Origin of the sequence: Sediminibacillus albus, assembly GCF_900101125.1 — a bacterium.
Classification (GTDB): domain Bacteria; phylum Bacillota; class Bacilli; order Bacillales; family Amphibacillaceae; genus Sediminibacillus; species Sediminibacillus albus.
In genome coordinates this window covers 1-57671 of record NZ_FNFL01000008.1, presented here as the reverse complement: position 1 = coordinate 57671, position 57671 = coordinate 1, and the positions used below count along the sequence as shown (strand labels likewise).

At 40.8% G+C, this 57671-nt stretch carries 60 protein-coding genes, 1 other RNA gene and 2 other annotated features (1 of these 63 running past the window's edge); of the genes, 14 read left to right on the top strand and 47 right to left on the bottom strand.

Translation table 11 applies throughout. The features are described 5' to 3' along the window. From BLR93_RS16220 to BLR93_RS16210, 3 genes are all read right to left on the bottom strand, one after another. On the bottom strand, positions 1–1070 hold the 5' portion of the coding sequence (locus BLR93_RS16220; protein WP_093216869.1) for a DNA internalization-related competence protein ComEC/Rec2. Its footprint begins 1309 nt before the window's first position; only the first 1070 of its 2379 coding nucleotides appear in the window; it begins with the start codon at positions 1068–1070; the stop codon falls past the left edge of the window. Next, positions 1012–1575: a ComE operon protein 2 gene (locus tag BLR93_RS16215; RefSeq protein WP_093216866.1), complete on the bottom strand. Its 564-nt coding sequence runs from the start codon at positions 1573–1575 to the stop codon at positions 1012–1014. The genes BLR93_RS16220 and BLR93_RS16215 overlap by 59 nt, the downstream gene beginning before the upstream one ends. Positions 1576–1641: 66 nt before the next feature. Further along, positions 1642–2244 carry a helix-hairpin-helix domain-containing protein gene (locus tag BLR93_RS16210; protein WP_093216863.1) on the bottom strand — a complete coding sequence of 201 codons (603 nt, stop codon included), beginning with the start codon at positions 2242–2244 and terminating at the stop codon, positions 1642–1644. A gap of 89 nt (positions 2245–2333) precedes the next feature. Here BLR93_RS16210 and comER point away from each other — a divergent pair, with 89 nt between their 5' ends. Continuing rightward, positions 2334–3158 carry a late competence protein ComER gene (gene comER / locus BLR93_RS16205; RefSeq protein ID WP_093216861.1) on the top strand — a complete coding sequence of 275 codons (825 nt, stop codon included), beginning with the start codon at positions 2334–2336 and terminating at the stop codon, positions 3156–3158. 71 nt (positions 3159–3229) lie between these two features. Here the strand turns inward: comER and BLR93_RS16200 are convergent, their stop codons facing one another. Genes BLR93_RS16200 through BLR93_RS16165 form a run of 8 tightly spaced genes read right to left on the bottom strand, consistent with a single transcriptional unit; the run spans position 3230 to position 8249 of the window. After that, positions 3230–3985: a class I SAM-dependent DNA methyltransferase gene (locus tag BLR93_RS16200; RefSeq protein ID WP_093216858.1), complete on the bottom strand. Its 756-nt coding sequence runs from the start codon at positions 3983–3985 to the stop codon at positions 3230–3232. Beyond that, on the bottom strand, positions 3985–4332 hold the full coding sequence (gene rsfS / locus BLR93_RS16195; protein ID WP_093216856.1) for a ribosome silencing factor: 348 nt from the start codon (positions 4330–4332) through the stop codon (positions 3985–3987). The genes BLR93_RS16200 and rsfS overlap by 1 nt, the downstream gene beginning before the upstream one ends. After that, a complete protein-coding gene (gene yqeK, locus BLR93_RS16190) occupies positions 4325–4918 on the bottom strand; it encodes a bis(5'-nucleosyl)-tetraphosphatase (symmetrical) YqeK (RefSeq protein ID WP_093216853.1) in 594 nt (197 codons plus the stop codon). The genes rsfS and yqeK overlap by 8 nt, the downstream gene beginning before the upstream one ends. Continuing rightward, positions 4905–5474, bottom strand: coding sequence for a nicotinate-nucleotide adenylyltransferase (locus BLR93_RS16185; protein WP_093216851.1), 570 nt, complete (start codon positions 5472–5474; stop codon positions 4905–4907). The genes yqeK and BLR93_RS16185 overlap by 14 nt, the downstream gene beginning before the upstream one ends. Positions 5475–5485: 11 nt before the next feature. Continuing rightward, a complete protein-coding gene (yhbY, locus tag BLR93_RS16180) occupies positions 5486–5776 on the bottom strand; it encodes a ribosome assembly RNA-binding protein YhbY (protein WP_093216848.1) in 291 nt (96 codons plus the stop codon). A gap of 1 nt (position 5777) precedes the next feature. Then, the gene (aroE, locus tag BLR93_RS16175) at positions 5778–6617 is read right to left on the bottom strand and encodes a shikimate dehydrogenase (RefSeq protein ID WP_093216846.1); all 840 of its coding nucleotides are present in this window, start codon (positions 6615–6617) and stop codon (positions 5778–5780) included. 11 nt (positions 6618–6628) lie between these two features. After that, positions 6629–7729 carry a ribosome biogenesis GTPase YqeH gene (gene yqeH / locus BLR93_RS16170; protein ID WP_093216843.1) on the bottom strand — a complete coding sequence of 367 codons (1101 nt, stop codon included), beginning with the start codon at positions 7727–7729 and terminating at the stop codon, positions 6629–6631. Positions 7730–7733: 4 nt separating this feature from the next. Next, positions 7734–8249 carry a YqeG family HAD IIIA-type phosphatase gene (locus tag BLR93_RS16165; RefSeq protein WP_093217167.1) on the bottom strand — a complete coding sequence of 172 codons (516 nt, stop codon included), beginning with the start codon at positions 8247–8249 and terminating at the stop codon, positions 7734–7736. A gap of 395 nt (positions 8250–8644) precedes the next feature. Here BLR93_RS16165 and sda point away from each other — a divergent pair, with 395 nt between their 5' ends. The 8 genes from sda (at position 8645) to sigK (ending at position 15285) form a co-directional block, all read left to right on the top strand. Beyond that, on the top strand, positions 8645–8785 hold the full coding sequence (gene sda / locus BLR93_RS16160) for a sporulation histidine kinase inhibitor Sda (protein WP_093216841.1): 141 nt from the start codon (positions 8645–8647) through the stop codon (positions 8783–8785). 289 nt (positions 8786–9074) lie between these two features. Continuing rightward, positions 9075–11408, top strand: coding sequence for a Na+/H+ antiporter subunit A (locus BLR93_RS16155; protein WP_093216838.1), 2334 nt, complete (start codon positions 9075–9077; stop codon positions 11406–11408). Between the two features lies 1 nt (position 11409). After that, a complete protein-coding gene (locus BLR93_RS16150) occupies positions 11410–11748 on the top strand; it encodes a Na(+)/H(+) antiporter subunit C (protein ID WP_093216835.1) in 339 nt (112 codons plus the stop codon). Then, positions 11741–13222: a Na+/H+ antiporter subunit D gene (locus tag BLR93_RS16145; RefSeq protein WP_093216834.1), complete on the top strand. Its 1482-nt coding sequence runs from the start codon at positions 11741–11743 to the stop codon at positions 13220–13222. The genes BLR93_RS16150 and BLR93_RS16145 overlap by 8 nt, the downstream gene beginning before the upstream one ends. 6 nt (positions 13223–13228) lie before the next feature. Then, on the top strand, positions 13229–13705 hold the full coding sequence (locus BLR93_RS16140) for a Na+/H+ antiporter subunit E (protein WP_093216831.1): 477 nt from the start codon (positions 13229–13231) through the stop codon (positions 13703–13705). Between the two features lie 40 nt (positions 13706–13745). Next, positions 13746–14003 (top strand): Na(+)/H(+) antiporter subunit F1, encoded by a 258-nt coding sequence (locus BLR93_RS16135; RefSeq protein WP_425440955.1) that lies wholly within the window; start codon positions 13746–13748, stop codon positions 14001–14003. Beyond that, a complete protein-coding gene (gene mnhG / locus BLR93_RS16130; protein WP_093216826.1) occupies positions 13990–14373 on the top strand; it encodes a monovalent cation/H(+) antiporter subunit G in 384 nt (127 codons plus the stop codon). The genes BLR93_RS16135 and mnhG overlap by 14 nt, the downstream gene beginning before the upstream one ends. A gap of 204 nt (positions 14374–14577) precedes the next feature. Further along, positions 14578–15285, top strand: coding sequence for an RNA polymerase sporulation sigma factor SigK (gene sigK, locus BLR93_RS16125; protein WP_093216824.1), 708 nt, complete (start codon positions 14578–14580; stop codon positions 15283–15285). A 112-nt stretch (positions 15286–15397) separates the two neighbouring features. On the opposite strand, the gene BLR93_RS16120 is transcribed toward sigK, so the two are convergent. The 3 genes from BLR93_RS16120 to BLR93_RS16110 all read right to left on the bottom strand — a co-directional run bounded on the left by BLR93_RS16120 (position 15398) and on the right by BLR93_RS16110 (position 17173). Beyond that, positions 15398–15634 carry a YrhC family protein gene (locus tag BLR93_RS16120; RefSeq protein WP_093216821.1) on the bottom strand — a complete coding sequence of 79 codons (237 nt, stop codon included), beginning with the start codon at positions 15632–15634 and terminating at the stop codon, positions 15398–15400. A gap of 93 nt (positions 15635–15727) precedes the next feature. Continuing rightward, positions 15728–16420, bottom strand: a complete 693-nt coding sequence (gene mtnN / locus BLR93_RS16115; RefSeq protein ID WP_093216819.1) for a 5'-methylthioadenosine/S-adenosylhomocysteine nucleosidase — start codon at positions 16418–16420, stop codon at positions 15728–15730. Positions 16421–16453: 33 nt separating this feature from the next. Continuing rightward, entirely contained in the window at positions 16454–17173 is a 720-nt protein-coding gene (locus BLR93_RS16110) for a YrrS family protein (protein ID WP_093216816.1), read from the bottom strand. Positions 17174–17354: 181 nt separating this feature from the next. On the opposite strand from BLR93_RS16110, the gene BLR93_RS16105 reads away from it, so the two are divergent. Next, positions 17355–17603 (top strand): KTSC domain-containing protein, encoded by a 249-nt coding sequence (locus BLR93_RS16105; RefSeq protein ID WP_093216814.1) that lies wholly within the window; start codon positions 17355–17357, stop codon positions 17601–17603. A 150-nt stretch (positions 17604–17753) separates the two neighbouring features. Here BLR93_RS16105 and greA read toward each other — a convergent pair whose 3' ends face one another. From greA to cymR, 15 genes are all read right to left on the bottom strand, one after another. Continuing rightward, complete coding sequence (gene greA / locus BLR93_RS16100) at positions 17754–18230, bottom strand: transcription elongation factor GreA (RefSeq protein ID WP_093216811.1); 477 nt, start codon at positions 18228–18230, stop codon at positions 17754–17756. 328 nt (positions 18231–18558) lie between these two features. Beyond that, positions 18559–19182: a uridine kinase gene (gene udk / locus BLR93_RS16095; protein WP_093216809.1), complete on the bottom strand. Its 624-nt coding sequence runs from the start codon at positions 19180–19182 to the stop codon at positions 18559–18561. A 25-nt stretch (positions 19183–19207) separates the two neighbouring features. Beyond that, complete coding sequence (locus BLR93_RS16090; protein WP_245690180.1) at positions 19208–19843, bottom strand: O-methyltransferase; 636 nt, start codon at positions 19841–19843, stop codon at positions 19208–19210. A gap of 95 nt (positions 19844–19938) precedes the next feature. After that, positions 19939–21081 carry an endolytic transglycosylase MltG gene (mltG, locus tag BLR93_RS16085; protein WP_093216804.1) on the bottom strand — a complete coding sequence of 381 codons (1143 nt, stop codon included), beginning with the start codon at positions 21079–21081 and terminating at the stop codon, positions 19939–19941. Positions 21082–21282: 201 nt separating this feature from the next. Then, complete coding sequence (locus BLR93_RS16080; protein WP_093216801.1) at positions 21283–21567, bottom strand: DUF1292 domain-containing protein; 285 nt, start codon at positions 21565–21567, stop codon at positions 21283–21285. A gap of 27 nt (positions 21568–21594) precedes the next feature. Continuing rightward, a complete protein-coding gene (gene ruvX / locus BLR93_RS16075) occupies positions 21595–22011 on the bottom strand; it encodes a Holliday junction resolvase RuvX (RefSeq protein WP_093216799.1) in 417 nt (138 codons plus the stop codon). Beyond that, the gene (locus tag BLR93_RS16070; RefSeq protein WP_093216796.1) at positions 22011–22280 is read right to left on the bottom strand and encodes an IreB family regulatory phosphoprotein; all 270 of its coding nucleotides are present in this window, start codon (positions 22278–22280) and stop codon (positions 22011–22013) included. The genes ruvX and BLR93_RS16070 overlap by 1 nt, the downstream gene beginning before the upstream one ends. A gap of 91 nt (positions 22281–22371) precedes the next feature. Then, a complete protein-coding gene (gene alaS / locus BLR93_RS16065; RefSeq protein ID WP_093216794.1) occupies positions 22372–25008 on the bottom strand; it encodes an alanine--tRNA ligase in 2637 nt (878 codons plus the stop codon). Between the two features lie 167 nt (positions 25009–25175). Further along, positions 25176–25384: a binding site (T-box leader), on the bottom strand. 58 nt (positions 25385–25442) lie between these two features. Continuing rightward, a complete protein-coding gene (locus tag BLR93_RS16060; RefSeq protein WP_093216791.1) occupies positions 25443–26513 on the bottom strand; it encodes an AI-2E family transporter in 1071 nt (356 codons plus the stop codon). A gap of 157 nt (positions 26514–26670) precedes the next feature. Continuing rightward, complete coding sequence (locus BLR93_RS16055; RefSeq protein WP_093216788.1) at positions 26671–26859, bottom strand: hypothetical protein; 189 nt, start codon at positions 26857–26859, stop codon at positions 26671–26673. A gap of 74 nt (positions 26860–26933) precedes the next feature. After that, positions 26934–29258 (bottom strand): SF1B family DNA helicase RecD2, encoded by a 2325-nt coding sequence (gene recD2, locus BLR93_RS16050; protein ID WP_093216786.1) that lies wholly within the window; start codon positions 29256–29258, stop codon positions 26934–26936. A 14-nt stretch (positions 29259–29272) separates the two neighbouring features. Then, on the bottom strand, positions 29273–29947 hold the full coding sequence (locus tag BLR93_RS16045) for a tetratricopeptide repeat protein (protein WP_093216783.1): 675 nt from the start codon (positions 29945–29947) through the stop codon (positions 29273–29275). A gap of 363 nt (positions 29948–30310) precedes the next feature. Continuing rightward, positions 30311–31423 (bottom strand): tRNA 2-thiouridine(34) synthase MnmA, encoded by a 1113-nt coding sequence (gene mnmA, locus BLR93_RS16040; protein ID WP_093216781.1) that lies wholly within the window; start codon positions 31421–31423, stop codon positions 30311–30313. A gap of 46 nt (positions 31424–31469) precedes the next feature. Continuing rightward, the gene (locus tag BLR93_RS16035; RefSeq protein ID WP_093217165.1) at positions 31470–32615 is read right to left on the bottom strand and encodes a cysteine desulfurase family protein; all 1146 of its coding nucleotides are present in this window, start codon (positions 32613–32615) and stop codon (positions 31470–31472) included. Positions 32616–32632: 17 nt separating this feature from the next. Further along, complete coding sequence (cymR, locus tag BLR93_RS16030; protein WP_093216778.1) at positions 32633–33052, bottom strand: cysteine metabolism transcriptional regulator CymR; 420 nt, start codon at positions 33050–33052, stop codon at positions 32633–32635. A 365-nt stretch (positions 33053–33417) separates the two neighbouring features. Between cymR and BLR93_RS16025 the strand changes: the two genes are divergently transcribed. Then, positions 33418–34686 carry a replication-associated recombination protein A gene (locus BLR93_RS16025; RefSeq protein WP_093217162.1) on the top strand — a complete coding sequence of 423 codons (1269 nt, stop codon included), beginning with the start codon at positions 33418–33420 and terminating at the stop codon, positions 34684–34686. 163 nt (positions 34687–34849) lie between these two features. Beyond that, positions 34850–35530 (top strand): RsfA family transcriptional regulator, encoded by a 681-nt coding sequence (locus BLR93_RS16020; protein WP_093216776.1) that lies wholly within the window; start codon positions 34850–34852, stop codon positions 35528–35530. A gap of 189 nt (positions 35531–35719) precedes the next feature. Here the strand turns inward: BLR93_RS16020 and ssrS are convergent. The 11 genes from ssrS to BLR93_RS15970 form a co-directional block, all read right to left on the bottom strand. Then, a non-coding RNA gene (gene ssrS / locus BLR93_RS16015) (6S RNA) lies at positions 35720–35912 on the bottom strand. A 125-nt stretch (positions 35913–36037) separates the two neighbouring features. Continuing rightward, positions 36038–37813 (bottom strand): aspartate--tRNA ligase, encoded by a 1776-nt coding sequence (gene aspS / locus BLR93_RS16010; RefSeq protein ID WP_093216773.1) that lies wholly within the window; start codon positions 37811–37813, stop codon positions 36038–36040. A gap of 1 nt (position 37814) precedes the next feature. Further along, on the bottom strand, positions 37815–39095 hold the full coding sequence (gene hisS, locus BLR93_RS16005) for a histidine--tRNA ligase (RefSeq protein ID WP_093216771.1): 1281 nt from the start codon (positions 39093–39095) through the stop codon (positions 37815–37817). Between the two features lie 87 nt (positions 39096–39182). Further along, positions 39183–39405 (bottom strand) — a binding site (T-box leader). 49 nt (positions 39406–39454) lie between these two features. Continuing rightward, the gene (locus BLR93_RS18155; RefSeq protein WP_175559398.1) at positions 39455–39631 is read right to left on the bottom strand and encodes a hypothetical protein; all 177 of its coding nucleotides are present in this window, start codon (positions 39629–39631) and stop codon (positions 39455–39457) included. A 260-nt stretch (positions 39632–39891) separates the two neighbouring features. After that, positions 39892–40338: a D-aminoacyl-tRNA deacylase gene (gene dtd, locus BLR93_RS16000; protein WP_093216767.1), complete on the bottom strand. Its 447-nt coding sequence runs from the start codon at positions 40336–40338 to the stop codon at positions 39892–39894. Positions 40339–40353: 15 nt separating this feature from the next. Further along, positions 40354–42558 (bottom strand): RelA/SpoT family protein, encoded by a 2205-nt coding sequence (locus BLR93_RS15995; RefSeq protein WP_093216765.1) that lies wholly within the window; start codon positions 42556–42558, stop codon positions 40354–40356. Positions 42559–42817: 259 nt separating this feature from the next. After that, positions 42818–43330, bottom strand: coding sequence for an adenine phosphoribosyltransferase (locus tag BLR93_RS15990; protein ID WP_093216762.1), 513 nt, complete (start codon positions 43328–43330; stop codon positions 42818–42820). After that, positions 43320–45671: a single-stranded-DNA-specific exonuclease RecJ gene (gene recJ / locus BLR93_RS15985; protein WP_093216759.1), complete on the bottom strand. Its 2352-nt coding sequence runs from the start codon at positions 45669–45671 to the stop codon at positions 43320–43322. Before recJ ends, BLR93_RS15990 begins: the two co-directional genes overlap by 11 nt. Positions 45672–45742: 71 nt before the next feature. Beyond that, positions 45743–46069 (bottom strand): LapA family protein, encoded by a 327-nt coding sequence (locus BLR93_RS15980; RefSeq protein ID WP_093217160.1) that lies wholly within the window; start codon positions 46067–46069, stop codon positions 45743–45745. Between the two features lie 462 nt (positions 46070–46531). Then, a complete protein-coding gene (secDF, locus tag BLR93_RS15975; RefSeq protein ID WP_093216757.1) occupies positions 46532–48787 on the bottom strand; it encodes a protein translocase subunit SecDF in 2256 nt (751 codons plus the stop codon). A 164-nt stretch (positions 48788–48951) separates the two neighbouring features. Then, positions 48952–49254, bottom strand: coding sequence for a post-transcriptional regulator (locus BLR93_RS15970; RefSeq protein ID WP_093216754.1), 303 nt, complete (start codon positions 49252–49254; stop codon positions 48952–48954). 127 nt (positions 49255–49381) lie between these two features. Between BLR93_RS15970 and spoVB the strand changes: the two genes are divergently transcribed. Continuing rightward, positions 49382–50935 (top strand): stage V sporulation protein B, encoded by a 1554-nt coding sequence (gene spoVB / locus BLR93_RS15965; protein WP_093216752.1) that lies wholly within the window; start codon positions 49382–49384, stop codon positions 50933–50935. Between the two features lie 33 nt (positions 50936–50968). Here spoVB and BLR93_RS15960 read toward each other — a convergent pair whose 3' ends face one another. Beyond that, positions 50969–51640: a DUF421 domain-containing protein gene (locus BLR93_RS15960; protein ID WP_093216749.1), complete on the bottom strand. Its 672-nt coding sequence runs from the start codon at positions 51638–51640 to the stop codon at positions 50969–50971. Positions 51641–51717: 77 nt separating this feature from the next. Beyond that, complete coding sequence (locus BLR93_RS15955) at positions 51718–53016, bottom strand: ArsB/NhaD family transporter (protein WP_093216747.1); 1299 nt, start codon at positions 53014–53016, stop codon at positions 51718–51720. Between the two features lie 204 nt (positions 53017–53220). On the opposite strand from BLR93_RS15955, the gene BLR93_RS15950 reads away from it, so the two are divergent. Beyond that, the gene (locus BLR93_RS15950) at positions 53221–53607 is read left to right on the top strand and encodes a TIGR04086 family membrane protein (RefSeq protein ID WP_093216743.1); all 387 of its coding nucleotides are present in this window, start codon (positions 53221–53223) and stop codon (positions 53605–53607) included. A gap of 87 nt (positions 53608–53694) precedes the next feature. On the opposite strand, the gene yajC is transcribed toward BLR93_RS15950, so the two are convergent. Genes yajC through ruvB form a run of 5 tightly spaced genes read right to left on the bottom strand, consistent with a single transcriptional unit; the run spans position 53695 to position 57401 of the window. Continuing rightward, positions 53695–53958, bottom strand: coding sequence for a preprotein translocase subunit YajC (yajC, locus tag BLR93_RS15945; protein WP_093216741.1), 264 nt, complete (start codon positions 53956–53958; stop codon positions 53695–53697). Positions 53959–53976: 18 nt separating this feature from the next. Beyond that, positions 53977–55113 (bottom strand): tRNA guanosine(34) transglycosylase Tgt, encoded by a 1137-nt coding sequence (tgt, locus tag BLR93_RS15940; protein WP_093216738.1) that lies wholly within the window; start codon positions 55111–55113, stop codon positions 53977–53979. Between the two features lie 39 nt (positions 55114–55152). Next, on the bottom strand, positions 55153–56181 hold the full coding sequence (gene queA / locus BLR93_RS15935) for a tRNA preQ1(34) S-adenosylmethionine ribosyltransferase-isomerase QueA (protein ID WP_093216736.1): 1029 nt from the start codon (positions 56179–56181) through the stop codon (positions 55153–55155). Positions 56182–56202: 21 nt separating this feature from the next. Next, the gene (locus BLR93_RS15930; RefSeq protein ID WP_175559397.1) at positions 56203–56394 is read right to left on the bottom strand and encodes a DUF2905 domain-containing protein; all 192 of its coding nucleotides are present in this window, start codon (positions 56392–56394) and stop codon (positions 56203–56205) included. Positions 56395–56399: 5 nt separating this feature from the next. Next, positions 56400–57401: a Holliday junction branch migration DNA helicase RuvB gene (ruvB, locus tag BLR93_RS15925; protein WP_093216731.1), complete on the bottom strand. Its 1002-nt coding sequence runs from the start codon at positions 57399–57401 to the stop codon at positions 56400–56402. Positions 57402–57671 lie beyond the last annotated feature (270 nt).

Here is a 57671-nt window from a genome sequence, read left to right as displayed (position 1 = left end):
AGCTGGTGGTCGATAAGAAATAAAACAATAAAAATGATACTTAAACAATCCGTGAACGGAAGTTTTACCTTTAGCCTGCTTAAGACGATTACTATCACCGCCAACAGGACAGCCCGCCAGACAGAAGAAGCCTCGCCAGCCAGAAATGCATAGATTGGCAGGACATTAAGTAAGCATAACTGCATGCTTTCTTTCGTCAACACACCTGATTTAACCGATACAATATAAAGAATGCTTATCAGCAACCCGACATGGAGTCCTGATATTGCTAATAGATGGGATAAACCCCATTTCTGAAACAACAGGATGGTATCACTTGCTAAATAGGAGTCATCTCCTAAAAGAAGCGCGTTTAGCCAAGACGATGTGAATGTACTTAAGTGGTTGTTGTTATTGGAGATAAAAAAAGCTCTCGCTCTGTCTAGAGTAGTGAGAAAAGAAGAACCAGAACAAGTAATATCTTCAGGGGAGTTGAGAATAATCTGACTGTCCATCGATTGATGGTTCATATAGCGGCGATAATCAAATTGTCCGGGATTTGTGGGCCGGGGGAGCATTTCCTGCTTCCCTTTTAGAGTGCATTCTGCACCTCGCTTGACGGTTGGCAGGGAGGAACTGGCTAAAGCAGCAGCATTTTTGAAGTATGTAACTAATATCTTTTGTCCGCTTTCGGCGGTTTCCAATGTAAAGGTGACTTTTTGCGGGGATTCACTGACGGGCCCAGTGATTTGTCCTTCATGGAGCTGCACTGCATTGGAGAGAGTGAGGGAAGTGTCATTTCCGTCCATCATCAAGTGATAGTATATCCCGAAAGTAACGGTAAAGCACAATAGTGCAGCGGCTTTGTCCGGAGACAGCCGCCTTTTTCGGTACAGCCAGGCAATCCATGCAAAAAAGCCTATTAGAAGAAATTCACAGCTATAAAAAGCGGTAAAATATGCTGCCAGTATAGACAAAGCAATGATATGCCAATATCCCTTCATCTGCACCACTTCTCCCGCCTTTGAATGTTTATTTAGTACGGAACAGCCTTTCTGCTTCTGATTTAATACTCGCCAGGTCTTGTCCATCTACTGAGTTCTCCAGTTTTTCGAGGAGCTGATCCACGTATCGCCTTTTTTCCTGCATCTGAACATCGACACCAACTTGTACCAGCTGTACCTTCTCCACCTGCACACCAGCGTCACGGAAAAGTTCTACAGCATAGGGATGATTCTTATAATCCTCTGCATAGTAAACCTTTCGAACGCCGCTCTGGATAAGCGATTTACAGCATTGCAGACACGGAAAATGCGTTACATAGATTTCTGCCCCATCTGTTGCTACACCAAACTTAGCACATTGCAGCAATGCGTTTATTTCTGCATGCACGGTACGGACACAATGGCCGTCGATTACATAACAACCCTCGTCAATACAATGGACTGTCCCTGAGACACTGCCATTATAACCGCCTGCAATGATTCGTTTATCACGGACGATTGTCGCCCCAACCATTAACCGTTCACATGTGCTTCGCAATGCCAGTAAATGGCTTTGAGCCATAAAATATTGGTTCCAAGAAATTCTTTCCACTTTCATTACCACCTTACAGCAAACGTTTTTATCAGTTTAACCCCGGCTCAATATTCCGTCAATGATCTATGGGATAAGTATTTCTGATTCTATCTTTTCCAGTGTTGTTGCTCCGATGCCTGAAACATTCAGCAATTCCTCCATCTGTTGGAAATCTCCATTTTCCTCTCTGTACTGTACAATCGCAGCCGCCTTTGATGGCCCAATCCCTGTTAAAGTGGTCAGCTCTTCTTCTGCTGCACCATTTAACCGCAGCTTTTCCTCAGTCGGATCTAATGGTATTTTTTGGCTCGTTTCTTCCCCTTTTTCAGGGACGATGATGACCATTTCATCATGCACCTTTTGGGCAAGATTGACCGCATTTTTTTCTGCAGTATCCAAAAAACCTCCAGAGAGTTCAATAACATCGCTGACTCTTTTACCGGAATCGATTTGATATACTCCAGGCTGCTTCACATTACCTTTCACATCAACATAAATCTTTGTTTTATCTTTGTCCGTTTCGTGACTGTCAGGCGACACAAACTGACTAGAAGAAATTTCTTCTGGAATGCGGGGAGCCCCGGCATTTTCTTCTGTTTGCGATCCACTTACATAATTAATTACTATTACTGATCCAATCGCTATTGCAAACAATAAAACCAGCCAATACTTTTTTAGCAAATTCATGAAATTAACACCCTCCTTGGCGAATATTTTCATAAGTTTCCTTTTTGATTCATAAAATAGATTGGTAAAACATGCGGGGAGTTGATGAAATGAAATGGGGAATCATTGGAACGGGAAACATGGGGCAAATCCTCATTGATGCTTGGATGTCTTCCAAGGTCATTGATCAAGAGCATCTTTATATAACAAACCGGAATATCAGTAAAGCGTATGCCGTAAAAGAAAAATATCCAAATATCCATGTTATTGATCGGGCACAGGATTTAGCAGAAACCGCAGATATAATATTTATTTGCGCAAGGCCCGGGGATATATTCCAGCTGCTAATCGATATATACAGCAGGTTAACCAAAGATGACTGCCTTGTCTCGATTACGAGTCCATACTCCGTACAGCGGCTTGAAAAACTGGTGCCCTGCCAGGTTGCCAGAATGATTCCGAGCATTACTAACAGAGCTCTTGCAGGAACCACTTTATTCAGTTTCGGAGCTTCAGTCCGTAAAGAAACGAAAGGCTATCTGATCCAAAGCAGCAGGATATTTTCCAATCCGGAAATCATTCCTGAGGATATTACCAGAATTGCTTCCGATATCGTATCGTGCGGGCCCGCTTTCTTTAGTTACCTTGCCCAGCAGTTTATAGAAGCAGCCTGCCAGGAGACTGCCATCAGCAAAGCCCAAGCTACCCAATTAATGGAAAACATGTTAATAGGTTATGGAAAATTGCTCGAAGATGGACATTACAGCCTGCCGCAATTAATCGAAAAGGTTTGTGTGAAGGGCGGAGTTACCGGTGAAGGAATAAACGTATTGGAGAAAGAAACCGGGCAGCTGTTTAACCATTTGATAAGCAAAACACATGCTAAATACAGAGAGGACATCGAGAAGATTAGCTACCAAATGTTAGAGGGTTAAATATATGTTCGATATTTTTCGTTTTTTTCCTTCTCCTGAATAAAAAAATGTAAAAAAATCGAGAAGCATGTTCAAGCTTCCTCGATTTTTTTACATGCAAGGAAAATGCGTTCAGCTTTTTCCGTTGTAAGCGGGGACACAGAAAAGTCGCCATAAACGCCGCTAATTTCAAATCCCTGTTCCTTTAACAGCCTTTGATACACTGCCAGTGGAAAGGTACGTTGATGGTGCCTTTCATCAAAGCGCTGATATTTATCCTCCTTATCCAGAACAAAAAAGGTTAAATCATGATACACTTCTCCTGCCTCAGCTCCTGGCTGGCAAAGCCATACATAGGAAATATCTTCGTAAATCTCTGCAAAAGTTTGGCCTGCCAAATCTTCTTCCACATGATTTAATGAATGAATATCGAATAAAAATAAACCGTGATGTTTCAAAGTTCTGTTTATGTTGCCAAACACGGTACTAAGACTTTCTTCATCGGTGATATAATTAATAACGTCGCAAAAGCTAATAGCCGCATCGAACGAGTGAAAACCTTTCATTTTCCGCAAATCTGCATGAAACCACTCAATGTTCTGCTGTTCCTCAGCGGCGGAATGCTTGGCTAACGACAGCATTTCTTCCGAGTTATCGATTCCTGTCATCTTGTATCCTGATTTTGATAATCGCTTTGTGATCTGGCCTGTTCCGCATCCTAAGTCGATGATCGAACGCACGTTATCATTTTGACCGGAAAACATGGACTGAGCGAAAGCTGCCCATTCATCATAAGGAGCATCTTCCATAAGTAAATCATATACAAAGGCGAGCTTTGCGTAGGACATCAGTCAATCCCTGTCTCGACTAATGGCGCATCTCCCCAAAGACGTTCCAGGTTATAATAATTTCTTTCTTCTTTATGGAAGATATGGCAGACAACATCGTCTAAATCAACTAATATCCACCTAGCCTGGTCAAACCCCTCCAGCCTTTTCACTCCCAAATTGTGTTCCTCTGCCTGCTCTTTAATCGCCCTTGCAATTGCCTGAACCTGCCGTTCGTTGCTTCCTTCGCAAATAAGGAAGTAATCAGCAATTAAGGAAACATTCTTCATATCTAAAAGAACAATATCTTCTCCTCTTTTTTCGTCGCACGCTTTTGCCGCTAATTGTGCAAGTTGTTTACTATCCATTAATTTCTTCCCTCCATTTAGTATCTTCCATTACTTTGGTTAAATCATTATAAGCATGAAAAGTATCCGGATAAATGCGCTGGTTTTTACTGATTAGGTAAGTTATGGTATTTTTAGAAACCATCCAGCAGGCGAAATCCAAATCTTGTTTTGCCGCATCTCTAACTTGGTCTACTCCTGGAAAATCCCGCCCCGGTTCGATGTAGTCTGCTAAAAACACTAACTTCTCGATATGGCTCATAGCGGCTCTGCCAGTTGTATGCCACCGGATTGCACTTAGAACATCCTCATTCTCTATTCCCGCTTCCCTTTTAACGAGCAATGCCCCTACTGGACCATGCCATAATTCATGATGGTAGTCCAGTAAGTCCTTTGGCAATGGCTCTGTTTCAATCCATCGTTGCATTTCTGCGCGGTTCCGGTATTTTGCGTAATCATGAAAGATTGCTGCAAGCTCTACTGTCTTTAATTTACCCCCATACTTCTTTGCTAATTCTAATGCTGTATCGGTAACTCTTATTGTGTGTTCAAACCGGGCTTTATTCAATTGCGGTTCAACGATTGCAAGTGCTTCACTCCGCTCCATATAATTGATGCTCCTTTATCTTATTGATTACGGAATCCGGAACCAAATACCGGACAGATATACCAGCAGCAATTCTTTCTCTAATTAATGTGGAGGAAACGTCCATCCCCGGTATTTCTGCTTCTATCACTGGGTAGCTTGTTTCTAAAGGGTAATGAGACCTCTTAACACCTACAAACTGCACGAGTTCAACCAATTCATCAATTCGATGCCATTTGGAAAGGTACTCGACCATGTCTGCACCAATGATAAAGTAAAATTCTACATCAGGATGGTGCTTTTGCAGCAATCTTATCGTGTCCACTGTATAGGATTTACCCTCACGTACAACCTCAACAGGGTTAACACTAAAGTATTGGTTACCCTCTATTGCAGCTTCAACCATCTTCATTCGTAACTCTGCCTGTGTTCCAGAGTGCCGCTTATGGGGAGGCTGGTAAGAAGGGATAAACCAAACCTCGTCCAACTGTAAGGCTTGCCGTACTTCCTCAGCGATTAACAGATGTCCAGTATGGGGAGGATCAAAGGTTCCTCCCAGTAAACCGACTCGTTTCATAACCTGCTCCTTTATGGTAGTTCAATTTGCTTGTTCTCTTGAGACTCTTTATACAATACGATGACATTTCCAATTACTTGCACTATTTCTGCCTTCGTGCCATCAGCTATCTGCTCGGCGACTTCGCCTCTGTCTTCCATGCAATTTTGTAAAACGCTTATTTTTATTAACTCCCTTTTTTCCAGAGCTTCACTTACTTGAACAAGCATATTTCCATTAACACCCGTTTTTCCAACTTGAAAAATTGGATTTAAATGGTGGGCTTGTGCCCTTAAATACCTTTTTTGTTTACCTGTTAACATATTAAATTCCTCGCAATCTCTTTTCTAGTTGGGAAACTATCCCATTCATCGCTGGCTGTGTACCTGTCCATATTTCAAAAGCATATCGGGCTTGGTATAATAACATCGTATGTCCTCTATGGACTCTAGCTCCCTGATCAGAAGCCTCCTGTAATAATTGTGTCGTTAATGGATTATATATGATGTCACTAACCACTGTATGTGGATGAAGCTTTTTTAATGAAATAATCTGCTTCCCCTTATCTGGAGACATGCCTACAGAGGTAGTTTGTACAATCAAGTCATACTTATCAAGAGTATCCTCTGCTTCTTTATATCCATAGATTGCTGTTTCCGTATGTACTTCTTGTAAATCAAGCAGGCCTTCCGCCTTTTCTTTGGTTCTGTTAGCTATATCTACCTTTTGGAATCCTGCATTCACAAGCACACGATATATACCTCTGGCGGCTCCCCCAGCACCTAGGATCAGCACTCTCTTTTCAGAGGAAAACAAGTCAGGAAACTCTTTCCTTAAAGACCGAATATAACCTATCCCATCCGTATTGTACCCTTTCCAGCGTCCTCCCTGATTAACTACGGTGTTAACAGCGCCAATGCGGTCAGCGTCTGCATCTACCTCATCCAAAAAAGCCATGACCTTTTGTTTATAAGGTACTGTAACATTAAAGCCATGTATCTGGTCTTGTTTTAATTGTTTGAGCCGTTCATCAAGCTTTTCCACAGGTGTTTCGAACAGGAGATATGCTCCTTCCAATCCAACTGCACTCATGAATTGCTGGTGAATCCAAGGAGATAGCGAATGGTTGACAGGATAACCGATAAGTCCAAATTGATAATTCATGGTACCCCCTCCTATATTAAAGATGGACGCACCGAAATAGTAACCCCTTTAGGGCTGAAAACAGTCACCGTTGCCTCCCCTTCTGGTACTGTCACCCACCCAAGACCAGGGATAACCACATCGGTCTTTTCCTCTTTTATTTTTATTGTTTTGCTCTCTAATTCTGGCAACAAGTCAATCGATGCCGGATTCGGAGGGTTAAGTAAATCGCCTAAATGGCGCTGATATAAATCATCTGCGTTTTCCAGCTTCGTCCGATGGATATTTAATTGATTGGCAAAGTAGCAGACGAACGCTTTCCTGCCGCCTTTTTTAAAATCAAATCTGGCGAGTCCTCCGAAGTAAAGGGTTTGGCCCTCATTCAATTGGAAAACACGCGGTTTGATTTCCTTGCCAGGTGTGATAACTTTTAAATCCTCATCGGACATATAGTGAGCCATCTGCTTTCGGTTGATTACTCCTGGTGTATCAAACAACGAGCTGTCCTCATCAAGAGGAATATCGATAAAGCCGAGAGTAGTTCCCGGAAAATAGGAAGTAGTTATCGCATCGTTTACCCCTGTAGATCTATTGATCAACCTGTTGATCAGAGTAGATTTACCTACATTTGTGCTTCCGACAATATAAACATCCCGCCCATTCCTATACTCTTCAACAGCTTGTTCGAATCCCTCGAACCCTCGTCCTTTTACTGCAGAAACGAGAAGGACATCTTGGACAGTCAACCCCTCATCCTTTGCAGATTTCTTCAGCCACTGCTTTACTTTATTGTGATTAGTAGATTTCGGCAGCAGGTCTACCTTGTTGCCAACTAAAAGAATCGGGTTATTTCCCGTCAGACGTTGTAAACTGTTGATAAAACTACCGCTAAAATCAAAAATGTCCACGATTTGGACAACAAGCGCGTTGGTATTTCTAATCTGGCTAATCATTTTCAAAAAATCGTCATCTGTCAGCGAAACGTCCTGAACTTCATTATAATGCTTTAGCCGGAAGCATCGTTTACAAATAACAATCTCCTTATCTAAAGCAGATTTTGGTGCAAAGCCAGGTTCTCCCTCATTCTTTGTTTGAATGGATGCCCCGCAGCCTTGGCAAATTATTTCTTCCATTGTTCTATTCCTCCCACGTAATCATTCCTTTTTTCCTCATCCAACTAAGAATCCTTCTTTCGATTTGACGGTTGATTTTTGTCAGCTTCCCGTCCGTTTTAACGATGGGAACAACTAGGATTGTATAAAAGCCTGCAATATTTCCGCCAAGGACATCCGTCATTATTTGGTCGCCTACAACGACGATTTCTTCCTTTTTTAAATTCATTTGCTTCGTTGCTTTCTTGAATGCTTGTCCTAAAGGTTTTCTTGCACTATAAACAAAAGGTGTTGCCAGTGGCTCCGAAAACAATTTCACTCTTTCTTCTTTATTATTTGAAATGATGGTCACTTTTATATGGTGTTCTTCCATCAATTTAAACCATTCGATGATTTCCGGAGTAGCAGATTCCACATTCCAAGCTACCAGTGTGTTGTCCAAATCAGTGATAATCCCCTTGATACCACGTTTTTTTAAATCCTCCGGACGAATTTCAAAAACATCTCTTACATGTTCATTCGGTAAAAACTTCTTTAATATCAAATCACTAGTCACCTCATTCTATGTATAACCGTTCTTAATGCTCCTTACTCATGATATACATTTTACTGGCTCGTTTCAAAACAAATTTTCCATTCCTTCATCGTCTCCCTTGTCTGCCCATATGCTGAAGCCCCTAAAAGATGCTATCTTTCTTTCGACAAATTCCCCTATTCTTTTTATTGTGGATAACTTTATACACATTATCGTTGCTGTTAAATCAAATATTATAAATGAAAAATAGAGTTTATTAACAAGTTATATACAAGGTCCTGTAGATAACTTGCTGCTTGTCCAACCCCTGCTTTCATGGTAAAGTATTAATAACTTCACGACAGACATTCTTTTTTGAATGTATTTTGATGGGAAACTTCCAATACAGGAGGGGCAGCCATATGGAACATTTATCTGATGAATTATTAATTGAATCCTACCACAAAGCAAATGAATTGAATTTAAGCAATGAATTTATTCATTTAATAGAAAAGGAAATACAAAGAAGATCTTTGACCCATGAAATTAAGTATTCCAGTTAAATCATTTAGCTTTCAATCCGTTACATTAAAATTGTCAAACTCTTGTCATCTTTAACAATGGCAGGAGTTTTTTATTTTCGTTAAAATGGTATTATAGGGTCTTATTGAAAAATTTTTCGTTGTTAGACAGCAGGTAAAGGTATTTAGTTGAATATTACTCTATCTTCTGATTACAATGAAAGTGAAAAGCAAACTTTTGCGACTGCATGTTGCTCGTGAATGAAAGCTTGATTGTTCAAAACTTTCCCCTTCATACCTGCTATATATATTAAAGGAGGACCAAACTTAGATGCTATTCGCAGTTTTAATTCCACTTATTATTACTCTTTCCATTCCCTTTCTGAGTAAATTTAAAGGCAAAATCCACCCAGGGGTATTTGTCTTCTTCGTTCCTCTCGGAATCTTTATTTATTTTGTCCGATATGTTGGCGAAGGGTTTTCACCTGTCTTAGAAAGTAATCCATGGATTCCGTCCATGAATATTTTTATGGATTTTTACCTTGATGGGTTAAGTTTACTATTTGTATTGCTCATCAGCGGAATCGGGGCATTAGTAACCCTTTATTCGATCTTCTATCTACATAAATCCGAGAAGCTGGCACACTTTTACGTCTATCTTCTAATGTTCATGACTGCCATGCTCGGAGTAGTATTATCAGACAACATATATGTGCTTTATTCATTTTGGGAGTTAACGTCTATTTCCTCCTTTCTTTTGATCGGTTTTTGGAACCATCGGGAGGGGTCAAGGTACGGCGCAATGAAGTCGATGTTAATTACTGTGTTCGGTGGCTTAAGCATGCTTGGCGGCTTTATCTTGCTGCATGTTATAACCGGTACGTCAAGTATTCAAGCGATGATTGCTGATACAGATGCCATTCTTGGCAGTGCTTACCTTCCATTAATCCTGGGGCTTCTTTTATTAGGGGCATTTACGAAATCAGCTCAATTCCCGTTTCATATCTGGCTGCCGGATGCAATGGAAGCACCTACGCCTGTCAGTGCCTACTTGCATTCAGCCACAATGGTTAAAGCAGGGATATTCCTTGTAGCTAGATTTTCTCCTATATTTACAGGATATCAATGGTTTTTTATTATCGTCAGCGGGATCGGTATCCTTACACTATGCTGGGCCTCTTATATGGCTGTCAGGCAGACAGATCTTAAGGGCATTCTAGCCTTCTCTACCATTAGCCAGCTGGGGATGATTATGGCGATGCTGGGTTTTGGAACGAAAGCAGCAGTATTTGCAGCCGTGTTTCATATTTTGAATCATGCCACTTTCAAAGGAAGTTTGTTCATGATTGCAGGGATAATCGACCATGAAACAGGATCAAGAGATATTCGTAAACTGGGCGGCCTTATGACCTTAATGCCAATATCGATGACTCTTGCCTTGTTTGGTACATTTTCGATGGCAGGTGTCCCGCTGCCTTTCCTTAACGGCTTTTACAGTAAGGAACTGTTTTTCGAAAACGCCCTGGACATTGGCGACACCACTTTATGGATAGCAACAATGATGAAACAAGTGATACCGTACTTGGCAGTTTTCGGCAGTATCTTTACCTTTGTCTACTCTATGTATTTGTTTTTTGGCACGTTTACTGGTGGGCAGAAACTTGAGGAACTTCCGAAAAAACCGCATGAAGCGCCAATTGGCATGCTGGCTGCTCCAATCATATTGGTTGGCGGAGTTATAATTATTGGCTTGTTTCCGAATTTGTTCAATGAATCGTTTCTTGCCCATGCAGCTGAAGCAATCAGCGGTGAGGAAGTACACAAACACATTGCATTTTGGCATGGCTTATCTCCAGCCTTTTTCATGTCGCTGACAGTAGTGGCACTTGGTACGTTGTTATTTGTTTTTCGGGAAAGATGGTGGAAAATTTATCAAACCATTCCTGGCAGTTTGAGTTTCAATAAGGTTTACAATCGTTTGTTATCCGGATTGGATGTTTACTCTGCTAATTTGACGAATTCCTATATGAATGGGTCGCTAAGAAGATATACTGCTTTGATCATTTCTACCATATTTTTAGTAACGACAACTGTCATGATCGGCACTGGCGGTTTTACCTGGAAGACAGATGACTTAGCAGCAATCACGTATCCTGAACTTTTAGTAGGTGTCCTAGTCAGTGTGGCTGCTATTGCTACTATTTTCGCCAAAGACAATGTAGCTGCAATTATTATCCTTGGAGTAGCAGGATATGGCCAGGCTCTATTATTTGTATTTTACCGGGCACCGGATTTAGCGCTGACACAGCTTGCTGTCGAAACAATTACTGTTGCTCTGCTGTTGCTCTGCTTCTATCACCTTCCTCAATTGCGTACAAGGACGGAAGGATTAGGAATTAAATTGACTAACGGTATCATTGCTATCGCATTTGGAAGTATGATGGCATTGATTGGTATTTCTGCCCACAGCAGTAAATGGTTCTCGGTCATTTCCGATTATTTCCTGGAAACCTCACACGACTTAGGCGGTGGAGATAACGTCGTAAATGTCATCCTCGTCGATATGCGTGGGCTTGATACCCTTTTTGAGATTACAGTGTTAGGCATTGCAGCTTTTAGTATTTATACTCTAATTAAGCTGCGCCGCAGCAAGGAGGGTGAGTAAATTGGAAATAATCATGTCGGTCGTGGCAGGAATTCTGTTTGCTGCGGGGATATATAATATTTTACAAAAGCAGCTGCTCAGAATAGTAATCGGAACAGTGATATTATCCAACGGGGCGCATTTATTCATTATAACAATGGGAAAATTGAAGCGTGGCGCTCCACCTGTCTTGGAATACGGAATAACAGAGTATGCTGATCCGCTTCCACAGGCGTTAGTTTTAACATCTATCGTTATCAGTTTCGGCTTGACAAGTTTATTGCTTGTTTTGTCCTATCGAGCTGCACAAGAAAACGAGACAGATAATATGGAAAAATTAAGGGGTAACCATGATGAGTAATTTAGCAGTTTTACCAATAATCATCCCGTTAATTGCCGGGATATTATTGGCTTTCATTCATAAAAAAACAATCCTGGCGAGAAATACGGCTAAACTGCTGTCTATCCTTAACACAGGGGTAGCAGCCTATATCTTTTATTATGTTTATCAAAATGGCACAGTGACGTTAGAAACAGGAGGATGGGAAGCGCCTTATGGTATCGTATTAGTCGCTGACCTGCTGGCAATCACACTCGTACTAACCACGAACATCATTGGTTTGGCTTGTGTCTTTTATGCCCAGCATTCCTTAGCAGAGAAAAAAGAAAGCTTTTATTTTTACTCTTTTTTCTTTTTGCTGATTACTGGTGTCTCTGGAGCTTTTCTAACAGGGGACCTGTTTAACCTGTTTGTATTTTTCGAAGTATTATTAATGGCTTCCTATGCTTTAATTACTTTGGGCGGAGAAAAAGTCCAACTGCGTGAGTCAATTAAGTACGTACTGGTCAATCTTTTTTCATCTATCGTTTTTGTGACAACTATCGCGTTTCTTTATTCCGTTTTGGGTACTGTCAATATGGCCCAAATGGCTGAACGAGTCCAAGAGGTAGAACAACGAGGAATACTAACGACGATCGGTATCCTGCTATTTTTCGTATTTGGAACAAAAGCTGCCCTATTTCCACTTTATTACTGGCTGCCTAAACCATATACGGTTCCAAACCCAGTTATTTCTGCTTTGTTTGCAGCACTATTGACTAAAGTGGGCGTATATTCGATTATCAGGATGTTTACCTTGGTTTTTGTCCACCAAACCTCTTTAACACACGACTTATTTATCTGGATAGCCGGCTTCACCCTTGTATTTGGAGTAATAGGAGCCTTATCGACAGACAATATCAAACTGATCATCGCTTATAATATTATGCCGGCGGTTGGATTTATGATTATGGGTATCGGGATATATAATCAAACAGCTATTAGTGGATCTGTTTATTATTTAGTCCACGATATGATTATCAAGGCTGCCCTATTCTTGCTAGTAGGAGCTATATCCTATTTAGCAGGCACTTCTGACTTGAGAAAAATGAGAGGATTGATTAATCAATATCCACTGCTCGGCTGGCTGCTGTTCATTTCAGCTTTTGTACTTGCTGGTGTCCCTCCATTCAGCGGGTTTATCGGAAAATTACTGATTTTGCAAGGAAGCTTTGCGGAAGGAGAAATAATAATTGCGATCATAGGCCTGCTATCCAGCCTGCTCATTCTATATTCCTTGATGAAGATATTTGTACGAGGTTTCTGGGGAGAAAAAGATGAAACGATCATTGTTAACAAAAAGGCCGCAAACGCTTTTACTTGGCCGATAGCTTTCTTGATTTTCTTTTCTGTTTTGCTCGGTGTCGGTGCGGAACTTTTCTATCCGGTGGTCGAAGACATATCAAACGACTTATTAAACCCTGAAATATATATCGATTCTGTTTTTAAGGAGTAAACCTATATGCCTTTTCAAATTTTATTAAATATTTTGATCGCGGTAATGTGGATGTTTATGAGTGAGAGTTATACCTTTTCCACTTTTTTTTCCGGTTACTTAATCGGAATACTGCTATTGCTCGTACTGCAAAGGTTCATTCCGGACGCTTTTTATATGGAGCGGGTAATCAAAGTATTCAAGTTAATGATATTATTTACAAAAGAATTAATTCTGTCTAACATCGAAATTGTAAAGCTAGTTTACAAACCAAAATTAGACATCAAACCCGGGATTTTTGCTTTGCCGACTGAACTAAAAAGCGACTGGGAAATTACGTTGCTTGCCAACCTGATTTCTTTGACTCCTGGAACGCTTTCGATTGCCGTATCAGATGATAACAGCCTTATCTATGTTCATGCCATGCATCTGGAAGATACCGAGGCTGCCATAACTGATATTAAAGAAACGTTTGAGAAAGCAATTATGGAGGTGACAAGATAAAATGGCTGAAACTTTTGATCAAATCGCTTATGGCATCACGATGATATGCGTAATAGCTACCGCTATATCCCTTGTCCTATTATTAATAAGAGCTATTAAAGGCCCGACCAACCCTGACCGGGCTGTTGCTTTAGATGCTATCGGCATTAACCTGATGGCATTGGTCGGACTTATTGCCGTTCTTCTTGTTACCACCAAGCTGAATGATATTGTGTTGTTGATTGGGATTTTATTATTTATTGGGACAATTGCGTTAGCAAAATTCATTGAAAAGGGTGTTATCATTGACAGGGATTAATATTGATATAATTGTAGACATAATTGTTTCTATCTGCCTGCTTGTTGGAACCTTTTTCATTTTTTCAACCTCGATTGGCTTGCTCAGATTCCCTGATGTTTACACAAGAATGCATGCTGCCACTAAAGCACCAACCATTGGCATTACCGGTATCATGATTGGTGCATTCTTATTCTTATATGTAGAACATGGAATCATGAGCGGAAAGCTTATTTTAGGCCTTCTTTTCGTTTTGTTAACAGTCCCTGTTTCCGGACACATGATATCCCGGGCAGCCCATCGAAGCGACATCGCGCTTTGGGGAGAAAATGTCAGAGATGATTACGCCGAGGCAGTAAAAGCTAAAGAAAACCCTGAAAATACCGAATAAGAAAAACGTTATCCAACCAAAACAAACATCCCCATGAGAGGCGCCGTTATCCTGACAGGATGATGGGGCCTCTTTTGCTATAAGCTTTTACACCGGTGCTTCATTACCGGGAAAAGTTTCATTTATGAGACAGGCACAATTATCCCTGCTCCTACATAGAGTGAGTATATAGGCTATAGCCCACTCTAACGGAGGTGCTTGTTTTTGTCCGGTATATTAAGCGCATTAGCATACATTATTAAGGAAACGTTGTTTTTTGTTTCTTATGTAAAAAACCACGCCTTCCCCCAACCTCTATCACCAAAAGAAGAAGCTGAATATATTGAAAAGATGCAGGAGGGTGACCAACACGCCAGAGATATGTTAATCGAGCACAATTTACGCTTAGTTGCCCATATCGTCAAAAAATTTGAAAATACCGGGGAAGATACTGAAGATTTAATATCCATCGGGACCATTGGTTTAATTAAAGGGATTGAAAGTTTCTCAGTCGGTAAAGGAACGAAATTAGCCACTTATGCTGCAAGATGTATAGAAAACGAAATATTGATGCATTTACGTGCTCTGAAGAAAACCAAAAAAGATGTATCATTGCAGGATCCGATCGGACAGGACAAAGAAGGAAATGAAATCAGCTTAATCGATATCCTCGAAGCAGAGAATGAAGATTTGATTGAGTACATTCAATTAAATATGGAAGTAGAGAAAATAAAAGAATTTATCGGTATTCTGGATGAGCGTGAAAAAGAAGTGGTTATCAACCGTTATGGCTTAAATAACAGTAAGGATTTGACCCAGCGTGAAATTGCCAAAAAACTGAAAATATCCCGAAGTTATGTGTCTAGGATAGAGAAAAGAGCGCTTATGAAAATTTTCCACGAGTATTACCGCCAAGACAAACGGAAATCCTAGCTGCCTCCTCCTGACCGTGACCACTTACTTGGAATTTTTTTTAAAAAAACGCTTGCCGGGGCGGCTACTTATGCTCCAGCAAGCGTTTCGTATTTTTACCTCATTAACTGAGTTATTCCATCAATTGGTTCAATTGGCGCTGCCACTTCCTAAGCAAAGCAGCAAACCAGCCAGCTAAGCTGACTGTGGCTATCAGCAAACCACACACAATGGCCCCTTTTCCATTCGGCTCTAGATAATAACTTATAATCAACCCGAGATAGAGAAAGGTACTCAGCATTAGCAAAGTTTTCAAGAAACGAGTATAGTCTTCGATTTTCTGTTCGATTTGCTTAACTTCTTGGTTCATTGCTGCTTCTCCCTTCCGGCTGTTCTGCCCAATCTATTAAAATAATATCATAGAAAGAGAGATTACCCGAAAGGTAAATATTAGGATGTTTATCTAAATGTTCTCAACAATATCCATTATCAGGTTAGCTGCATTGGCTGCTGCCTTTTCCAAAAATTCTTCAAAGGATACCGAAGAATCCTTGCCCGCAATATCTGACAATGCCCGAATGACCACAAAAGGAACATCGTATTTATAACTTACCTGGGCAATAGCGGCTGCTTCCATTTCAGCTGCTAACATATTAGGAAATTTATCCCTGACAAAATTCACGCGCTGTGTGTCCTGCATAAAGGAATCTCCAGTAGCAATCAATCCTGTTTTAGCATGGATGCCATTCAACCCACTAGCTGCTTGCGCGGCAAGTTCTACCAGCTTTTTGTCAGCTGCAAATTTGGCAGGCATCCCTGGTACTTGGCCATATTCGTAATTGAAAGCAGTCACGTCTGCATCATGATGGACAACATCCGTGGAAATGACCAGATCGCCAACCTCCAATTCCCTGTCAAACCCACCAGCTGAACCTGTATTAATGACGCATGCTGGTTTATATCGTTCATGCAGTATTGTGGCTGACATCGCGGCGTTTACTTTGCCAATACCTGATTGCAGCAATACGACATCCCTATGATTTAATGTCCCTTCAACAAAACTGCTGCCAGCTATTTCTACTGTCTTTTTAATGTCCATTTTGCTTTTAATCAATTCAACTTCTTCATCCATTGCTCCGATGATTGCTATAGTCACGTATGATTCCTCCTATATTTAAAAGCTGCAAGGTTATTCATTTTCAAAGCGGTATTTCTGATCATTTTCCTCAAGGACTTCCACTTTTGTCGGTTTCCAGCCCTGATTTTCTACCCAGGTGACATATGTTCGGTATATTTCCGTTTCAGCACTATCTGAGACAGTGGCAATGACTTGCTGATCGCCTGCCCTTTCTACCCACCAGACAACCCGATCATCACTAGTCAAGTCAGTTGCAAGCTCAATAGCTTCCATCATTTCTTCCCAATCCTGTGTACCTTCCTCATAGGTAGTTTGATGAGGTTCCTGCTGAGAAGTCCCGACAGGCTGCCAATCAGCCGTATAGGCTTCGACTACATTGCTGTCTCCTGAAGAATCGACTTGTTCCCGCTCACCAGCTGATTGCTCATCCCTGGTACCTTCATCTGCATTTTCGGATGTTTCGTCCTGTTGGCTTGTATCATCTTCCGTTTGATTTTCTTCTCCGCCAGCGCTCTCTTTTTCTCCATTGCTGCTATCATCATTTGGCGCCTGTTCATTCCCTGAAGAATTCTGATCTGCATTTTCGGTGGTAGAGTTTTCATCTGATTGATCAGCAGAATTGTTTTCTTCGCCTCCACCAAATAAAAACCAGCCAATCAATATAATAACCAAGATCCCTCCAAGGATTAAAAGTATGGAAATAGCTTTAGTACTTTTTCTCTTTTTTTCAAAGCGATTAACTCTGGAGGGAGAGTAAAATTCATCAGACATGAATGTACCTCCTTTTCTCTCTATTTCTATATTATACTATGGTATTTTGAAAGGGACAAAATGATTCTTACCATATCATTATTCTTTTTTTGTCGAACTTCTTCTAGTTTTGGCATATAGGAAGGAGTCGGCGCATAAACATCTAACTATAAAATATCGAGAACAGGAGGGGATGATTCTGTTGAAGGTAACTAAATTCAATCAGCAACTATGGGGAATAAGAACATTTAATGAAGTAGGATACGATAAAGAAAGTAACCTTTTCTCTGTTTTCTTTCTTGATGGCTCTGAGATGCAATTTTCTAATGTAGAAGAACTTGTCGTCTTTGAATTCATCATAACCTTAGAAAAGGAGGATTTCTTAAAAAAAGTTTTCCTTCCCTACTACCCTTATATCCATAAGACTAAAAAGCTGTCCGAGTTATCTTAAAAGCAGATCAATGGAAACCAAATTCGGTTTTTGTATTACCATAAATCAATCCTGATTTCCACATGCCGCCGATAGGCAGAAAAATGAATAGATAAAAGAAAGATGTTCCCCTGAGGCCTTAGCTCTCTGGGAACATCTTTCTTTGATTTATTAGTCTACGCTAATTATTTCTACTTCCAGGTCTCCGCCCGGTGTAGGCACGGTTACCTTCTCACCAATTTCCCGGCCGATTAATGTCTTAGCAATCGGCGAGTCATTGGAAATTTTTCCTTCAAAGGGATTCGCTTCTGCACTCCCTACAATGGTATAGCTTTCTTCATCACCATCAGGCAATTCTTTAAAAGTAACCGATTTCCCAAGACTTACCATATTAGGATTTTGGTTATCATTTTCAATAATGACTGCATTTCTAATCATATTTTCGACTTGGGCAATTCTCGATTCTACAAATGCCTGTTCATCTTTGGCTGCATCATATTCAGAATTCTCAGATAGGTCGCCGAAACCTCTTGCGATTTTTATTCTTTCGACAACTTCCTGCCTTTTTTCCGTTTTTAAATGATTTAATTCATTTTCTAATTTTTCTTTCCCCTCTTGGGTCATATAAAAGTTTTTTTCTGTAGCCATTTGACACACTCCTTTGATCCCAACATTAATGGCAAAATTCCTGAGTACACCAGGACTTCATCTATCTGGGTATATTTATTTTATATATTATACAGGAAGAAAATGAGAAATTAAATCCATACAGTCACCGGGATTTCATCTCTCCATCTGTATATACTGCCGAAAGCCGTGCCGCTTTATTGCCAAGCTGCATTTAACGGCTATAAAAATGAGCAGCACATTAGTGCGCTCAACGTCTGTTGTTAATATTTTCATTTAAACTATTAACAATACTATGGCAGATTTTATTTAATTTTTCAATACTTTTCTATTTGCCTGTGTAAAAACATCATCCATTAAGGATGGTTTGTATCTTTGTGGCCATTAAATCAATCGCCACATGGTTTTGCCCGCCTTCAGGAATGATGATGTCTGCATAGCGTTTCGTTGGTTCAACAAATTGCAAATGCATAGGGCGTACAACATTGATATATTGTTCAATAACAGAATCTATTGTACGTCCCCGTTCTTTCATATCACGCAAAAGCCTTCTAATAATCCTGACATCTGCATCTGTATCTACAAATACCTTGATATCCATCAGGTCTAACAAACGCTGGTCTTCAAGAATAAGTATGCCTTCCAAAATGATTACTTCTTTAGGCTCTACCCTAATTACTTCCTCTGATCTTGTATGCTTTGTATAATCATAGACCGGTTTATCGATGGGCCTTTGCTCCAGCAAAGTCTTCACATGCTCAATCAACAGGTCATTATCGAAAGCAAGCGGGTGGTCATAATTAGTGTTAAGGCGCTCTTCATAGGGAAGGTGTCCTTGATCTTTGTAATAATAATCCTGTTCGATTACTAAAATCGTTTTGTCTGTAAAACGCTGGCTGATCGATCTTGTCACCGATGTTTTTCCTGAACCGCTTCCGCCGGCTACTCCAATTACTACGGGTTTATTCGACATGCTATTTGCTCTCCTTTAAATTTCTTCATCTTCTGACCGTTAAGGCAATCCCGTCACCTATAGGTATGATGGTTGTCTGATAGTTAGGATGTTCGACCAGCCATTCATTATAACTGCGGATTTTAGTCGCAATTTTATTCGTTCTATCTTTATTTTCAGGCTGATTCGCTACTAGCCCTTTAAAGAGAACATTATCAGAGATAACGACTCCATCTTCACTCAAATATTCGCTGTATAGCTCAAAAAAACGGCGGTATTGTCCCTTCGCCGCATCAATAAACAGCAGGTCATAGGGACCCTCGCTCTTTATTTTTTCCTCTTCTTCCAATGCATCTCCAAAAATCAATTCTATATTGTTCTGTTTATTAAGTGCAGTTATATTTTTGACAGCTTCACGATATCGTTTTTCGTCTCTTTCAATTGTTACTACTTTGGCCTTTGGGTAAGCCTCGAGCATCCTTAGTGCCGAATAACCAATTGCAGTACCTATTTCAAGTATCTTTGCTGGTTTCTTCATTCTGATCAACTGCATTAAAAAATGGATGCCAAGTGGTTCCATAATGGGAATCTGATGTTGCTGAGCATAATGTTCTAATTTATCAACCCATTCCTGATTAGCTGGCAGTGTTCCTGTCAAGTATTGTTCCAAATGTTCGTCCATTTCAGCAAACCCCCTCCGCATATCTGAAGAGCAGAATTCTTCTATACAACCATATTATTTTAACACAAAAAAAACAGGGAATGCGAATTTTGCATTCACTCCCCTGCAGCATCCCTATGCAAATATTCCTGGGTCAATTGCTGATGTTTTTCATAAGTTTCTGAATAATAGACGGTACCATCTTCGGCTGCCACAAAATACATATAACTCGTATCTTCCGGCTCTAAAATAGATTTTAGAGAATTTTCCCCGAAGTTGGAAATCGGACCGACTGGCAGACCTGTTACTTGATACGTGTTATATGGAGACTCTACCTCCAAGTCTTCAAACAACACCCGGGACTTATGCTCTCCTTTGGCGTATAACACTGTAGGATCTGTTTGCAGCATCATGTCCTCTGCTAAACGGTTATAAAAGACCCCCGCTATTAATTTACGGTCTTTCTCGGTCCGCGCTTCTTTCTCTACCAATGAAGCCATCGTCAAAGCTTCATGCACAGAGCCAACCCCGTCTTGTTCCGAAATCGAATCTAAATAAGGTGTTACTACATTTTCAGTTTTTCGGATCATTGATTCAATGATTTTCTCAATACCAGGGTTTTCTTCGTAAAAATCATACGTAGCAGCAAACAAATACCCTTCTAAGGGATATCTGATTTCGGGATCAAGCACTGCTTCTGACAATATCGATGGGTGCTTATTTATTAACTGTTGTACATATTCAACATCTTCAGTTTTCTTTATAAAATCATCAGCATTTATACCTGCTTTTTCAGCAAATATAGAAGCAATCTCCTCAATGTTTTTTCCTTCTGGAATGGTAATTGACAATACCGGTTCCTTCAGCACTGTTCCCGTTTGTAAAGCGTCAACGATTTCCCCAAAAGACATGGATGGAGAAAAATCATATTCCCCTGCTTGAAATTCAGCGACATTATTAAATTTAATATAAAAGCGAAAAACTAAGCTGTTGCTAATAATACCGTTGTCCTCAAGTATTTGGGCGATTTGTGATGTTGATGAGCCCAAAGGTATTTCTACGCCTATTTGGGAGTCGTCATCAGGATCAACAGGTTCCATGGCGGATTTCACATATAGGTATCCTGAAACTGTTCCAATTAAGATTATCAATACTAAACAAGATAAGATAATAGCGACAATTTTCCTGACCGTGCTTGCTTCTTCTATTCTCTGTTTCATCCGTTCGGAAAAATTACCGATTTTATCTGAAGTAGACATAAAGCAACCCCCTTCACCCGATACATTATACTACATATTCAGACACTTTTTCTAATTATTATATGTATTTCCTGCATTTAAGCAAAATTCTGCCCAGTGGCAGGCATTTTCCGAAAATTAAAAAGGCCTGCCGCTGCAAGCAAGTGCTCTTACTGTGCACTGCTGCAAGGCAGACCCCGTATATTAACTAATCGGGACAGATTAGTCTGTTTCTTCCTCGGTCAAAGTGTTGAGCATTTCCTCAACCATTTCCCACTCTTCTTCCGATTCTATTTGGAATAAAGATAAGTCATCTTCGTCTTGGGATTTTTCTTCATAGCGAAAAGCAAATACTTCTACTTCCTCATCCTCTTTTTGTTCCATAGGTACTACAGCGATATAGGAATCTCCTGTCTGGTCGACATCAAAAGTAAACAGCACTTCGAATAAATGCTCTTCTCCATGTTCGTCAGGAATGATAATTCTTTCTTTTTCTTCTAAGGCCATTTCCTTCACCTCCGCGCTTGTTTTTTGTCATTTATTTGCATCCAAATATCCCTGCAAAATCATGACAGCGGCCATTTTATCAATTACTTTTTTCCGTTTCTTTCTACTCATGTCAGCTTCCAGTAATACACGTTCGGCAGCCATCGTAGTCAGTCTTTCATCCCACAGTACCGTATTTATAGAGAACTGTTTCTCCAGGTACTTAGCAAATGTTTGTGAAGCTTCTCCCCGCGGACCAATTGTTCCATTCATATTCTTCGGAAGGCCTACGACAGCCTCCTCAATATTATGTTCATTAATGATCTTTTCTATCGATTTTGTTGCCGAAGAATAATCATTTTCATCCCACTTAATGGTCGTCAATCCTTGGGCAGTCCAGCCAAATGCATCACTGACCGCAACTCCGATCGTTTTTTCACCGACATCCAAACCCATTTTTTTCATTACTTATCCTCTTTATGATTGTTTAAATACGACTTTACCAATTCCTCAATCAGCTCGTCCCGCTCCATTTTTCTTATTAAGTTCCTGGCATCTTTATGGCGGGGAATATAAGCCGGGTCACCAGATAACAAATATCCTACAATCTGGTTAATTGGATTATAGCCTTTTTCCCTTAAAGCCTCGTGCACCGTTAATAGCACCTCTTTAACATTTTCTTCAAATGGTTCTTCGGGAAAATTAAATTTCATTGTCTTATCCATTGATCCCATCAGTTTACCCCCGTTTCAGATTTTGCTTTAACGTTATAAAACGTCCACAATTGTTACTTCTATTATATACCTAATTAATCCAAATGAAAAACTAAGAATTCTCCATGATATAAGTCTCTGCATACTTTAATGCTTCGGGCAGCTGTTCAGGATTCTTACCACCAGCTTGTGCCATATCCGGACGGCCTCCTCCTCCGCCGCCGCATCGCTGAGCTGTTTCTTTAATCAGCTTTCCTGCATGGAATCCCTTGTCGATCAAATCTCCGGAAACACCTGCTGCGAGTTGAACCTTGCCATTGCTGACAGCGCCGAGCAGAATAATGCCGGAAGACACTTTTTGCTTTAGCTCATCCACCATGCTTCTTAACTGGTTCATTTCTTGTACGTCCACCTGCTTGGCAAGCAGCTGTACGCCATTGATTTCCTGTAAATCATCTAAAATAGATGCTGCTTCCATATTGGAAAGTTTAGCACTAAGGGATTCTTTTTCCCGTTGCAAGTCTTTTAAATCCTGGAATAAAGCTTCAATCCGTTCTGGTACGTTATCTGGCGCAGTTTTAAGCAGCTCTGCTGCTTCATTAAGTACATATTGTTTCCCACTCATAAACTGATATGCAGCTTTCCCTGTTGCTGCTTCAATTCGCCGTGTACCTGCCCCAATCCCTGATTCAGACACAAGCTTGAATAAACCAATCTCTGCAGTGTTTACTACATGGCAGCCACCACAAAGCTCTATGCTATAGTCACCAACTTGAACTACCCTGACAATGTCACCGTACTTCTCGCCAAAGAGTGCCATCGCCCCCATCTTTTTAGCTTCATCAATATTGTGATAATCAATAGCAACAGGAACAGAAGACCAAATTTTTTCATTAACAATTGCTTCTATTTGCTGCAGCTGATCCTCGGTTATAGAACCAAAGTGGGAAAAGTCAAAGCGAAGCCTGTCAGCCGACACAAGAGAACCTGCCTGATTGACATGGTCTCCCAATACATCCTTCAATGCTTGATGAAGTAAATGAGTTGCTGTGTGGTTTTTAACAATTTGGGAACGTGAAGCTTTTTCTACAACCGCTTGTACCTGTTCCCCCTTTTGGATGGCTCCTTCCTTTATAATTGCTCTGTGCAAGTTTTGGCCTTTTGGCGCTTTTTGTACGTCTTGAACTGAAATTGTTGCATGATCAGTATGAAGCCATCCACGATCAGCTACTTGGCCGCCGCTTTCAGCATAAAATGGTGTTTCTTTCAAGATTAGATACACTTCGTCTCCTTCTGCAGCCGATGAAACTAACGCTTTGTCTTTTATGATTTCCTCAATCGTTGTTTCAATATCCAAGTTCTCATAGCCAATAAAAGTACTTTCAACATCTACTTCACCAAAGACACCTTCCTGGATTTGCATGGAATCTACTTTCTGTCTCGCTTGGCGGGCTCTCTCCCGCTGCTTGCCCATTTCTTCTTCAAACCCTTGGACATCAAGGGTAAAACCAGCATCAGCAATGTATTCTTCCGTCAACTCTTTCGGAAAACCATACGTATCATAAAGACGGAATACCTCTTTTCCAGGAAAAACATTGCTACCTTTTTGTTTCTCTGTTTCCATGATATTAGAAAGGATCGCTAATCCTTCGCTTAACGTCTCGTGAAAACGCTCTTCTTCGGTTTTTACGACATCGGCGATTAATTCCTGTTTCTTTTCAACCTCCGTGTAGAATTCTCCCATTATTTCACCGACAACAGCGACTAGTTGATACATGAATGGGCGATCAATCCCTATTTGCTTGGCATATCGAACGGCTCTTCTAAGCAGTCTGCGTAACACATAACCTCTGCCTTCATTGGAAGGCAATGCTCCGTCACTGACAGCAAAGGAAACTGTTCGGATATGGTCAGCGATCACTTTGAAGGCAGTATCGCTTTCTTGGCTTTCTCCGTACTTCACTTCAGCCAATTGTTCCGTTCTTTTTATCAATGGCAGGAATAAGTCTGTTTCAAAGTTGGTCGGTGTATCCTGGATGACACTTACCATCCGTTCAAGCCCCATTCCTGTATCAATGTTTTTCTTGGGCAGCGGCGTATAAGTGTCATCAGGATTATGGTTGAACTGGGAAAAGACAAGATTCCATACTTCAAGATAGCGTTCATTTTCTCCACCGGGATAAAGCTCAGGATCTTGTGGATCATTGCCATAAGCAGCTCCCCGGTCATAAAATATCTCTGTGTTTGGGCCGCTCGGTCCTTCTCCTATATCCCAGAAATTTTCTTCTAAACGTATAATCCGTTCTTCAGGCAGACCAATTTTATCGCGCCAAATTTGATAGGCCTCTTCATCTTCCGGATGTACAGTAACTGATAACAACTCCTCATCAAATCCCATCCATCTTTCGCTTGTCAGAAACTCCCATCCCCACTCAATCGCTTCTTCTTTAAAATAATCACCGATCGAAAAGTTGCCGAGCATTTCAAAAAACGTATGGTGCCGAGCGGTTTTCCCGACGTTTTCAATATCATTGGTACGAATTGCTTTTTGAGCGTTGACCAACCTGGGGTTGTCAGGGATTACTCGCCCATCAAAATATTTTTTCAAAGTAGCGACACCGCTATTAATCCAGAGAAGAGTAGGGTCATCCTTAGGAACTAGAGATGCACTAGGCTCGATACGATGCCCTTTTTCCTTAAAGAAATCTAAATACATTTGCCTTACTTGAGCTGAAGATAAAACTTTCATATTTATAACCTCCAAATTCTTCCTAAAAATTTTTCATACAATTTGTTATAGGCTCAGAGCTGTTCTAAAATACCACTAGGAGCGAGTTTACTTCTGCTTAATCAAATTCTCGGTTCATAAAAGATAAAAAAGCTCAAAATATAAAAAGCTCCCATTCCTGCTTTAATAGCAGGGACGAGAGCTGAATTCGCGGTACCACCCTGATTATGGATATTCATCCATCACCTTAAGCGCAAATAACGGTGCGTCACCGGCGGGGATGAACCCGCACTCCAACCTAGCTTTCCATAGTCCTTAATCTGGAATTTCTTTCAGCCAGGGAAATTCCTCTCTTTAAGATGGTCTACTATGTACTCAGGATCTTCACAGTGTTTTATCATTGATACGTACATGTACTTATAAAAAAGTATAAAAAATAATGCTGAAGTTGTCAATTAATCAGCTGCCCGGAACTGGCGGATTTGATAAATAATAACTTTTCCAATTGTTATGACTGGGACTGCAAGGATCATGCCCAGAATACCGCCAATTTCCCCACCGGCCAGCAAAGCAAAAATTATTAATATAGGATGGATATTGATACTCTTACCGACAATAAACGGAGACAATAAATTCCCTTCTACGATTTGCACAACGAATACGGCCAGAATGACATAAAAAACCATTTTTGTTGAAATCGTGAAGGCAATCACTATAGCAGGAATTGCCCCTAATATCGGTCCAAAATAAGGGATGATATTAGTCAGTCCCATAATGATTGCTAACAATAATGGGTATTTCATATCAATAAACCATAAACAAGTATAGGTTGTTAAACTGACAAACAGACAAACGAGTAATTGCCCTCTTATGTAATTTCCAAGGCTTTTATCTATTTCCCGGCATAGCTGTCGGCTGCCATCCCTGTATCTTTCCGGTGTAAGCTTGCTGAGGGTCTTTTTGATTAAATCAAAATCCTTTAACATATAAAAAACCAAAACAGGAATTACAGCAGCTAATATCACAATGTCCATTATCCGCCCAGCCTGTTGGACGATTCCAGTCAACAGGCTTCCTATAAATTCTTCAATCCGGTAAAGAAGCAAATCCATCCTGTCATGAACGGTTTCTGGCAAATATGCCGTTTGTTCATATAATCCGTAGATAGCTTCTCGGTATTGTTCCATAAATGATGGCAGGTTTTCATTCAGGTCTTTCAACTGATGAATGAATACAGGAAATGTTTTGTAGAGCAAATAACCTGCTCCTCCAAAAAAAAGAAAATATATACCAATAATGACTAACCAGCGCGGTAAGTTAAATTTATGTAGTTTCTCTATCAACGGATGCAGCAAATAGGCGATCAATGCTGCAATTAAGAAGGGAGTCAGAATACGCAGGAATACACCTAAAATGGTTTGATAAAGCGGCAATAGTTTTAATAATAAATATAAAAACAAAAAAGCCAGAATACCAATAAGAATCCAATATAAAAAGCGCACAGATTTATGTTGGTTATTTAACATGGAATTGATACTCCTTCCAGGGAAAAACGGGGCTTTTCAGTGTTTTCCTATTAATAAAGGGACAGCTGAAATTCCTTTTGCCTTTTAAAGCCTAGTTTTCCCAGAGAAGGTGTTTTTTATGATGTCGGCACTTTCTTTCTCGGTTAGAAATCGTCCGCTACCAGTTAGCTTTTCTTTCATCTTCCGTAAAAAGGTCATTAAGGGAGCTCAACGATCCATCAGGCTCCACTTGATGGAGATCCATTACTTCACCGAGCAGTGATAACTCAATAAAACAATTCCAGCAATAATATTGTTGATTTCCTATTTTCCCAATGTTTCTTCCTTTGCAGTTCGGGCAATGCATGAAAAGGACCACTCCTTGACAAATCCTGAATTGTCCTAAAGCATTCCCACTTCTTCCTTATTTATACATGGAAATTATAAAAAATCGTATGGCGATAGTTCCTCTTCTTCTTCCTCTTCCTCAGGCTGAGGGATTTCGAGTAATTGCTGTAACTGTTCCTCAAGGGATGTGAACCGATTACTCGTATCCTCTTCCTTGATCCCCTGGATGAATGCGCGTTTATTGCCGCACAAAATCAATGATTTTTTACATCTTGTGACTGCCGTGTATAAAAGGTTTTTCCTCAGCATTCTTCTGTAGCCCTGTATAACAGGGATAATTACGATTGGGAACTCGCTGCCTTGCGATTTGTGAATAGAAGTACAATATGCATGCATGATATTATTTAAATCTTTTCTTTCAAAAGCTACTTCCTTCTCATCAAAAAGGACTACCACCTGCTCTGTCTGATCGCTGTTTTCATCTTCTTCAAATATGGCCGTTATTTCCCCTATATCTCCATTAAAAACACCGTCTTCCGGTTGGTTTACCAATTGGATCACCTTGTCACCGGTGCGAAAAGTAACTTCTTTTGTTCTCACTTCTCTCCGCTGAGGACTCTTTGGATTGATTAGCTTCTGAATTTCTTCATTAATGCGGTGGATGCCTGCTTTGGAACGATACATGGGTGCAAGCACTTGCAAGTCCTTCGGATCTACTCCTTTATCATAAGCCCGCTTCACAATTTGCATGATTACGTCAACAACTTGATACTCAGGGCAATCAATGAAATTAAAGTCTGATTCCTTATTTAAAGAATCAAGCCCACACTGATTATTTTTTATTTCATGAGCAAGCTGGATGATTTTTGAACCTTCTTTTTGGCGATACACTTCATTCAACTGAACATAGGGAACCAAACCGCTTTTCAGGAGATCTGCCAAAACCTGGCCCGGCCCTACGGATGGCAGCTGGTCTTCATCACCTACTATCAATACTTGCATATCATTTGGAATAGCTCTGAACAATTGATTAGCCAGCCAGATATCGACCATTGAAAATTCATCTATCACTAACAATTTTCCTTCCAGCTGGTTGTCTTCATCTTTTTCAAAAGTTTCATGTCCATTCCAGCCGAGCAGCCGATGAATCGTGACTGCAGGAAGTCCGGTCGATTCCTTCATCCTTTTAGCAGCTCTTCCAGTCGGTGCGGTCAACACGAACGGAAAAGGATCATCTTTTTTATAATCGTCCGGATCCAAAGACAACTGATTCATTTGAGCATAGGCATTGATGATTCCTTTGATAACCGTTGTTTTTCCAGTCCCCGGTCCTCCCGTCAGAATCATTACCTTAGAAGCTAATGCCTGTTCTATAGCTTCGTATTGTTCCCTTCCATAACTTAGCGCTTCTTCTTCTTCAATGCTCCCAACAATCTTCATTAATTCAGAGGCTGTTATCTGCTCTTTGACATCTTGCTTTATAATTCTGTCTATCTGTGAACAAAACCCACTTTCTGAGTAATATAGGGCGGGTAAATAAACCTTAGACTCAATGTTGATCAATTTCTTTGCATGATTAAGTTCAATAATCTGCTCAGTAATGGCATCGACTTCAATACCATTGGCCCTCCCATTTAACAGCTGGTCGACCTGGAACAAATGCTTTTCCAAAGGTAAATACACATGCCCTTCCTGAATACTGTGCTGAAGAATGTAGATGCATGCCGCCTGTATTCTGCTCGGGTGATTCATCGGTATGTTATTCTGTCTGGCCACTTCATCCGCCCGTTGAAAACCAAAGCCTTCGATATCAAAGACATATTGATAGGGATCTGTTTCCAAAATAGAAATAGCTTCATCCTTATATACCTTGTAGATTTTTTGGGCCATCTTCAAGCCAAAACCATAACCGGACAAATGGACTACTATATGTTCAAATCCTTGATGCTCTTGTAAATCTTTAGAAAGCTGATCCGCTTTTTCCTTATTCAGGCCCTGGATACTGTCAAGTACTCTAGCATCATTTAAAATCTTAGAAACCGCATTTTCCCCTAATTCTTCAACAATTCTCCCGGCGATTTTTTTACCGATTCCATAAAATAAATCACTGGATAAATAAGCAATCAAGCCATCTTCTGTATCAGGGACAAATCGTTTATAATGATTAACTTGGTATTGTAATCCGAACTTTTTATGTTGTTCAAATTCCCCTTCAAATAGATAAGTTTCCCCTGGATCAAGCCTGGAGAAGTAACCCTTTATAACAACATCACTTTCTGAAATAGATTCATTCGTATCCAGAACTTTTATGCGGGCAATGGAAAAATGCTCGTCCTCATTGACAAAAATATTATGGACAAGCTCACCTTTTATATAACTTTTATGTTGCATTCCATCTTGCCTTTCCTCCACTGCCATCGTGATTGCCCCTTTTATTCTTCGCTTTTCCCCTGATTTAACATTTCATCAATGCTCTTTTTTCCGTTAGCAGCCAGCACGTGGTCTGGTTGATATTCTAATGCTTGGCTGAAATGTTCATAAGCGCGGTCTACATTTTCTTCGTATAAATAAGTAACTCCGATGTTATAATGTGCATCACTATGCTGGTGATTGATTTGCAATACTTTATCAAAAGTTTCTTTAGCTAGTTCGATTTCGTTTGTTTGCGCTAGAGCTAAACCGTACTGAAAGAGTGCTGCTTCATCTTTCGGATTGATTTCTGTTGCCCGCTGAAAGTATGGAAGAGCAAGCTTTTCATGCTCCTGCAGCTGCAAAGACATCCCCAGCATAAAATAGACATCTGCCTCTGCCAGCCCAAGATTGACTGCCTTTTGAAAATTTTGCTGGGCTGCAGCATAATCCTCTTGTTCAAAGTGTACATTTCCCAGTCCATAATAAGCAGTGGCTGCATGGTCGTCCAGTTCTATTGCTTTGTTGTAAAACCTGTCGGCTCTTTCATAATCGTTCATATGAAGAAGCAAATTTCCAAAATTAATATACCCTACTGCCTCTTCAGGATTTTCTTCAATCGCTTCGTTAAATAATCGAGCAGCCTCTTCTAAGTCCTGCTGCTTCATTTTTTCAATACCTTGAGTAATCTTGTCCATTTTTCCACCTCATATTATATTTTCTGCTGATTTTTTATCATCTGCTCGCTTCAGCCTTTTCGTCCAACAAGTAAACTGGTTTCGTCGATGAAGGAAGGTCGACTAAAAACGGTATTTTGCGCCCCATGTCGGCAGCCGCCCTTGGCCAGGGGGCATGTTTTCCTTTTTTCCTGCAGCGGCGTATTATTTATCCGTCCCTTTCAGGAATCATTTATTCACATTTTCTCATATATTTCTAGTTTAATGAAAAGGTTGGTTGTCGCCAAGTGTTTGAGGGCAAAAATTGCTCATTAAGTGAAGCCGTTGATTTCACAGCAAAACCCTTGCCAGAAGCGGCAAGGGTTTTGCATTAATACAGGCAGCTTAGCCAACATAATCCAAATATTTTTCATCTTTGATTATTTCATCGATGGTTCCTCCACCTAAACATATGTCACCATCATAAAAGACCACAGCTTGTCCAGGGGTTATTGCCCGTTGTGGTTCATGGAATGTTACTTGGACTTTCCCATCTTCAAGCGGGGTTACCGTGACTTTACTGTCTTGTTGACGATAACGGAATTTGGCCGTACACTCAAGCGGTTTATCCAACTCTTTTTCGTTTATCCAGTTTAGATCACTGGCAATTAACCCGTCGGAATATAAATATTCATTATGGAAGCCTTGTTCTACATAAAGAATGTTTTCTTCTAAATTTTTACCGACGACAAACCATGGATCCCCTGAACCGCCAATACCCAATCCTTGCCTTTGGCCGATAGTATAATACATTAACCCTTCATGCCTGCCTTTTTCCACCCCATCCAATGTCGTCATTTTTCCGGGTTGAGCAGGAAGATATTCGCTCAAAAATTCTTTGAAGTTGCGTTCTCCTATAAAGCAAATACCGGTACTGTCCTTTTTGTTTGCAGTGGCTAAATTATTTTCAGCTGCAATTTTCCTTACTTCTTTTTTTGGTAAATGTCCCAGCGGGAACATTACCTTTGATAAAACAGACTGGGACAGCTGATTCAAGAAATAAGTTTGATCCTTATTATCATCATTACCGCGCAGCATTTGATACTCGTCACCTTCCTTAGTGACTTGGGCATAGTGCCCGGTAGCTAAATAATCTGCTCCTAAAGACAAGGCATGGTCAAGAAATGCCTTGAACTTTATTTCTTTATTACACATAACATCCGGGTTCGGTGTTCTACCCGCTTTATATTCTTCTAAAAAGTAAGTGAACACTTTATCCCAATATTGTTTTTCAAAGTTCACGGCATAGTATGGTATTTCCAACTGGTTACAAACCCGTACTACATCATCAAAATCCTCAGTTGCTGTGCAAACTCCATTTTCATCGGTATCATCCCAGTTTTTCATAAAAATCCCGACAACATCATAACCTTGCTGCTTTAGCAGCAGTGCTGCCACAGAGGAGTCAACCCCTCCACTCATACCTACGACGACACGGGTATTTTTATTGTCATTCATTGCTGTCACCACCTTATTTTATAAAAGCTATAAGCATGCCTTGTATTTATTTCTTAGCTAACCTGTTTACAATCGAAGCAACTCTCTCTGCGGCTTCTTCCACATTTTCCATCGTATTAGCAAGCCCGAAGCTGAACCGGATCGAATTGATTGTGCGGTTGTCCTTGGATCCATACATAGCTGATAACACATGAGATGGCTCCACTGATCCTGCCGTACAGGCACTGCCGCTGGATGCGGCTACACCGGATAGGTCAAAGTTTGTCAGAAGTGCTTCCACATTCGTTCCTGGAAAGCTTATATTCGCAATAGCAGGTACAGAGTCTGCTTCTGATCCGTTTAAGGTAGATGAGACACCATTCTGCTTTAATTTATTCAAAAATGCTTGTTTGTACTCCTGATAGGTCTGTTGCCTTTCGGCCTTATGTTCTACTGCCAATTCTACTGCCCGCTGAAAGCCTTTAATGCCGGCAACATTCTCTGTTCCAGGCCTTCGCTTTCTTTCTTGCTGGCCGCCATATTGGAGTGCTTCTGCGGATAATCCCTCTTTCATATAAAGAAATCCCGCACCTTTTGGTCCGTTAATTTTATGGGAAGACGCTGTCAGTAAGTCAACCTTCCATTTATTCACATCTATCTCCAACAACCCATAAGCCTGAACCGCATCCGTATGGAAATATGCTTGATGATCTTTAAGGAGTTCTCCAATCCGTTCAATTGGCTGGATAATTCCCGTTTCATTATTTACAGCCATCACTGATACGACTGTCGTATCTTCTCTCAGAGCTGCCTTTAATTCTTCAACATCTATTTTTCCATCATGGCCGACTGGCAGGTATGTGACTTCGAATCCCTGCTTTTCTAAATGCTCTGCTGCATGAAGTGTAGCATGATGCTCAATTTGAGTGGTAATAACATGCTTGCCGTGGTTCATATTAGCTTTCGCCGTACCAACAAGGGCTATATTATCAGCCTCCGTGCCCCCACTAGTAAAAACTATCTCTTTTTCATTAGCTCCGATACTATCCGCTATCACACGTCTGGCTCCATCAATCATTTGCCGGGCCTTTCGTCCAAAATGATGGACACTGGATGGGTTTCCAAATACTTCTTCCAAAGCTGGAATCATAGCTGCAGTGACTTCAGGATGTATAGGAGTTGTAGCCGCGTGATCTAAATATATAGGTTCCATCTCCATCCTCACTTCCCTTAAATATAGAACATATAAGCTTCCTGGCTGTCATCATCCCCGTGTTTTCTCAAATCATCTAACGTAGTCGTATCCAAGACATTTTTGACAGCATCCCGAACGCGCATCCACAATGCTTGTTTTGCCGGTTCCTCTTCTTCGATCCCTTCTACCGGAGTGATGGGCCCCTCTAACACCCGGATAATATCACCTGAAGTGATTTCAGCAGGCTGCTTGGCTAGTATATAGCCCCCATAGGCGCCGCGAACACTTTTTACTAAACAAGCATTCCTTAGCGGAGCTACTAATTGTTCCAAGTAGTGCTCTGATAAATTGTTATCTCTGGCAATTGTTTTCAGCGAGACTGGTCCATTTCCGTAATTTTTAGCCAACTCAATCATTATCGTTAAGCCATACCGGCCTTTGGTTGAGATTTTCATTCCTCTCACCTCTTCAATAAATACATCTTGTTATCTTTTTTGAAATGGAAATTATTCCTACTATTAAGTGAAATAGATTACTGATAAACTTCCTATATTTTCTGCCTTACTCTCGATATTATTATAAAATTTATGACAGTTTAAAAAATAGTAGAACTTTCCTATAATTAAAGGCTATTATAGCATGATTAGCATGTTCCTTGCATTTTATTGTGGTTATCATTACGCTTAAAAATAGTTATTTTATAGATAAATATAAAGCACGTCAAGCAAAAATACTCTGTAATTGATCGATTTGATTGCTTTATCTATTATATATTTCAGGGGGAATTCCGTTGCGAAACAAAGAGCCATTAGCCTACCGGATGCGGCCAAAGACGATTGATGACATAATCGGCCAGGATGAAATCATCGGAAAAAAGACGAAACTGTACCAAATGCTGACCAATGGCTATGTACCTTCATTGCTGTTATATGGAGAACCTGGCATAGGTAAAACCGCCATTGCACATGCTATTGCCGGTACTGTCAACCTTCCGTTTACTTCTATGAATGCAACAACATCTGGCAAGAAAGATGTCGAAATTGTAATCGAAAAAGCAAAGATGGAAGGGAGCACCATTTTGTTTTTGGATGAAATCCATCGCTTTAACAAGGCACAGCAGGATTATTTGCTTCCTCATGTGGAAAAAGGGTTGATTATTTTAATTGGCGCTACTACAGAGAATCCTTATCACGATGTCAATCCGGCGATTAGAAGCAGATGTGGACAGATCAAGCAATTGACAAGATTAGAAAGCGAAGATATTAAAACACTTCTTTATCATGCACTAGAAGATGAAGACAGGGGGCTTGGGAGTCTGTCGATCAACGCCAGTGCCAGCGAACAAGCGGTCGAACGGATTGCAGAAGGAACAAACGGCGATGCCCGTAAAGCACTGAATGTCCTGGAAGCAGTTGTATTTGCTTCAGGGAGCCAGGACGAAGAAATCGTTCTTCAGGAAAGTACAGTGGAAGAATTCATTGATAAAGCTGGAGTGTATGGCGATAAAAAAGGATCTAACTTTTATAATTTGTTATCAAGTCTTCAAAAGAGCATTAGAGGAAGTGATGTAAATGCAGCGCTCTATTACTTGGCTCATTTACTTGAATCAGGTGATTTAACTGCAGTCAATCGTAGACTGTTAGTCATAGCTTATGAAGACATTGGATTATCGAATAGGTCTATCGGTGGTCATGTGTTAGCGGCAGTTGAAGCAAGTGAACGCCTTGGCATGCCAGAGGCAAGGATTCCTTTATCAGTAGCCGTGGTCGATATGTGCTTATCTACTAAATCGAATTCCGCTTATAAAGCACTTGATGATGCTATTAATGATATCAGAAAAGGCAAGGTCGGCGATGTACCCTTGCATTTACGCGATACTCATTACAAAGGAGCAAAGGATTTGGGGCATGAGGGATATAAATATCCACATAATTATCCTATAGGCTCCTTCGGCGGCTGGGTAAATCAGGATTATTTACCACACAATTTAAAAGACAGGCAATATTATCATCCAGTCGAAGCTGGCGAAGAAAAGCGGATGGCTGAAATTTATAAAAAATTAAAGGATTTTAAAAAAGGGAAAAAATAAATAACCATAGCTTCCACCTCTTGCACGGATCACAAGTTGGCGTAAAAAGATATTGAAACACCTATAATTTGTCAATCCATAAGTATAAAAACTCTAGTTAAGGTAAAGATAGATATAAAAATCACAAACTAATTCTATGAAATTACCTAAGGAGTTGGATACTTTGGTTAAAGTTAGACAAGATGCATGGTCACATGAAGATGATCTGTTATTAGCTGAAACAGTATTAAGGCATATCAGAGAAGGCAGTACGCAATTGAACGCCTTTGAAGAGGTGGGAGATAAACTTAACAGGACCTCAGCAGCATGCGGTTTTCGCTGGAATGCAGAAGTCCGGAAGAAATATGATCAGGCAGTAGATATTGCTAAAAGGCAGCGCAAGGAAAAGAAACGAGCTCTGGCAAATCAACAAAGGACAAACCAAGAAACAGCGAAACCCTTTGTCCCTAAGAGGCAGGAAGAATTTAATTCCCCTCCATCAGCAGCTCAATTTGTCGTACCTGTTCAAGAAGTTAAAGAGGAAGAGTCATCGAGTCTCAATCTGGATACTGTAATTGGATACTTAGAATCTTTAAAACAAGGTTATCTGGCTTCTGATAACTCAAAGCAGGAGCTAGCGCTTTTGGAATCAGAAAACGAGAATCTTAAAGAAGAAAATAATAAGCTTAATAAAAAACTGGCAGACTCACAAGAACAATTGCAAACTATCCAGGAAGACTATCAGGTTTTAATTCAAATTATGGATAGAGCACGGAAAATGGTGGTGTTTGAAGAGCAGGAAAATCTATCAGCCTCCGCTTTCAAGATGGACAAGAATGGAAATCTGGAGCATGTAGCAAGATAACTTTCACCCGTGCTTTCTATCTATTATAAAAGGGAATAGAAGTAATTAGTGACTGCCCCTTTTATCCTACAAATGCTAACGGGTGCAACATAGAGCAATCCCTATCACTCTACAACAAGCTTCCTATTTACGAAAAAAACCTTAAGAACCAATTATTACTGGTCTTAAGGTTTTTTTATTATGTATTGATTCAATCCCGATCGTGCCGTCCCTATGTTAGTTTTGAACCCGCTCTCGGCAGGTGGGTGCCCTGTTCTATGTTTTATGCTTCCTCTCATTAGGTAATCCAATGAGGCTTGCACGCTGCATAGAAACTTCAGGCTCCCGTTCATAAAAATGTTCGGTCAAAACGTAATTAACGAGACGAACACATCAGGATTGATTTCAAGAGAATGACTCTTTTAAGTCACTTAAGATTATATCCAAATAATAGCACACATTGTGTTGGCTTTCAAGAAAGAACCCCATGACTATTAGGTAACAAATATTACATTTCAGCTACATGCTTCAATCTTTTTTGTTATCTTTAACTGTCAAGTTTAACTCATCTAACTGTGTCTTGCTGACGCTTCCTGGCGCTTCCGTTAGCAAATCGGAAGCAGAAGCTGTTTTCGGGAATAAAATGGTGTCCCTTAAGTTAGTCCTGCCTGCCAGCAGCATAATAAACCGGTCAAATCCTAAAGCAATCCCGCCATGTGGAGGTGCGCCATTTTCAAGTGCATCTAACAAAAAGCCGAATTGCTCTTCTGCTTCTTCTGCAGAAAACCCTAAAACCTCGAACATCTTGTTTTGCATTTCCCTTTGATAAATACGAAGGGATCCACCGCCAAGCTCATAGCCATTAAGTACTAAATCATACGCTTCTGCCTTCACTTCACCAGGGTTAGTCTCAAGCTTTTCCATATCTTCCTGTACAGGCATGGTAAATGGATGATGGGCTGCGAAATAGCGGCCTAATTCCTCATCATACTCCAATAACGGCCATTCAGTTACCCAAAGGAAATTAAACTGCGTTTCATCAATCAATTTTAATTCCTTGCCAAGTTTTAAGCGAAGTGCTCCTAAACTTTCATGTACTACTGATGTTTTGTCAGCAACGAACAATAATAAATCTTCATCTTGTGCTGCAAGCAAGCTTTGTAAGTTCCCTGCTTCCTCGTCTGACAAGAACTTAGCTATTGGGCCTTTTAACTCGCCTGACTCTACTTTAAGCCATGCCAATCCTTTGGCCCCATAAATCTTGACGAATTCTGTGAGCTGGTCAATATCTTTCCGCGAGTATTCAGATGCTTTCCCTTTTACATTAAGGGCACTTACCTTGCCGCCAGACTCGACGGCACTGCTGAATACTTTAAAGCCAGATGCTTTGACAGCCTCAGATACATTGACCAGTTCCATGGAAAATCTCGTATCAGGCTTATCCGATCCATACCGTTCCATCGCTTCATCATATCCCATTCTTACAAATGGAGTTTCAATATCAATTCCCTTTACTTGCTCCATGACCTTTTTCATCATTCTTTCTGTCATAGCCATTATTTCTTCACTTGTCATGAAAGAAGTCTCTATGTCTATTTGAGTGAATTCAGGCTGCCGGTCTGCGCGTAAATCCTCGTCACGGAAACATCTTGCAAACTGAAAGTATTTCTCAAAACCTGAAACCATAAGTAATTGCTTGAACAACTGCGGGGATTGAGGCAGAGCGTAGAATTCGCCAGGATGCACTCTGCTTGGAACTAAATAATCCCTTGCCCCCTCTGGTGTGCTTTTGGTAAGCATCGGTGTTTCCATTTCCAAGTACTCTTCTTCGTTTAAAAAATTTCGAATGACTTGTGTAGTCTGATGACGCAGTTTGAAGGTGTTTTGCATTGGTTCTCTTCTAAGATCAATGTAGCGATATTTAAGACGCAAGTCTTCAGCTACGTCTGTTTCGCCTTCAATTTGAAAGGGAGGAGTTTTTGATTTATTCAGGATCGCCAGCCTGGTTGCCAAAATTTCAATTTCGCCGGTTTCCATTTTAGGATTTACAGTCGATCCATCTCTTTCCACTACTTCTCCGTCTATTTCTACAACAAATTCGCTTCTTACTTTTTCAGCAATTTCTAGTGCTTTCTCAGATGTCTTTGGGTTAAATACGACTTGGACAATACCGGACCTATCCCTTAAGTCAATAAATATTAATCCACCCAAATCACGCCTTTTTTGAACCCAGCCTTTTAATTTCACATGGCTTTGTATATCTTCTCTTCGCAATTTCCCGGCCATCTGTCTAATTTGCTTCATTTTATTTTTCTCCTTCCAGCTCTTTTTGCAAGTGGGCAACCAATTGGAGCAATGAAACATCAACTTGATTGCCGGTTGCCATATCTCTCACTTTGGCAATATTATTTTCCAATTCCTCTTCGCCTAAAACGACAACATATTTAGCTCGAATCCGGTCGGCAGTTTTAAACTGGGCTTTGAATTTTTTACCCTGATAGTCTTTATCAACTTGGATGCCTGCTTTCCTTAACTGATAAGTCAAACGAACAGCCTCTTTATTAGCTTTATCTCCAAGAGAAACAAAATAACAATCCAGCCCTTCGTCTACAGGCAGCTGAATATTCTCTGCTTGTAAAGCCATCAGTAATCTCTCCAAACTCATTGCAAATCCAATTCCCGGAGACTCTGGCCCTCCCAGCTCTTCTACTAGTCCATTGTAGCGACCGCCGCCCGAAAGGGTTGTAATTGCCCCAAATCCTTCTGCTTCACTCATAATTTCAAAAGCTGTATGATTATAATAATCCAACCCGCGCACGAGATTCTTGTCAACTTGATAATCTATCCCCATATTATCAAGGTGGCTCTTCACTTCCTCGAAGTATTGCTTCGAAGATTCATTCAAATGATCCAAAATGGAAGGAGCCGACTCCATAGCTGGATGATCACGGTCCTTTTTACAATCGAGAATTCTTAGTGGGTTTTGTTCTAAACGAAGCTGGCAATCGGCACATAAGTCTTCTTTATATGGAGAGAAGTGCTGGACAAGAGCTTCGCGATGGCTTGTACGGCTTTCCGCATCCCCCAAACTATTAATTACCAGTTTAAGTGAACGGAGACCTAATTCCTGATATGCATTCATTGCCAAGGCAAGCACTTCCGCATCGACTGCTGGGTCAGCACTCCCTAATGCTTCAATGCCAAATTGTACAAACTGCCGCATCCTTCCTTGCTGGGGACGTTCATAGCGAAACATCGGACCGAAGTAAAAAAGCTTTGTTGGTTGATTAGGAAGTCCGAATAGTTTGTTTTCCACAAATGCCCGGACAACCGAAGCAGTACCTTCCGGCCTCAATGTTAAACTTCTGCCTCCCCTATCTTCAAAAGTGTACATTTCTTTTTGGACAATGTCGGTACTATCACCAACACCACGCTGGAAAAGTTCCGTATGTTCAAAAATAGGTGTACGAACTTCTTTATAATTATAACGCCGGCATAAATCGGTCAAAGATTTTTCAATGTACTGCCAGTTTTCGATGGTTCCCGGCAGCAGATCCTGTGTACCCCTAGGTGCTTTCATATTCATTTGATAACCCCCTGTTTTATAAATTTTTATACAGGCAGGCAACGGGGATAATGTTTTAACGAAAAAAAATAAACTCCCGTCCCTTAAATAAGGGACGGGAGTTTACCCGCGTTGCCACCCTAGTTGAAGTGCATATATCATGACTTCCACTTACACAGTTAACGCCTGCAAGACGTTTGTATTTACTCGCTTCAATACAAAACCTCCGGAACGTCTTTCAGCAGATCATCATGTGAAAATGCTCTCAACCGCCGGCATTTCCTCTCTGTCCATGTGTAGTTCTGCTTACTTTTTCCATCAATGGTTATTCGATTCGTATTTAGAATTGTTTATAATCATAATCTTTGCCGTTTAAGTTGTCAAGCACGGTTTAGTTTTTCTTTTAATTTTTTTACATCCATTAAAGAGATACCGAGTTCTTCAGCAATTTCCATGCGGTTTAACTGCCCTTCAATCTCCATGAACTTATGATAATTGGCCCCAAAAATACTCTTTGATACAGACTGCATATCAGCTTGTTTCTGGTTATACCTCATTGGCTGCTGCTCCTCCTCTTATTGTTTCTATAGGCAATGTAGTAAGCGTAGAAACAAAAAGTTTATAATTCTGCTTAAGTTAAAATTAGTTATGTCCATTTTTTAACTGCTTATTCCCAAACAGATGAATAAACAAAGCGTTGAGCAATAGAGGTTTTTTCGTAGAGCAATTCGAAGTTGCCTTAGGCCGCTTGTTAACAAAATAACAAAAAGGCTTGTCCATTTTCTATCTCATTTCAAATGAACAACCTTTTATTAATTCAACGGTCAATGCTATCAATTATCAATGTCACTGGTCCATTATTCGTAAGCTTCACTTCCATGTTTTCGCCAAATTCACCGGTCTCGACATGAATGCCTTCCTCTGAAATAAGCCTGTTAAACTCATTATACAAATAGTTGGCAGGCTCCGGTTTGGCTGCGGCCATAAAATTAGGCCTACGCCCTTTCCTTGTATCTCCATATAAAGTGAACTGGGATATCGACAGGATGCCCCCGCCTGCATCTTTTAACGATAAATTCATCTTTTGCTGCTCGTCTTCGAATATACGTAGATGCACAATTTTGTTCGCCAAATACTTGGCATCTTCTATTGTATCCTCATGTGTCACTCCAAGCAATACAACTATTCCTTCATTGATCTGGCCTGTAACCTGGTTGTTGACAGTTACTCTGGCACCTTTGGTCCTTTGGATGACAGCTCTCACTTCTTTACGCACTCCTTATTGCAGCATTCTCGTCACGGTATAAACATCTTTTATTTGTTTTAGTCTTTCTACAATTTTACGTAAGTGGCTGATATTATGAATCAGGATAGTAATATGGATCAAGGCCATTTTGTTACGATCCGATTTACCGTTAACTCCGATAATATTTGTCTTCGTTTCATTAACTGCTTGCAGGACTTCGTTCAATAACCCGCGGCGGTCGAAACCTGAGATTTCTAAATCCACATGGTACTGCTTGGTTTGAGCATCATTATTTTCCCATTGCACTTCCAAAATCCGGTCTCTTGCTTCTTCTGTTTGTATATTAGGGCAATCCGAGCGATGAACGGAAACTCCACGCCCCTTGGTAATATATCCAACAATATCATCACCAGGCACTGGATTGCAGCACTTTGATAAACGTACAAGCAAGTTGTCGACGCCAGCCACCCTTACACCCGAGTCTCTTTTGCGCGTATTCGGTGATTTTACTTCCGTTTTCGCGACACCTTCTAAAGTTTCCTGAAGATCCTGGTTTTTCAGGCTTTGCTTTTTATGCTTTTCTGTCAGCCTTGTAGCTATTTGAGCAGCAGTGATTCCTTGATATCCAACGGCAGCATACATATCTTCTTCGTTGCTGAAATTAAATTTTTCAGCAATCTTCTTGATATTTTCTGCTGTAAGAATTTCTTTGGGTTCGAAGCCAGCTGCCTTCACTTCTTTCTCGACCAGTTCTTTTCCTTTTACTACATTTTCATCACGGCGCTGTTTTTTGAAAAATTGCTTTATCTTATTTTTCGCCTGTGATGTTTGGGTAATACTTAGCCAATCCTGGGATGGTCCGTAGGAATGCTTTGAAGTCATTACTTCTACAATATCCCCAGTACTTAAATGGTAATCCAATGGCTCCATTTTTCCGTTGACGCGGGCGCCAATCGTTTGGTTTCCTACTTCCGTATGGATTTTATAGGCGAAATCAAGCGGAACTGACCCTGAAGGGAGCTCAATAACATCCCCTTTTGGAGTAAACACGTAAACCATGTCGGAAAACAAGTCAACCTTCAATGATTCCATGAATTCTTCTGCGTCATGTGTTTCATTTTGCCATTCAAGTATTTCCCGGAACCAGGTTAACTTTGCTTCTGAATCTTTTGTATTATTATCGAGACGTTTCCCCTCTTTATAGGCCCAATGGGCAGCTATTCCAAATTCTGCGATTTCGTGCATTTCTTTTGTCCGGATTTGCACTTCCAACGGGGCACCTTTTGGTCCAATGACTGTTGTATGCAGCGATTGATACAAATTGGGCTTAGGCATAGCTATATAATCCTTGAATCTCCCGGGCATTGGCTTCCAGCACGTGTGAATGATGCCCAAAACGGCATAGCAATCCTTAATACTATCTACAATTATCCGCACAGCTAATAAGTCATAAATTTCATTGAATTGCTTATTTTGCATAGCCATCTTTTTATAGATACTGTATAAGTGCTTTGGCCGCCCTGAAAAGTCAGCGTTTATATTGACTTCGTCCAATTGGTTTTGGACTTCCTGCATAACTTCCTCAATATAATTTTCACGTTCTTCACGTTTTTGTTTCATTAAATGCACAATTCTATAATATTGCTGAGGATTCAAATACCTTAACGCTGTGTCCTCTAATTCCCACTTTATGGTAGATATCCCTAAGCGATGGGCTAGCGGCGAAAAGATTTCCAATGTTTCATTAGAGATTCTCCGCTGTTTTTCCGGAGGTAAATGCTTAAGCGTGCGCATATTGTGCAATCTATCAGCTAGTTTAATTAGAATTACCCGGATATCCTTGGCCATTGCCACAAACATCTTCCGGTGATTTTCCGCCTGTTGCTCCTCTTTTGATTTATACTTGATTTTCCCGAGTTTGGAGACACCATCAACAAGCATTGCAACCTCGCTGTTGAATGCTTCCTGCAGTTGGTCCACTGTCACATCTGTATCCTCAACAACATCATGTAAAAATCCACTGGCGATCGTCTCAGGATCCAATTCCAGATGCACTAAAATGCCGGCTACTTGAATCGGGTGGATAATATAAGCCTCGCCGGATCTGCGGTACTGGCCCTCATGAGCTTCTTCGGCAAATTTGTATGCACGTCTGATAAAGGCAGTATCTTCTTCGGAAAGATACTCGCCAGCTTCCTTTATTACATCTTCTGCTGTCAAAATCTTATCTTTCGACATTTAATCACCTTAGTTTCTTTTTACTACTGAACACTGGTCGTGAACAGTTTATTTATTTATCTACCTCTTGTAACCCGACAAAAACTGCGAAAATTTCTATTAAAAAAATCACCATAAGATGATGATGCTTTCTTCTAGTATTAAAAAAAGCTTACCAAAAGTAAAGAAAAAAATTCAATTAGCAATTATATCTACTTTAACATGTAAGTGGCAAAGGCTGTAAAACAAGGAGCACTCAAAAGAGCACTCCTTAAAAATATCAGTATGACATCAAAGATAATACATCATATGCTTCTAGTTTTTCACGGCCGTGTAAGTATGTCAATTCAATAAGAAAAGCACAGCCGACTACTATTCCGCCAAGCTCCTCTACTAATTTAATGGTCGCCTCGATCGTACCCCCTGTTGCTAAGAGGTCATCGGTTATCAGTACGCGCTGGCCTGGTTTAATCGCGTCTTTGTGGATGGTAAGGACATTCTTGCCATACTCTAAGCCGTAATCAACTTTAATTACTTCTCTTGGCAGCTTTCCCTCTTTCCTAACCGGGGCAAACCCGACTTCCAAAGCATAAGAAACAGGGCAGCCGACGATAAACCCTCTTGCCTCAGGACCAACCACAAGGTCTATATCGCGGGTGCGGGAATATTCTACAATTTCATCTACGGCTGATTTATAAGCTGTGCCATTGTCCATCAGGGTCGTAATATCCTTAAATTTCACGCCTTCTTTCGGCCAATCTTCTACAACGGTAATATATTTTTTATAATCCATAACTAACTTCCTCCTTAGGTGATCCACTCTGCACCATATGTTGATTAAACCAGGCTTTTAACTCATTATACGAAGAATAATATAATAACTTTTCTATTTTGAGCCTATTCTGTTTCTTTTGATAAGTATATGCTTCAGTTAAATCTTTTTTGGATGGATTAGAATGCGGCGTCAAGACACCATCCTCTATTTTAACAAAGTCAAGCTCAAAAAACACTTGGCTGATAAACTTTATTTTTTCCGTTTTCCATCCTTTATAGGCAGCTAATTTTTCTATTTCATTATCCATTTTAAAATATTTACGTTTTAAAACCATGGCGTAGAACCATTTGAAATCTTCCCGCGATGGAATTACTTCCATGTATTGCCCGCTGCTTTCATAGAAACAAGCAAAAATGTTTCTAGGCTGCAAGTGATGAATAAGATATTCCAATTCTTCTATTTTATCAGGAAGATCCAATAAAATAATACTGTCAAAACCTTCCTGCCTCCACTGTTCCACTTCTCCCTTTTGAAAAAGGACAGGAGAAATTTCTGCAGGCAGGCGCTGCTGCTGTGCATCAGCCTTTTGAAAGCTGATGGCCAAGCTTTCGTGGAACAGTTCCGCCGGAATCTGTTTGCCTAAATGCCGGGAACCTCGGTAATCGAATAGCTGCCACGTGTTAACAGCCATATCCTTAATCATTATCTGCAGTTTTTGCTTTCCATTCCACTCATTAATTTGCAATTCACCGACAACTTCAAGCGCCGACCGTGAAGCGATTTTAGCGTAAAGGTCTCCCAAACCGAATGCTACCCCATCCAGTTGCTTTTGTTTATGTTGAAAAACAAATTTCAAGTGATTTTTCTGACTGCCTATTTGGCGAATTTCTGCCGGCTCAGAATTCAAATGAAATAGCGGCTTCGGATTTCCCATACCAAACGGAGCCAGGCTGCCAATTTCCTTAATTATATCTAAACTTAATTCGTCGATAACTATCGTTGAATCAATGGTAAGCACTTGTTTGTAATCTTCTGGAGACAATCGTTCTCCTGCAATTCGGTTCAATCGTTCCCGCAATACTTCCACATTTTCTATAGGCAGTGTCATGCCTGCCGCCTGGGCATGGCCGCCAAAATGGGTAAATGTATCCCTGATCTCCATACAGTTTTTAAATAAATCGAAAGCCTCGATACTCCTTGCCGAACCCTTTGCCTGCTGCTTTGCTGTATTTATCGATAGAACAATGGCAGGACGGTCATATTTTCTAACAAGTTTGGAAGCAACGATTCCAAGTACGCCCTCATTCCATCCTTCTTTAGCAGCCACAATGACATTCTCTCCTGTATCGCCAGCTTCCACTAGCGCCTCGGCTTCTTTTGCAATATCTGCCACGATTTTTTGTCTTTCCTGATTAAGCTGCTGGACAAATGATGCTAAATCCTCCGCCTCTTCCGGATTTTCTGTGAGCAGCAAGTCGACCGCCATATTGGCATCTTGCAGCCTGCCGACTGCGTTTATTCGCGGGCCAATCAAAAATCCAATATCATCTTCTGTAATTGATCCCTCGATATTACAAGCAGCCTTTAGCGCTTTAATTCCTGGACGTTTTGTTTGCGATATCGACTTCAATCCATAGGAAGCAAGAACCCTGTTTTCATCAATTAAAGGTACCAAGTCAGCAATTGTGCCGATTACCACTAAATCTAGCAGATGCTCAGGTAAATAGCCGAGTAAGTATTGGGCAAATTTAAAAGCGACCCCTACTCCTGCCAATTCCTGGAATGGGTATTCTGTAGAACATTTCGGATGGACGATAGCTAAAGCATCGGGAAGCTGTTCCTGGACTTCGTGGTGGTCTGTGATAATTAGATCCAGCCCGAGTTCTTTGGCGATAGCTGCTTCATGGACAGCAGCTATCCCGTTATCCACCGTAATGATTAATTGAAACCCGTTATCTTTAGCCTCCCGAAAGGCTTGTTCGTTTGGCCCGTATCCTTCTGTAAATCGATTAGGAATATAATATGAGCAATCAGCACCTAATTCTCTTAAGGCTTCCAGCATAACGGCAGTAGAACTAACCCCGTCAGCATCATAGTCGCCATACACAAGAATTTTCTCACCGTTATCGATTGCTTGTCTGACTTTTTGAGAAGCCTTTTCAATATCATGCAATAAGGCCGGCGCATGCAGGTCTTCCAGGCTGGGATTTAAAAATTTATCAGCCTGGTCTTTCGTAAAAATCCCGCGCTGAAATAACAACCGACCGGTTAGCGGAGACAAATCGAGATCCTGGTTAAACCGGGTGTCGCCGTCCAATTCATTATATGTAAATTTCCAATTTGCTTGGCTTCGTAACATAAACTCACCCCTGACCCACTTATTATACTAGAGTGGATCAGGGGTCGCAAACAGATTCTGATTAAAGAAAATTAATCGTCATTCTTCACAGACACAGCGTCGGCTTTATCTGCCTGCCCTTCCTTGAGGACTTCCGGATCAGCCGCGCTTTCAGATGGTTGATGATCTTTTCGGCGTAAAGACCGTATCTCTTTTTGCAGCCGCAACACTTTAACTCCACCAACTGCAGCTGTAATCATCCCCCCCATTAAAACGGAAACAAGGATTACTAGTATCAGAGGAGCATTTCCCTCGCCAAATAAATAATCGACTTCTACCGGATCTACGTTGATTACAGCAAATATAGCCACAATCAAAGCGAAAACAAGCGCCAATATGATATAGGTTTGACCTTTCATTCGATCCCCTCCTTTTTCTATCACTGTCGGGCAGGAAATATAGTAACAGTACATTGATATACTTCCCAACAGCGATAATAAAAAAACCCCCGTATAAACGAGGGCACTGAAAAACGGAAGCTCTATGATAGGTAGATTTTTATAAAAGCGGTCTGTGTGGAATTTAATTTCCATATAGTTGATATTTTCCTTTGCCGAATAAGCTGTATCTCCAATGGCTTCCTTCACTTCTAACCCAGCTTGTATAACAAAAAAGAGTGATTTTCTTTTATACATCAAAGAAAATCACTCTTTTTAAATTTCGAGCCGAAGATCCACTTGGTCAAGTGATTTTCTTGACCGGTTAGCTGAGGCCGTGCCCGCGGCCACCGGCCGATTCGTGGAATCAACAGCAAACGTTGACAGCCCCTTTAGATTAAAAAGGACTTTTTCAGTGGCCTCGTATAAACAGGGGGGCTGAAATCAAACTTGCGGTCCGCCAGTTTGTTTCGACTTAATATAGTTGATCGGTTTCTCTTTAATATTTCTGCCGCGTAAGATCATCCATAATTGGGCGGCTATAAACAAGGAAGAGTAAGTACCAGCTATTAACCCGACCACTAGCGCAAAGGCAAAGTTTGTAATGGAAGATGCTCCAAAAATCAACAGCATCAAAGCAGCAAATACAACAGTAATCACTGTATTGAAACTTCGCGCCAAGGTTTGCATTAAGCTTCGATTAACAATTTTTGCAAGCTCGCCAAATGACTTGACCCGTTTTTTCAGCTTTAAGTTTTCCCTAATCCTGTCGAAGGTTACAATCGTATCATTTATCGAGTAACCAACAATCGTAAGAATGGCTGCGATAATCGTTATATCGAACTCCAATCTGGTAATGCTGAACAAGGCCAGTATGAAAAAGGCATCATGCAGCAGCGCAATAATCGCCGTTAATGCAAAGAAAAACTCAAATCTGAATGTGACATAAATAATTATACACACCGAAGCATATAAGACGGCTAAAACAGCATTTCTGGCAAGTTCTTGTCCCACTACAGGGGAAACCGTGCTAATACTTGGGTTGCTTCCATATTTTTCTCCGAAATAATCCTGCAGATCAGCTACTTCTCCTTGCCCTAATACAGAATCAAAGCGTGCGACAGCTATTTCATTATTATCGCCTGAAATGACAATCTGTTTCGGAGAATGATCCAATTCCGCAAAATCTTCTTCTATCTCTTCTTTGGTAACACTTGAATCCGCTAATATTTCAACCCTGGAACCACTGGTGAAGTCAATACCGAGGTTGAGCCGGAAGACGGCTAAACAAGCAATGCCCGCAATGATCAAAATGAAAGAAATGGCAAAAAATTTCTTTCTCTGTCCCACCAAATCAAATTTGCGGCCAAACATTTTTGGTTCGATTTCTTCTTTTACCGATTTATCCTGTATCTGATTTTTGTTGATTCCAAACCAACCAGGACGTTTATTCAGGAATCGGCTGTTCACCCAAAGGCCGAGAAATAGCCTTGTACCGAAAACCGCGGTGATAAAGCTTACAAGAATACTGATAATCAGCATTGTTGCAAAACCTTTCACAGAACTTGTGCCGAATATAAACAATACGGCTGCTGCAATCATTGTTGTTATGTTGGCATCCAGGATGGTAGACAGGGAATTTTTGTTCCCAGCCTTGAAGGCAGACAGGGTCGACTTACCTGTTTTCAACTCTTCTTTAATACGCTCATAGGTTATGATATTCGCGTCCACTGCCATCCCTACTCCAAGAATCAAAGCAGCAATACCAGGAAGCGTCAGTACTCCATTCATCCATTCGAAGACGAGCAAAATCAAATAAATATAAATGCTCAATGTAATCGATGCAATAAACCCAGGAAAGCGATAATAAGCAATCATAAATAGAAAAATCAGGCCGACACCTAGAAATCCAGCAAAAACCGTTTTATCCATTGCCTGTTGACCAAATTGCGCGCCGACCGAAGTAGAGTACACTTCATTCAATTTTAGCGGCAAAGAACCTGCGTTTAAGATGTCTGCCAGTCTTTGTGCGGATTCCACTGTAAAATCCCCATTAATTTGCACGTTAGAAGTATTTAACGTTTCGTTTACTTCTGGAGCAGAAATATACTTGGGATCTTCTTTTTGTGATTCTTCCTCAAAAGAATCACCTTCTTCATAATCCATCCAAATTACCAGGCGGTTATCCGGTCTAGGCATCTGGGAAATCTGTCGGGTAACATCGGCAAACTTGGCCGGATCCTTTAATTGTAAGGTCACTATCGGTTGATTGGTCCTCGAGCTGAAATCCTGCCTGGCACTGCCTTCCTTTAAATCAGATCCGTCTAAATATTCCTTGTCATTGACATCCCTGAAAGACAGCTCTGCTGACGTGGACAACAATTCCCTTGCTTCACTTTGGTCTTCCACACCTGCCAGCTGGACGCGAATCCGGTTTGGCTCTTCGATGTTGAAGTTCGGCTCGTTCACTCCCAGAACGTCTATCCGTTCCCGCAATGACTCTGTCGTTGCTTCTAAAGCATCCATGCTGACGTCCGGGTCACCATCCAATGTCTCTGCCTCATAAAGCACTTCAAACCCGCCTTGAAGATCCAACCCTAATTTTATATCTTTCGTTATTCCTGTAATCGTTGTCCCAATCGTCCCTGCAAAAATTAATACGATTAGAAAAAAGGCAACGATTCTGCCTCTTTTTACCATGCTGTAAGTGCCTCCTCTACTCCATCTGCTTGCATACCACATATGTAGTTGAATATGTCTTCTTTAAAAAAGATTAATAGTGTCTCAAAAGCAGTTCATATACTCTGTTCGTTTCCTGCGCATAGGAACATTATAGAAATTATTTACATCAAGGTCAATGGACATTAAGTAACTTCATTATCTTCCGGACCGGATAAAGCAGCTATGGAGGCCATTAAATCACTGTCCTGGTAAGCCTGCACCGTCAAATAACTCATATAAATGTTAGAACTTAAATGAAAGATATCTCCAACGACTTCATGCACTTTCTTTTCGGGATTTCCCTTCCAGACTTTTTTTTGCAGGCAATTCCAAATATCCCGGGAGGTGGCACGCGAATATCCCATCAATTTGAATTCCTCTACTTTACTATCTAAAACCGTGCCCATTTCTTTCTTCCACTCATTTACAGGCTTTGCTTCTGCCACAGGTGCTCCCCCTTTTTCCTTATCCTTTTCTAAATATAATCATGCCAGCCTGTCATGCTTGGCCAACTCTTTTGCATATATTCATTGTATATGAAATTTAAAAAATTGAGAAGGCAGGTCGTTCAATGTGACCAAGCAAACATTTTTACAAGGAACCTTAATATTAATATTAGCTGGAATGATAACCAGATTCTTAGGCTTCATCAATAGAATCATCGTAGCGCGATTAATGGGTGAAGAAGGTATCGGCCTCTATATGATGGCATTGCCGACACTGTTCTTAGTGTACACACTAACACAATTCGGTCTGCCGATCGCTATCTCCAAACGGGTTGCCGAAGCAGAAGCACATAATGATTTATATAAAATTAAAAAAATAATGGTTATTTCCCTTACGGTAACAGGTACACTAAGCATCTTTTTTATGATCGGTATGGTTATGTTTGGACCTATCGTGGCTACTAAATTTCTAACAGATGAACGAACCCTTTATCCGTTACTGGCAATTAGCCCGATGGTGCCGATCTCAGCTATTTCCTCTGTGATCAGAGGCTATTTCCAGGGCCGGCAGAATATGAAGCCACAAAGCTATGCCCAGGTCATTGAACAAATCGTCCGGATTTGTTGTGTCGCGTTCCTGGTAAAGCTTTTCCTGCCATATGGTGTAGAATTTGCTGCGGCAGGAGCAATGTTTTCTGTTATAGTCGGTGAGCTCTGTTCGTTATTCTTTATGATAAGAATGTTTAAAGCAAAAAAAAGGGTGAAAATCAGAAGCAATTTTGTTCAGTATATTAAAACAGGAAGACAAACATTTAACGAACTAATGTCAATAGCATTGCCGGGTACTGGCAGCAGGCTTGTCGGGTCTATTTCTAATTTTATGGAGCCTATTCTAGTATCTCAAAGCTTGGCGATTGCCGGATTCCAAACGGTTGCAGCTACCAAGATGTACGGAGAATTAACTGGATATGCACTGCCTCTACTTTTCATGCCGACATTTATCACCCATTCACTGGCAATAGCGATGGTCCCTAATATCAGCGAAGCTGCTGCCAAGCAGAATAATAAGCTGGTACACTACCGAATCCACCAGGCAATTAGAATATCTTTCGCCTCTGGAGCATTGTCGACGGTTATATTGGTGCTGTTTTCGGTCCCTATTTTGAACTTCATGTTTGGCACCAGCGATGCCAGTCGCTTTTTAGTATTAATGGCTCCTTTTTTCATCTTTTTATATGTTCAGTTTCCATTGAACGCTGCCTTACAGGCGTTGAACTATGCTAAACAAGCAATGTGGAACAGCATTATCAGCACTGCGGTTAAATTCGCGGTTTTAGTTGTCTTTGCAACTAACCCGCAGTTTGGCATCATGGGCGTTGCTCTAGGTATGATAGTCGGAGTCGTACTCGGGACCATGCTCCATTTAGCTACCTTGATCAAAGTAATCTCTTTCCGGCTTCCATGGCTGGATTTTATGAAAATGACTGTATTGTTTTTAGCCACCTGGTGGACTGGAAGCCAATTAAAGCGACTTTTCCCTCTATATGAAAGCAATATTGCCTTTTTTCTCGCTGTACTGCTCGTCTTGTCTGCCTTCTATTTGTTTCTATTATTCCAATTCAAGTTTCTTAGTAAAGAGGAACTTCGGCAACTGCCAATCCTTCATAAGTTTATAAAGTAAAACAAAAGAGATGCAGCCATCTGCATCTCTTTTTCAATTTACCTCTTCATCTTTCTGATCAATAAAAAAGCGATTTGCCTGATCAATCGTGCAAAATGATACATTTTTAACGGCCAACTGACGTTTTTCTAATTCAGCGAGAAGCCATTCTTTTGATTTTTCAATTTTTTTCAAGGAATCATACTGTATTTTGCCATCTACTATTAAAGGCACGACATAACCCTCAGAAGAGATACTCCCGTTCTCGCTATAAGATTTTTCAAAGACAGACAGCTTTCCGGATGATTCCAAGATGGCAAACTCCACATCCTGGATACTCTTTGTGCCATTTTCCCGCAACTGCTCCATTAAATCGTTGAAGTTATACCGCTGCTTCCGCATTTCATGCTCATCAATTTTCCCTTTAGAAATAATGACAGATGGCTTCCCCTCAAACCATCCCCGAAAAAACTGATTTTTCAAGGAGACCCATGCTGTCAGACGCTGAATAAATAACAATATACCCATAGGTATTAACGCTTGTGCTAAATTGGATTTTGGATCCTCTATTGAGAAGACAGCCATCTCGGCGATCATAATAAAAACTACAATATCAAGTAAACTCAATTCGCCGATTTCCCGTTTACCCATCATCCGGAATATGATGACCACAATTAGATATGTCAAAACCGTACGGAATACAATCTTCCCTACTTCCAGCTCCATAACCAGGTTCCTTCCTGAAAACGAAATCACCTGTATTGTATCCTGAGAACAGAAATTTATACCCTTAAATCATCTTGCTATATCCCTTGTTGAAAAGGTACCAAATAGCGGAAATAGACATAGACAGTGGCTATGATCAGGGAGATAATTACTAGAGGGATACCATAAGTTAAAAAGCGAATGAAAGATATCCTTTGCCCGTTTCCTTCAGCTAGACCAGCTACTACCACGTTTGCAGAGGCGCCGATCAAGGTGCCATTGCCTCCTAAACAAGCTCCCAGTGCTAAAGACCACCATAATGGGTCTAAATTTGCCATCCCGTAGGATTGAAACTCTTTGACCACAGGTATCATAGCAGCAACGAACGGTATATTATCGACAATTCCCGAGAAAATTCCAGCTGTCCACAAAATCAATAGAGCGGTAGAGGGTAAGTCGCCTTCTGTTATCATCATGATACCTCTGGCCAATTCATCAATCACCCCGACCTTCTCTAACCCGCCAACCAGCATGAACAGTCCGATAAAGAAAAATAAAGTTATCCATTCAACTTCTTGAAAAACCTTTTCTGTTCCAGCCTCCTTATCAGTTAACAGCAATAATAGTAAAGCTCCAGACACGGCAACAGTAGTCAATTCTATATGGAAAACCGGATGGAGTAAAAAACCGGTGATCGTCATAGCCAATACAGTAACCGACTGGTATAACATTGGTGTTTTACGAAGATAGGTACTACCTCTCATACTCATCAGCTGATCGATATGCTCTTCACTTTTCTCAAGTTTATTGCGGAATAATAAAACAGTTGCGGTAAGCATGATTGAAAATAAAATTAATACGACAGGACCAAGATGGACGATAAACGACAAAAAGGTCAAATGTTCAACTGCCTGGCCAATCATAATATTGGGAGGATCACCGATAAGTGTTGCTGTTCCTCCAATATTTGCACTGAATATGATAGTCAACAGATAAGGAAAAGCAGGTAACTTCAAAAGCCGGGTCAAGGTCAGCACGATTGGCACAAACAAAAGAACAGTTGTTACATTATCCAATAAGGCGGACCCCAAAGCTGTCAATACTGAGCAGCCAATCAACAGCGGGATAGGCGAACCCTTTACTTTTTGTGCAAAGGTAATCGCGATAAATTCAAAGAGTCCAGTTTTTTTAGTAATAGAAACAAGCACCATCATGGAAAACAATAAAGAAATGGTGTTCCAGTCAATATAATTTGTATAAGCATCCTCCCATCGATAGATGCCGGTAAGCATTAATAAGACTCCGCCTGACAATGCCACCAAAGCCCTGTTTATCTTTTCGGTCATAATGAACAAATAACTAATAACAAAGACAGCTATTGCAACGACTGCAGACATTATTTCTCCCCTTCCCCGCACGAATGCCTGAATAAGCTGCTACACACAAAAGACGATGCTTTCATCATTAGCAAAGCATTCTACCCTGCTTGTCTCGTTCCATTACTTAAATGTATTCACAACCAAAGCAAATATTTAATTCTAATTTAAAAAAACATGGAATAAGTTTATATAAATTGGACAAACACACGGGGAGGGATTCAGATGGCAAGAGAACGGGTAACCGCACTTCTTTACGGATGGATAGCAACATTGGCAATTATACTAGGAGCAAGCTTGATTTTGTCTATTCTCTTAAAGTTCACCAAATTCGGGGCATCTGCTTTGGACTTGACGACGTTATCTATCAGTGTGGCCGCGTTGTTTATCGGCGGCTTAGTAGCCGGGATAAAAGGGAAGGAAAAAGGATGGATATTAGGCAGTCTAACTGGGCTTGGTTTTATCATTTTCATTCTGCTTTACCAATACCTCGGATACGGGTCTGGCATTTCCTTTGCTCAATTTATTCACTATGCAGGATTTTTGGCCGCATCTTTAGTCGGCGGTATGCTTGGGGTCAATATAAGTTCCGATACTTCATCATCTAAGTAAACTAGCTAAATGACCAAAATGGCTTTAATGGTAAATAAAATATGGTATAACAAAAAAAGACTGACAACACTCGTCAGTCTTTTTGTATTAGTCTTGGGAAACTACTTCTCTGACCGCAGAACGGTCGTATGTAAGTTTCGTACCGTCTTGTACAGTTAGGACTAAGGTTCCCTCGTCTAACGCATGCACAGTTCCATGCATCCCGCCGATTGTGACTATTTTATCCCCTTTTTTCAAATCTGACTGCATTTGGCGGACTTGCTTTTGTTTCTTTTGCTGCGGACGGATCAAAAGGAAATAAAAGATAACAAACATTAAAATAATCGGTGCTAATGAAGCTAAGATATCCAATTTATATCCTCCCTTCTTTTAAAAGTTTTTTGCATTTGGTTTATTAAAACCATATTGTTCAAAGAATTCCTCTCTGAAATCGCCAAGACGATCTTCTCTTATCGCTTCGCGTACTTGCATCATTAATTCTAACAGAAAATATAGATTATGGTAAGTAGTTAATCTAAAGCCAAATGTCTCATTGGTTTTTACTAAATGCCGGATATATGCTCGTGAATAATTCCGGCAGACATGGCAGCTGCAGTTTTCATCAAGCGGTCGGAAATCCCGGGCGAATTTAGCATTTCTTACAACTAATCTACCATTAGATGTCATACAAGTGCCATTTCTCGCGACCCTTGTCGGCAGCACACAATCAAACATATCTATCCCCCGAATGGCCCCGTCTATAAGGGAATCCGGAGAACCAACCCCCATTAAATAGCGAGGTTTATTGGTTGGAAGCAAAGGTGTAGTAAATTCCAGTACTTTATTCATAACATCCTTCGGTTCACCAACAGATAAACCGCCTACGGCATAACCAGAAAAGTCCATGGAAGTTAAGTCATTTGCACTTTGGCGCCTTAAGTCTTCATATTCGCCCCCTTGTACAATTCCAAATAACCCCTGATCACCAGGCCGGCGGTGTGCTTGTAAGCACCTTTCTGCCCATCTGCTAGTTCTTTCAACAGAAGCCTTCATATAGTCATGAGCAGCAGGATATGGCGGACACTCATCAAATGCCATCATTATATCAGAACCGAGGGAATTTTGTATTTCAATCGCTTTTTCCGGTGACAGAAAAAGTTTTTCACCACTAATATGATTTCGGAAGTGGACTCCTTCCTCTACTATGTCCCGCAAATCGCTAAGACTGAAAACCTGGAAGCCTCCGGAATCTGTTAAAATAGCTCCATCCCAATTCATAAATTTATGTAGGCCGCCCGCTTCCTCGATAATATCTTCTCCTGGACGTAGCCAAAGATGGTAAGTATTGGATAAAATGATTTTGGCACCCATCTCTTCTAACTCTTCCGGGCTCATCGTTTTAACGGTCGCAAGCGTGCCAACCGGCATAAACATTGGTGTTTCGAAAGATCCATGGGGCGTATGAACCCTTCCCAGACGCGCTCCTGTTTGTTTACATGTTTTTATATGTTCATAGGTGATTGGCATGAATAGCTCATCCCTTTCTTTATCTGCTATATTGTGATTTTAAAGAATCAACATCGCGTCTCCAAAACTGAAAAAACGGTAGCGGTTATCAATTGCTTCTTGATATGCTTTCAAAGTAAATTCTTTACCTGCTAACGCGCTCACTAACATGATTAATGTCGATTTAGGCAAGTGAAAGTTAGTAATAAGCCCGTCGATAGCAGTGAAATGATACGGAGGATATATAAAAATATCTGTCCAGCCGCTAGCCTGTTGGAATACCCCTTGATTATCCCGTGTAATTGTTTCTAACGTTCTTGTTGAGGTAGTCCCAACGGAAATAATACGGCCGCCATCCGCCTTTATTCTATTTAGTTGATTGGCTGTTGCTTCGGTCATGTGATAAAACTCAGCATGCATATCATGATCCTCAATGCTATCTACGCTTACAGGCCGGAAAGTTCCTAACCCGACATGAAGTGTAATAAATGCAATCTCAACACCATTGTTCTTAAGTATGTCTAACAAATCTTTTGTAAAATGGAGACCTGCCGTCGGAGCAGCAGCAGAGCCTTCTTCTTTTGCGTACACCGTCTGATATCTATCCCGATCAGGAAGCTGCTCTTTGATATAAGGGGGAAGCGGCATTTCACCTAATTGTTCAAGAACTTCTAAAAAAATCCCCTGATAGTCGAACCGGACGACCCTTCCGCCATGCTCCTTAACTTCTATACAAGTGGCGGTTAGCTGCCCTTCTCCAAAGGTGATGACGGTACCTTTTTTTATTTTTTTTGCCGGTTTGGCCAGCACTTCCCACTCATCCTTATCCTGTTGATGAAGGAGGAGTACTTCGACCTTCCCTCCAGTATCCTGTTTACTGCCATACAATCTGGCAGGAAGAACTTTTGTATCATTCAATACTAAACAGTCACCCGGCTGAAGGAACGCGGATATATCAGCAAAATGGTGGTGGGTGATTGTTTGCTTGTCCCTATCAAGCACTAACAAACGAGATGCAGTCCTGTCCTGTAAAGGTGTCTGTGCTATTAGTTCTTCAGGTAAATCGAAATCAAAATCGTTAATATCCATTATATATCTCCTTACTATCAGTCACCGAAATCTCCCTATGATATAGAAAATGATAGATAAAATAACACTTACTACAATTGATGTCATAATCGGAAAGTGGAAGGAAACATTCCCTTTTTTAACACTAATATCGCCCGGAAGACGTCCGATTATTCCCCATATTAAGCCAATAATGATAAAGACGACTCCTATAACAATAAATATTTTTCCCATTCCGGTCAAGCCTCCGGCACCTCCCGGTTAAAATGTTCGTAAGCTTTCATTGTTACCTGCCTGCCTCGCGGCGTTCTCTGGATAAACCCGGTCTGCAGTAAAAACGGCTCATATACGTCTTCTATCGTCTGTGATTCTTCTCCAATCGTAGCAGAAATCGTATCTAACCCGACCGGTCCGCCTCTAAAGCCATCGATAATTCCTAACAAAAGCTTATGGTCGATATGGTCTAAGCCGGCAGCATCTACTTGCAGCATTTCCAATGCTGTTCGTGTCGTCTCCTTTGATATCTGTTTCTCGCCTTTCACCTGCGATATATCTCTTACCCGCTTTAGCAGTCGGTTGGCAATCCTTGGAGTTCCTCTGGATCTACGGGCGATTTCAGCCGCTGCATCTTTATCGATATCAACGAGAAAAATATCGGAGGTTCGTTCGACTATGGCGCATAAATCTTTTGTTTCATAGTATTCAAGCCTGCTCAAGACTCCAAATCGATCGCGTAGCGGGGCTGTTAAAAGACCGGCTCTAGTAGTTGCGCCTACAAGGGTGAACGGAGGAAGATCCAAACGGACAGACCGGGCACTTGAACCCGAGCCGATTACAATATCCAGACAAAAATCCTCCATTGCAGGATATAAGATTTCCTCGACAGCGCGCGGCAGCCGATGAATTTCGTCAATGAATAGGACGTCGCCAGCCTCCAAAGAAGAAAGGATAGCGGCCAGATCTCCTGCCCTTTCGATTGCCGGTCCAGATGTTGTACGGAATTGCACCCCCATCTCATTAGCGATAATGGAGGCCAAAGTCGTTTTCCCCAGCCCTGGCGGACCATAAAGAAGTACGTGGTCAAGCGGTTCATTCCTCATTTTGGCCGCTTCAATAAAAATCCGCAGATTTCCTTTCGCCTTGTCCTGGCCAATATATTGATCCAAATTATTTGGACGTAAGCTTAATTCCAAAGATTGATCATCTTCCTGTAATTCTCCAGAAATCATTCGTTCTTCCACATTATCTCCCCTTTATAAAGATAAGCTGTCATTCTACTGGTTGTGTTTAAAGCTATCTACCTTTATCCAATAAGCACGGAAGTTCGACTTTACCCCGCTGTTAGGCACGGCAGCGTCAAACTCCCCTCATTGCGCAGGTCCAAGTCTGCACACCGCTAAACGGGCGCTTCCTGCCTCTCTGTACGATAAGTCAACTTCGAATCGCTGACGCTCTTCGAGTTTCCTTTATCTCCTCCGATGCAGTCCAGCGCCTGCGCCGCTACCGGTCGC

What these genes read in the sequence shown, in the direction of transcription:
- BLR93_RS16210 (WP_093216863.1), bottom strand. Translation starts at nt 2,244, where the DNA reads ATGAATTTGCTAAAAAAGTATTGGCTGGTTTTATTGTTTGCAATAGCG.
- comER (WP_093216861.1), top strand. Translation starts at nt 2,334, where the DNA reads ATGAAATGGGGAATCATTGGAACGGGAAACATGGGGCAAATCCTCATT.
- BLR93_RS16200 (WP_093216858.1), bottom strand. Translation starts at nt 3,985, where the DNA reads ATGTCCTACGCAAAGCTCGCCTTTGTATATGATTTACTTATGGAAGAT.
- rsfS (WP_093216856.1), bottom strand. Translation starts at nt 4,332, where the DNA reads ATGGATAGTAAACAACTTGCACAATTAGCGGCAAAAGCGTGCGACGAA.
- yqeK (WP_093216853.1), bottom strand. Translation starts at nt 4,918, where the DNA reads ATGGAGCGGAGTGAAGCACTTGCAATCGTTGAACCGCAATTGAATAAA.
- BLR93_RS16185 (WP_093216851.1), bottom strand. Translation starts at nt 5,474, where the DNA reads ATGAAACGAGTCGGTTTACTGGGAGGAACCTTTGATCCTCCCCATACT.
- yhbY (WP_093216848.1), bottom strand. Translation starts at nt 5,776, where the DNA reads ATGTTAACAGGTAAACAAAAAAGGTATTTAAGGGCACAAGCCCACCAT.
- aroE (WP_093216846.1), bottom strand. Translation starts at nt 6,617, where the DNA reads ATGAATTATCAATTTGGACTTATCGGTTATCCTGTCAACCATTCGCTA.
- yqeH (WP_093216843.1), bottom strand. Translation starts at nt 7,729, where the DNA reads ATGGAAGAAATAATTTGCCAAGGCTGCGGGGCATCCATTCAAACAAAG.
- sda (WP_093216841.1), top strand. Translation starts at nt 8,645, where the DNA reads ATGGAACATTTATCTGATGAATTATTAATTGAATCCTACCACAAAGCA.
- BLR93_RS16155 (WP_093216838.1), top strand. Translation starts at nt 9,075, where the DNA reads ATGCTATTCGCAGTTTTAATTCCACTTATTATTACTCTTTCCATTCCC.
- BLR93_RS16145 (WP_093216834.1), top strand. Translation starts at nt 11,741, where the DNA reads ATGAGTAATTTAGCAGTTTTACCAATAATCATCCCGTTAATTGCCGGG.
- BLR93_RS16140 (WP_093216831.1), top strand. Translation starts at nt 13,229, where the DNA reads ATGCCTTTTCAAATTTTATTAAATATTTTGATCGCGGTAATGTGGATG.
- BLR93_RS16135 (WP_425440955.1), top strand. Translation starts at nt 13,746, where the DNA reads ATGATATGCGTAATAGCTACCGCTATATCCCTTGTCCTATTATTAATA.
- BLR93_RS16120 (WP_093216821.1), bottom strand. Translation starts at nt 15,634, where the DNA reads ATGAACCAAGAAGTTAAGCAAATCGAACAGAAAATCGAAGACTATACT.
- BLR93_RS16110 (WP_093216816.1), bottom strand. Translation starts at nt 17,173, where the DNA reads ATGTCTGATGAATTTTACTCTCCCTCCAGAGTTAATCGCTTTGAAAAA.
- greA (WP_093216811.1), bottom strand. Translation starts at nt 18,230, where the DNA reads ATGGCTACAGAAAAAAACTTTTATATGACCCAAGAGGGGAAAGAAAAA.
- udk (WP_093216809.1), bottom strand. Translation starts at nt 19,182, where the DNA reads ATGTCGAATAAACCCGTAGTAATTGGAGTAGCCGGCGGAAGCGGTTCA.
- BLR93_RS16090 (WP_245690180.1), bottom strand. Translation starts at nt 19,843, where the DNA reads ATGGACGAACATTTGGAACAATACTTGACAGGAACACTGCCAGCTAAT.
- mltG (WP_093216804.1), bottom strand. Translation starts at nt 21,081, where the DNA reads ATGTCTACTTCAGATAAAATCGGTAATTTTTCCGAACGGATGAAACAG.
- BLR93_RS16080 (WP_093216801.1), bottom strand. Translation starts at nt 21,567, where the DNA reads ATGGCCTTAGAAGAAAAAGAAAGAATTATCATTCCTGACGAACATGGA.
- ruvX (WP_093216799.1), bottom strand. Translation starts at nt 22,011, where the DNA reads ATGAAAAAAATGGGTTTGGATGTCGGTGAAAAAACGATCGGAGTTGCG.
- BLR93_RS16070 (WP_093216796.1), bottom strand. Translation starts at nt 22,280, where the DNA reads ATGGGATCAATGGATAAGACAATGAAATTTAATTTTCCCGAAGAACCA.
- alaS (WP_093216794.1), bottom strand. Translation starts at nt 25,008, where the DNA reads ATGAAAGTTTTATCTTCAGCTCAAGTAAGGCAAATGTATTTAGATTTC.
- BLR93_RS16060 (WP_093216791.1), bottom strand. Translation starts at nt 26,513, where the DNA reads ATGTTAAATAACCAACATAAATCTGTGCGCTTTTTATATTGGATTCTT.
- BLR93_RS16055 (WP_093216788.1), bottom strand. Translation starts at nt 26,859, where the DNA reads ATGCATTGCCCGAACTGCAAAGGAAGAAACATTGGGAAAATAGGAAAT.
- recD2 (WP_093216786.1), bottom strand. Translation starts at nt 29,258, where the DNA reads ATGGCAGTGGAGGAAAGGCAAGATGGAATGCAACATAAAAGTTATATA.
- BLR93_RS16045 (WP_093216783.1), bottom strand. Translation starts at nt 29,947, where the DNA reads ATGGACAAGATTACTCAAGGTATTGAAAAAATGAAGCAGCAGGACTTA.
- mnmA (WP_093216781.1), bottom strand. Translation starts at nt 31,423, where the DNA reads ATGAATGACAATAAAAATACCCGTGTCGTCGTAGGTATGAGTGGAGGG.
- BLR93_RS16035 (WP_093217165.1), bottom strand. Translation starts at nt 32,615, where the DNA reads ATGGAACCTATATATTTAGATCACGCGGCTACAACTCCTATACATCCT.
- cymR (WP_093216778.1), bottom strand. Translation starts at nt 33,052, where the DNA reads ATGAAAATCTCAACCAAAGGCCGGTATGGCTTAACGATAATGATTGAG.
- BLR93_RS16025 (WP_093217162.1), top strand. Translation starts at nt 33,418, where the DNA reads ATGCGGCCAAAGACGATTGATGACATAATCGGCCAGGATGAAATCATC.
- aspS (WP_093216773.1), bottom strand. Translation starts at nt 37,813, where the DNA reads ATGAAGCAAATTAGACAGATGGCCGGGAAATTGCGAAGAGAAGATATA.
- hisS (WP_093216771.1), bottom strand. Translation starts at nt 39,095, where the DNA reads ATGAATATGAAAGCACCTAGGGGTACACAGGATCTGCTGCCGGGAACC.
- BLR93_RS18155 (WP_175559398.1), bottom strand. Translation starts at nt 39,631, where the DNA reads ATGAGGTATAACCAGAAACAAGCTGATATGCAGTCTGTATCAAAGAGT.
- BLR93_RS15995 (WP_093216765.1), bottom strand. Translation starts at nt 42,558, where the DNA reads ATGTCGAAAGATAAGATTTTGACAGCAGAAGATGTAATAAAGGAAGCT.
- BLR93_RS15990 (WP_093216762.1), bottom strand. Translation starts at nt 43,330, where the DNA reads ATGGATTATAAAAAATATATTACCGTTGTAGAAGATTGGCCGAAAGAA.
- recJ (WP_093216759.1), bottom strand. Translation starts at nt 45,671, where the DNA reads ATGTTACGAAGCCAAGCAAATTGGAAATTTACATATAATGAATTGGAC.
- BLR93_RS15980 (WP_093217160.1), bottom strand. Translation starts at nt 46,069, where the DNA reads ATGAAAGGTCAAACCTATATCATATTGGCGCTTGTTTTCGCTTTGATT.
- secDF (WP_093216757.1), bottom strand. Translation starts at nt 48,787, where the DNA reads ATGGTAAAAAGAGGCAGAATCGTTGCCTTTTTTCTAATCGTATTAATT.
- BLR93_RS15960 (WP_093216749.1), bottom strand. Translation starts at nt 51,640, where the DNA reads ATGGAGCTGGAAGTAGGGAAGATTGTATTCCGTACGGTTTTGACATAT.
- BLR93_RS15955 (WP_093216747.1), bottom strand. Translation starts at nt 53,016, where the DNA reads ATGTCTGCAGTCGTTGCAATAGCTGTCTTTGTTATTAGTTATTTGTTC.
- BLR93_RS15950 (WP_093216743.1), top strand. Translation starts at nt 53,221, where the DNA reads ATGGCAAGAGAACGGGTAACCGCACTTCTTTACGGATGGATAGCAACA.
- tgt (WP_093216738.1), bottom strand. Translation starts at nt 55,113, where the DNA reads ATGCCAATCACCTATGAACATATAAAAACATGTAAACAAACAGGAGCG.
- queA (WP_093216736.1), bottom strand. Translation starts at nt 56,181, where the DNA reads ATGGATATTAACGATTTTGATTTCGATTTACCTGAAGAACTAATAGCA.
- BLR93_RS15930 (WP_175559397.1), bottom strand. Translation starts at nt 56,394, where the DNA reads ATGGGAAAAATATTTATTGTTATAGGAGTCGTCTTTATCATTATTGGC.